Below are 57,671 nucleotides of genomic sequence, written 5' to 3'. Positions count from 1 at the left end.
TCATGAGGTGCATTTTTTTCATACTTTGAGTTTCCATTTTCAAGGAGAATTAATAGAAAGCGCATCCAATATGTTATGCTAATAAAATATCTTCAAAATGAAGCATCACACGAGAGAAAATGAGGCATATGCATAATAAAAGCCCCTTGCCATGGCAGCAAAGAGCTTTTATGTATGAAAAACGGGGGATGATAAGATTGTCTCCTGAATCGACTCCTTTTATACTATAAAGAAACAACATTTTTGGAGGACGCTCATGACATCATTTCAATTCACGAAAATGCACGGACTAGGAAATAATTATATTTACATCAATCAGATGAAGGAACAGCTTCCAGAAGAGCAGCTATCAGAGATAGCAATCCGCGTGTCTTCTGTTTATACAGGAATCGGTTCAGATGGTATGATCCTCATTTGTCCATCAGATATTGCACCTGTGAAAATGCGCATTTTCAATAATGATGGATCAGAGGGTAAAAACTGCGGCAACGGTCTGCGCTGCGTCGCAAAATATGTGTATGAGCATCAAATCGTAACAGACACAACGTTTCAGATTGAAACATTGTCAGGACTCGTTGAAGCGACCGTTCATGTGCAGGATGGTCACGTACATTTAGTGACAGTTGATATGGGGAAACCTCGTTTTGAAAAAGAAGCGATGCCGATGCTTGGTGAACCAGGAAGCACAACGATTAATGAACCGCTTGATTTTGGCACGACAACCTTAAATGGAACGGCTGTTTCAATGGGAAACCCGCACATCGTTTTTTATTTAGAGGACATTGAAAAGGCACCGCTTGATACAGTTGGACCAATCATCGAAAAACATGACATGTTCCCAGAAGGCGTCAATGTAGAATTTGTAGAAGTGGTCAGTGAAACAGAACTGCATTTTCGCGTGTGGGAAAGAGGGTCTGGCATTACTCAAGCCTGCGGAACGGGAGCTTGTGCGGCGGCCGTATCCACGATTGTGAATGGACAGGCGAAAAAAGAAACGGACATGACGGTTCACTTAGCAGGCGGAGATCTCATCATTCGCTGGAAAGACAATGAGCATGTGCTCATGACAGGGCCTGCTGAAACGATTTGTGACGGCACATTTTATTTGTAAACCATTTATTTGAGAAAAGGCACCATCACGTTTATAATTGAAAAGAAACATCCAGTCAAAAGGAGGGATGATCATGAGTACACCAGTAACCATTACAGAAGATGCTGCACTGCAGATTAAAGATATGATGAAAGAACATGAAGAAGAAAATGCGTTCCTACGAGTGGGCGTAAAAGGCGGCGGCTGCAGCGGTCTTTCATACGGCATGGGATTTGACCATGAAGTATCAGAGAAAGACACGCAGTTCGAACAGCAAGGCATTCAGGTTCTTGTCGACTCCGAAAGCCTTGATATCATGAACGGCACCATCATTGACTTCAAACAATCACTAATGGGCGGCGGTTTCACCATCGACAATCCGAACGCGATTGCTTCATGCGGATGCGGCTCTTCTTTTAGAACAGCGAAGAATACCGGTACGCCGGAAGAGTGTTAACAACTGATCATGGATTAAGATAAGCCTTCTTGTTCGTTTGTTTTTGTAAACAACACGATCGAGGAGGCTTTTTTATTGAGGAAAATCAACCATAAAAAAAGACACTCAACCAGTGTCTCTTTCTCATATTGCTTCTTCTATTTTTAACAGTTCTTTATCCAAGACATCCACCAGCTCTTGGGTGCTAAACATATAGATCACCACTTCTTTATTGCCATCATCCACATGAACTTCAATCACAATTTTAATCTTTGCTTGTTTTTCATGGTACACCACTTCAAAAGTACCCACTTTTTTCGTTTCATTGTTTTTATTCATTTTTTGAACTTTAGAGAGTATCTGTTTTATTTCTTGATCACTCAAACCAGAATCTAAAATTGAAGTGGACACATGCTTTAAAAAAGGTTCTAGTTGATCAACATCCATATTCAATCCTGCTGCGAACTGAGCATAATGTTTATTGTAGTCTTTTGCAAACAGTTCAACTGAGCCACCAATCATCAGTAACAAGCTCAAACTAATCATTAAACGCTTAAACATCTTTCCACCTATCCTCCATTATATCTTCTTCATTTCCTATATCGGTTGATCAGATAAAACCTTCATTCTCACTTCAACAATTTATAAATCGCTCAATTTTGTTACAGCTTGCTCTCACAACTGGCTATTTCCACCCGAAAAGAGTATCATGAGAACCAAACATAAACTGTAGGTAGAAAAGAGGTTGCTGAGGTTTGAGTGAACAAATCAATTGCAGGAACTGTCATGAACTGATTCCGTATCGTTCTAAAACGTGTCCAGCTTGCGGGATTGAGAAGCCGCTTCCGAAAAAGGAACGTGTGAAGGATCGGGTGATTTTGGTTGTAGCAGGGATTGTTGTGGTGCTGCTTGCTGCAATGGTACTTGGAATGGCGAATGCCTATATTGGGATTTTTAAATAAACGAAAAAGGAGTTCCGCTAGTGGGAACTCCTTTTTTTGATTTCGCTTATTTGTTTTCAAATAAGCTTGTGGAATGAAGAGGCTGTACACGGGCTTTCGGGTCCATGTAGGCTTTCGCATTGTTGACAGCCGTTGGTGCTTCACCAAATCCGCTGGCAATCAATTTGACTTTTCCTTCATACGTACAAATGTCTCCTGCCGCATAGAAGCCTTCAATGTTTGTTTCCATTGTGGATTTCACGACGATCGAGTTCTTTTCGATTTCAAGACCCCATTGCTTAATTGGTCCAAGAGAGGAAACAAAACCGAAGTTGACGATCACGTCGTCCACATCAAGCACTTGTTTTTTGTCGCCTTTGACTTCTTCTAGCACAATCTGTTCAATGCGGTCTTCACCAATGAGCTCAGTTGGCACAAATGGTGTCACGACATTGACTTTCGAGTTGTGCAGGTTTTCTACACTGTGCTCATGTGCGCGGAATTTATCGCGGCGGTGAATAATGGAAACCTCTTTTGCGATAGGTTCAAGCATCAGTGCCCAGTCCACCGCAGAGTCTCCGCCGCCAAGAACAGCGACACGTCTGCCAGCAAATTGATTCAAATCATTAATGAAGTAATGCAGGTTGCTTCCTTCATATGATTCTGCTGCATCTAGTTCAAGCTTTCTCGGTTGGAATGCACCGTTACCAGCTGTGATGATGATCGTTTTAGAATAATGAATCTCTTGATTTGTCACAAGTTTAAAGATACCATCTGCCTGTTTTTCAACTGTTTCAACTGCTTGCTCTAAGCAAATGGTTTGATCAAATTTATCCATTTGTTCCTTTAAGTTATCAATTAATTCTTGTGCGCGGATTTTTGGAAAACCAGCCACATCATAAATGTATTTTTCAGGGTAAAGAGCGGATAATTGACCGCCGAGCTGAGGAAGGCTTTCAATGATTTTCACACTTGCCTGTCTCATGCCACCATAAAACGCAGTAAACAATCCTACTGGGCCGCCCCCGATAACGGTAATGTCATATACCTTAGAATCTTCTTGCATTCCTTTAATCCTCCCAAATGAAAATTGTTATCACTATATCATATCATACCACACATCGTCGTTTGACTTGTTTTGAAAAACTTGTCGTTTTTTGATGCCGAAGCTTTGAAAAAGAGGAAAAAGTGAGAAAGACCGTTTATCATAAGGATTTTCAGTTTAAAGCCTTGAAAATTGGATCAGAACTCGCTATTATTGTTAAGGGAACTAAATATTAATTTTTTATGAATTTTTGTCGGATACGGTCAAATGCTTTCGTTTTATGTAGGTGAAAGTTCAGATTTTCACATACTTATTTTTTTGTTTAAATTTCATAAAATGCCGGAAAGCGGTTGAGAATAACGATATGTAATTCTTTATCCGTTTTACAGCAAATTTAAAAAAGGTGGATGTGATTCCAGTGAATAAACCGAAAATCGTTGTATTAGGTGCAGGTTATGGCGGATTAATGACTGTAACAAGATTAACAAAACAGCTTGGCACAAATGATGCGGACATTACTCTTGTGAACAAGCATAATTATCATTACGAAACAACATGGTTACATGAAGCAAGCGCAGGCACACTTCATCATGACCGCTGTCGTTATCAAATCAAAGATGTGATTAACAGTTCCCGTGTCAACTTTGTACAAGCAACAGTTGAAAGCATTAATAAGGAAGAGAAGAAAGTTGTGACATCAGATGGCGAACTTTCTTACGACTACCTTGTTGTTGCGCTTGGTGCTGTTCCTGAAACATTTGGTATTGCAGGACTGAAAGAATATGCATTCTCAATCTCTAACATCAACTCTGCTCGTCAGCTTCGTGAGCACATTGAGCTTCAATTTGCGACGTATAATACGGAAGCTGAAAAACGTCCAGAGCGCTTGACAATCGTTGTCGGCGGTGCGGGCTTCACAGGTATTGAGTTCCTTGGTGAGCTTGGAAACCGCGTGCCTGAGCTTTGCAAAGAGTATGATATTGATCAAAAAGATGTGCGCATCATCTGTGTAGAAGCTGCACCAACAGCTCTTCCAGGATTCGATCCTGCATTGATCGACTATGCAATGAACTACCTTCAAGGTAAAGGCGTTGAGTTCAAAATTGGTACAGCGATCAAAGAATGTACACCTGAAGGCATCATTGTTGGAAAAGACGATGATACTGAGGAAATCAAAGCTGAAACTGTTGTTTGGGCTGCTGGTGTACGCGGTAACCCAATCGTTGAGGAAGCTGGATTTGAAAACATGCGCGGCCGCGTAAAAGTATCTCCAGATCTTCGTGTACCAGAAAATGATGATGTATTCATCATCGGTGACTGTTCATTGATCATCAATGAAGAAATCAACCGTCCATACCCACCAACTGCACAAATCGCGATGCAGCAAGGTGAAACAGTAGCGAAAAACCTTGCCGCACTAGTGAAAGGTGGTTCTCTTGAAAGCTTTAAGCCAGACATCAAAGGAACAGTTGCTTCTCTTGGTGAACACGACGCTGTAGGTGTTGCGTTTGGTAAAAAACTTCAAGGAACAAAAGCTTCAGCAATGAAGAAAATCATCGACAACCGTTCTTTATTCATGGTTGGCGGACCAGGACTTGTTCTGAAAAAAGGAAAATTCAAGTTCTTCTAAATCGATATAGACAAAAACGTGTATCCTTGTGATACACGTTTTTTTTGACATATTTTCTTACTTGGTTATCGGCAGTAAAGTATGGTATGATAAATTATCAGAAAATTTAGATTAAGGGAGTGAGCAATATGAATGCACATACAAAAGAAAAGAAGTCCACCTGTCAATATTGTTCGGGGAAAGGATATTTTCAGCTATTGCTCGGCGGATCTGAAACATGTGAGGAATGTAAAGGGACAGGAAAGAAGCTTTAATCCATCTGCTTTTTCCATTGATTGACTTCATCTCTATTTCCAAGTTAAACTAATGATGGGATATTTGGGGGTGGAGATGAAGTGATCAGTTTACCAGTCGTTATCATTTCAGTTATTTTATTTTTCGTGTTATTCTTTGGCATTGGTTTTTTGCTCAATATGCTGCTGAGAATGTCATGGATCATGGCTATTTTATATCCAATTGTATGCCTTTTCATTATCAATAATCAAAAGATGATCGCTTATGTCAGAGAACCGGGCACCGCTTTTTCAGGAATAGGAGACCGCATTGTCTCTCTCGCTGCGGCCGATATCATGATCTTGTTAAGTGGTCTGATTGGTGCAATTGCATCAGGTTTTGTCATCAATGCACTTCGAAAAAGAGGATATCAAATGTTTTAACTCACTTGTGGACATGCAAGTGGGTTTTTTTGTTTCTCCTTTGCATAGTTTCCATTTTGTTTGGAAACAAATAGATGGGTAGAGGAGTGACAAATAAAGATGAAAACATGGATGAAACGATTGTTCATGACAGCCCTTTTTATGCTTGCTCTTTTGACAAGCTTTACGGGCATATCTGGAGTTGAACCAAGTGATGTAGCTGCCTGGGTGAAAGAGACTGATCCTGGCAAGCAAGTATCTTCTTTTTTCCAACAGCAAAAAAGAGAAACGATGGCACTCAAAAGTGATGACTTGCGGGCTATTTCTCTCGAAGAAGCGTTTAATTGGAACGATTACCCGAAGCAAAAGGTTGTCGCCACAGGCTATACAGCAGGTGTGGAATCAACAGGTAAAACGAAGGAACACCATGCATATGGCATTACATATTCAGGCGTCAAAGTGAAACGTGATTTATATTCAACCGTGGCAGCAGACCCATCAGTCTTTCCGATTGGAACTGTTCTCTTTATCCCAAACTATGGCTACGGAGTGGTCGCAGATACGGGAAAAGCCATTAAAGGTCATAAGCTTGATTTATACTATGAAACCGTAGATGATGTGTATAGAGAATGGGGTAAAAAAGTGCTCGATGTGTATATCATCAAAAAGGGCGAAGGAACGTTAACGGAAAAAGACTTAAACCAGCTTAATGAAGCAAAATCAATGCAAGTATTCCGTCAGCAGTTTCAAGCCAATAAAGAATAAAAAAGCTTTGGACAAGTTTTAGGTCCAAAGCTTTTTCGCTTCTACATGAAGTAATAATCTAAGATGAGTGTCAGTAAGACCCCTGTTAAGCCGCCAAAGAAGACTTCAATCGGCTTATGACCAAGAAGCTCTTTCAATTTCTTTTGCTTTTCTTTTTCTTCCGCACTCGGGAAATTCTTTGCTTCAGAAACAAATCGGTTAAAATCTGTTACCAGCTTGTTCAGTACAGTCGCCTGTTCTCCTGCCTGTCTGCGTACACCTGTTGCATCGAACATGGTAATAATCGCAAAGATGGCTGAAATCGCAAAGATCGATGTATTTAGCCCGTGCTCTAAAGCCACTGCTGTTGAGAGTGCTGTTACGGCTGCGGAGTGTGAACTTGGCATTCCGCCTGTGCTTGTAATGAGCGACCAATCTAGTCGTCTAGAAATGATAAATTGAATCGGTACTTTTACAAATTGAGCAAAAAAGATGGCTGCAAGGCTGGCAAGCAGCGGAAAATTCGTCAGTACGCTCATGAACAAGAAACATCCTCTCTGTAAGAAAAAATATCGTGCAAAATGATGGACTGTGTACCCTAGTATGATGAAAAAATGATAGCAGATTCAAATGCTGCCAAGTCCATGTTCAATTATAACATTAAAGAAAGTAGATGTGGAACGGGGAGACGCGGACGGGCTGTACAAGTTTTCATCGCTTTTTCATGATGCCCTTCCGCGTGTGAAAATATAAATGTTCATCAAGTAAAGACAGACTGGCAATGATCGTATAGACCCGCAAATTTTGATATAATAGAAGTTCCAATGTGAAAAATGGAGTTCATTGAAGGAGCGTGTGATAAATATGTTTTTCTCGACAAATGAATGGCAACATAAAGATACACTGGCGATCGGACTTTTTCAAAAGAGCCAATTATCAGGAAAAGCAAAAGAAATGGATGAATTACTTGAAGGACGAATCACTGAATTATTAAAAGAAGGCGATATTTCATCTAAACGAAATCAGCTTTCGAAGTTTTTCCCATCCCCTGAAACAGGCATCAAACGCATTTATTTTGTCGGGCTTGGGAAGGAATCAGATTACACGTTTGAAGAGGCAAAAGAAGGATTTGCCCATCTATTTAAAAAGCTTCATCAAGATAAAAAGCAAGCGGTTTCTGTCTTACTGGATACGTTTATTGGAAAGGATCTGCCTGCCCAAGATGCAGCCCATGCCCTTTCTGAAAGCTGCCTTTTAGCTACATATGAATTACAAGATTTTAAACATAAAACAAATGAACCAGATCGCTTTATCGAGTTTGTTTATGCAACGACGGATCATGATACAGCAGAAATTCAGGCAAGTCTGAAAGTGGGCGAGGTCTACGGGCAGTCCGTCAATTCGGCTCGTACCCTTGTGAATATGCCGCCGAACATGCTCACATCCTCTGATCTGGCTTCGTACGCGGCAGAGCTTGCGTATAAATACGAATTTGAGATTGAAATTTTAGATAAAGAACAAATGGAAGAGCTCGGGATGGGCGGGATTCTAGCTGTCAATAGAGGCTCAACAGAACCACCAAAGCTCATCGTTCTGAAATATCAAGGCAAGGAAGAATGGACGGACGTGATTGGGCTTGTCGGTAAAGGCATCACATATGATACTGGTGGCTATTCGTTAAAGCCAAGGGCCAGTATGGTTGGGATGAAAACTGATATGGGCGGCTCAGCCTCTGTTTTAGGTGCTATGGAAATCATCGGTGAACTGCGCCCAGAGCAAAATGTCATTGCTGTCATTGCCTCAACCGATAATATGATCTCGGCTGACGCCATGAAGCCAGATGACGTCATTGTGTCGCTTAGCGGTAAAACAATCGAAGTACTGAATACGGATGCAGAGGGTCGTCTTGTTTTAGCAGATGGGGTGACATATGCGAAGCAGCATGGTGCCTCTGTCCTTGTAGACGTGGCGACATTAACAGGCGGAGTCATTGTGGCACTTGGAAATGAGGCAACAGGCGTCATGACGAATAACGATGAACTGTATGCCCAGTTTAAAGAGGCATCAGAAGAATGCGGTGAAATGATTTGGCAGCTGCCAATCACTGAAAAAGATAAAAAGCGCGTACGAAACAGCAAAATGGCGGATCTCAATAACTCACCAGGCCGTGATGGACATGCGATCATGGCAGGAGCATTCATTGGTGAGTTCGCTGAGGATACGCCTTGGGTTCACTTGGATATTGCAGGAACAGCAACAACAGAAAAGCCTTCATGCTTTGGGCCAACAGGGGCGACAGGTGTGATGGTAAGATCACTCGCAACGTTTGTGGAACGATTTGAAGGAAAGAAATAAAGGATGAGGCTCTGCCAAATGGCGGGGCCTTTTTTATGTAGGACAAACGCCATTTGACGTAGTATTTTTTCTATGGTAACATACGTTGGTACTTTAATTATCTACTACATTAGTAAACTAAAGGATTTCGGGGGTTTCACCATGAATGCAGTTGTTTTAGCGGTTGTTTTAATGTTGATATTAAGCTTGCTGCGGGTCAATGTCGTGATTGCGCTGGCACTTGGTGCTTTAGCTGGCGGACTTGCGGGTGGATTAGGCCTGGGAGGAACAGTGGAAGCCTTTACTGACGGGCTCGGAGGAAATGCGACAGTGGCGATTAGTTATGCGCTTTTAGGGGCATTTGCTGCGGCGCTGACAAAAACGGGTCTTCCAGATGCCATGGTTGAAGGAGCAGTGAAGCTTTTAGGAAAAGAAGGCGACTCAAGAAGAAAAACATTATCAAAAGTACTGATCATTCTTGTGATTTTGATCGTATCTTGTTTTTCACAAAACGTCGTTCCTGTTCATATTGCCTTTATTCCAGTCTTAATTCCGCCATTATTAAAAGTGTTTAACGAGCTTCAAATTGACCGTAGACTGCTAGCGTGTGTCATGACCTTCGGACTCACTGCACCATATATTTTACTTCCAGTCGGTTTTGGACAGATTTTCCACGGAATGCTCCGTGACAATATGAAGGATGCAGGTCTAGCTGTGAATTTAGCAGATATTCCATATGCCATGCTGATCCCTGTTGGGGGGATGGTGCTAGGATTGATCGTCTCCCTTTTCATGTATCGTAAGCCAAAAGTATATGAGAATCGCGATATTACAGATGTAGAGAAATCAGCTTATACGACAAAAAGTCTATTCTTTGCCGGTCTTGCCATTCTCGTGTCCTTGATTGTCCAGCTTTATCTGTCTCAAAGCCTTGGCGTGGAAGGGATGATCTTCGGTGCACTTGCAGGACTGCTTGTCTTGTTTGTGACCGGAATGATGAAACGCGATGAAGCAGATCAACTGATTACATCTGGAATGAACATGATGGCATTTATCGGTTTTGTCATGCTTGTTGCGGCTGGATTTGCCAACGTTTTAACCAAAACAGGAGACATTGAAACGCTTGTTAAAGCATCTTCACAATTTATCGGCAACAGCCAAAGTCTCGCGGCCATTTTAATGCTGCTTGTGGGTCTGCTTGTGACAATGGGGATCGGATCATCATTTGCCACGATTCCGATTATTACGACCATCTTTGTTCCACTTTGTTTACACCTTGGATTTAGTCCAATGGCGACCATTGCTATTATTGGTTCAGCTGCGGCTGTTGGGGATGCAGGTTCACCTGCAAGTGACAGTACGCTTGGACCGACATCTGGATTGAACATGGATGGACAGCATCACCACATTTGGGGTACATGTGTCCCGACTTTTATCTATTATAATATTCCGCTTGTTCTATTCGGCTGGCTTGCGGCAATTATCCTGTAAGATGAAAAGCTTGTAGAGAAAACGATGATGTTTTTTCTATAAGCTTTTTTGTTGTTCACAAACGAAAAAATAATTAGGACTAAAGTATGTATTAAATGAATCTTTCTTCCTCTATTTTACGTATATATGCTGATAAAAATGAAAAGGGGAAGATGGGACATGTCATTTTTTAAAAAGCTAGCGGCAAGTGCAGGGATTGGTGCGGCAAAGGTAGATACCATTTTGGAGAAAAACGCTTATTATCCTGGACAAGAGGTAAGGGGAACTGTCCATGCAAAGGGCGGGAAAATCTCTCAGGACATCCGCTATATCAATGTCAAGATTCAAACACAGTATGTGATTGTGAAAGATGATGAAGAGCGTAGAAAATATGTGAATATCTTTACTTTACGGGTGACGGATTCTTTTACCATCCAGCCTGGCGAAAAACACGAATTTCCGTTTTCATTTATTCTTCCTATCGATACCCCGATGACGATCGGAAAAGTAGAAATTGCAGTAATGACAGACCTTGATATCCAAGGAGGAATCGATAAATCTGACTATGACCGCATTTTCGTTGAAGCACATCCTTGGGTGAAAAATGTGCTAGAAGCCACTAGAAATCTTGGCTTCCACCTGAACGAAGCAGACTGTGAACATGCGCCTTACTTCCAGCGTCGTCTGCCATTCGTTCAAGAATTTGAGTTTATTCCGACATCAGACTACTATCGTTATATGCTTGATGAGCTAGAGCTGATTTTTCTGATAGATGAAGGCGGCTTAGACATTGTGTTTGAAGTCGACCGCAGAGCAAGAGGACTCAGAGGGTGGCTTGAGGAGATGTATCATGATGGAGAACAGCTTGTGCGCTACCGCTTCAGTCCATCAGATCTTGAAAATGTAGAAGTGCTTGTAGGGATGCTAGAAGGAATCATCGATCAATACGCTGAGTAATGATGAAAAAAGAGCCTAAATGAAGAGAGGCTCTTTTCTCTATGTTCAACTTGTAGATGATGTCTGCCCTTATGATGCGGCTTGTTGTTTTCGAAAGGACGTGGCTTTTGAAACAGAGCGATAAATTTTAGGTGCTAGCATCGCAAGCAATATCGTCAATGCGTAGTCTTTCACCATAAACCAGATCATAAAGAACCACGTGGTTTGATAGGAAATGGGTGCATTCAGCCACACATTTAATGCGAGATACGTATAAGTCGTTCCAATCACATACATGACGGTCGTACCTGCAATAGCTGCAAGCAAAAAGCGGCCAAAGCCAGGATTTTTTCTTTTTTCTAAAATGAATCCAGCTAACCAAGCAGCAGGAATATACGATAAGACAAAACCACCGCTTTTACCTAAAATCACCCCAAAGCCTGCTGAGAACTGTGCGAATACAGGTGCGCCAGTAATTCCGACCAAGGCATATACAATCATAGCTAATGCACCAAGCCGTCTGCCGAGCAAAAGACCAGCAAGTACACAAAAAAACGGCTGCATCGTAAGTGGAATTCCGCCGACTTGCAAAAACGGCACAATGGATGTGATATTTGCTCCAATCGCCATGAGTGCAGCAAACATTCCGACTAACACAAAATCAGCGGTTCTTGTTTTCTGTTGCATGATGTTTCCCCCTGTCTTATCTGTACAAATAGATTAAGGGGATGAGGACTATTTGTCAACCTATTTTTATCATTGGTTAACAATAAAACCCGCCCATTAAAAGGGCGGGTGTGTATTAAGCTTCTGTCATAGAAGACGCATCGATCGCTTGATGAACAGGTACATAATCATAGCCGAGATCACGAGCGACGGCTTCATATGTGATATGTCCGTTCATGACATTGACACCTTCTGCAATGGCTTTGTTTTCTTGAATGGCTTTTGCAGCGCCTTTATGAGCAATTTGCATCGCATATGGAACGGTGACATTCGTTAAAGCAACAGTCGATGTCCGTGGAACTGCTCCAGGCATATTGGCGACAGCATAATGTAAAATACCGTGTTTTTCATAAGTAGGTTGATCATGTGTTGTGATATGATCTATGGTTTCGACAATGCCGCCTTGGTCAATGGCTACGTCTACGATGACGGAACCGGGCTTCATTTGCTTCACCATTTCTTCCGTCACAAGCGTTGGTGCTTTGGCACCTGGGATCAGTACCGCACAAATGAGAAGGTCTGCCTCACTGACTGAATCGGCGATGTTAACAGGGTTAGACATTAACGTTTTCATTTGATGACCAAATTGATCGTCCAGTTGACGTAAGCGTTCTGCGTTTACGTCAATAAGAGTGACATCTGCGCCAAGTCCAATCGCCATTTTCGCTGCGTTTGTTCCAACAACACCGCCGCCTATAATCGTGACCTTCCCTCTTGATACCCCTGGTACGCCTGCGAGCAAGATGCCTTTACCGCCTTTTGGCTTTTCTAAAAATTGTGCACCGATTTGGGCGGCCATTCTGCCTGCCACTTCAGACATAGGTGTTAAGAGAGGGAGTGATTTTCCGTCCGTTACTGTTTCATAAGCAATAGCTGTGACGCTTTTTTGTTTTAAAGCTTCAGCCAAGGAGGGCTCTGCAGCAAGATGCAGGTACGTAAATAAGATGAGTCCTTCTCTGAAAAATGAATATTCCTCAGGTAATGGTTCTTTTACCTTCATGATCATATCAGAAGATGCCCACACATCTTTCGCTTGATCAAGAATTTCTGCACCAACAGATACATAATCGTCATCAGTGAATCCGCTTCCAAAACCAGCGTTTGTTTCAATCAAAATCTGATGTCCAGCTGAAAGTAATTGAGAAGCTGCTCCTGGTGTTAATGCCACTCGGTTTTCATTGTTCTTAATCTCTTTCGGAATGCCGATGATCATGTTTATTCCTCCCATGCTTATCTATTCATATTGTATGTCTAGTGTATCCTGAATGTTTAAAAAATGCTTCGGTTGAAATAAAAAATAAAAAAACGCCTCTTTGTGAAATTTCACAAATGGACGTTTTTTAGCTTCATATCAAGGTATATGGTCATTTTCTCATTCATGTTTTTTAAATCGATTTCTGCAATGTCTGTAATGCGTTTTAATCTGTAATTCAATGTATTGATGTGGATGTTTAATTGCTTTGCCGCAATATTGGCATTGCTGTCACAGTCAATAAATCGTTCAAGGGTTTCGACTAGGTTGGAATGGTGCCTCAGGTCGTAATCTTCCAGCTTTGATAATGAGTAACTGGAGTAAGATGAGCCCCTTCGTTTTTCAGCGAGGACATCTAAATATTGATAAATACCAAGTTCAGAAAAACTGTGTAAACGTTCGGTTTCAACAGGGAAGCGCTCTTTTGTTTTTAATACAGCGAGTGCTTCTTTATAGGATGGCTGAATATGAGAGATGTTATCGTAAATTCCACCAATCGCTGCTTGAACGTGATGGATATGATAACGGTCAGACAGCTGCTGCAGCATGCCGCTTGTGAATTGTTTAATATCCTGCAGCGGGTGCTCTGTTTTTGGTGAGACAAGAATAATGAATTCGTGAAAATCAACAGTCGTTAACAGCACTTGGACTTGCTGCGTTGTTTCAAGCAGATAAGATAGCTTTTTTTCTGTGTCCTCTGTGAGTTCGTCACGAAGGCGGAAGATGATGATGGCATACGTGTCTGGACATCTGATGCCGAGTCTTAAAAATAGGTCGAGCATCTCATCCTTTTCATGAATATGACCTGTGAGCATCTTCCAAAAAAGCTCCTGATTGCGTACTTCTGTTTTCGTTTTGCGAATTTGTAAGTTAAGTAATTTGTTTTTAACAGCATGTGCTGCCATCTTCAGAAGGTCCATGTCTTCTTCTGAAAAAGGCTGCGTGGACTCAATCGCCCAGATAAATCCGAGTACTTCTTTGTCCTTCCAGATTGAAATGGCAACCCTGCTAGATAAACCCACCTCTGCAATTTGAGGGACACGAAGCGGTTCGTCTGTTTTAAGGAGTGTAGGAATGATGCCGTCCTTCCAAAGCCGATTAATGACCTTTTCCGGTACGCGGCGGGAGATAATGGTTGAAGTTCTGGCGGGATCAGTAAAATCATTATGTGTGCTATAAGCGAGCAATCGATGATGCGTATCTTCTATAGTAATAGGGCAATTGAGCACATCACTAATTTGGTCTGCCACATCCTCTAAACGATCAAGACTATACTTAAATGGATCCGTCTTTTTTGTCATAAAAACCCCTGCTTTTTTGAATATTTCACGTACTTACATTATGAAGAGAAAGAGGTACGTAAATCAATAACAAAATGCCATAAATTTAAAAAAGAGATCGCTATGAGAAGAGATCGCATCGATGCTGAAAGAAGGCGAAAAAGAAATAGTACAATAATAACGTAGTAATAAATCAATAGGCGGAAAGATTCAGTGGAGTGTGTCTACACTTATTAAGAATATATGACCAAAAAAATGTTAAATACTAGATAAAAAGCGAAAATAAAGTAATTCTATAGACTCATTTTGTAAAATAAAAACAGATTTGTTTGACTGTGTATCATTTCTGTTTTTATAATAATAACGTCAAAAAATAAGTGGATTAGCCCATTATATGGCGGCTATGCACGGGAGGTAATGAGGAATATGTCAGGAATTATTCGTGTAACCCCAGAAGAACTAAGAGCGACCGCTAAGCAATATGGTGTTGAAAGTCAAGAAGTGTTAAACCAAGTTGATCGTCTAAATAGAATGATCTCAGATTTAAAAGGAATGTGGGAAGGTGCTTCTAGTGAAGCATTTGCTGATCAATACGAGCAGTTAAAGCCTTCATTCATCAAAATGTCTGATCTATTAACAGATGTCAGCAATCAGCTTGATCAAACGGCAAATACACTTGAAAGCACTGACCAAGACATCGCCAGCCAAATCCGCGGCTAATCAAAGGGATTTCCTTTCTAAGTGTGAAAAGCAGAAAAAGCGCCGAGTCTGTCAATGGATGCCGGCGCTCTTTCTATTTTGTGAGGTGGAAATTTGTGTATATCGATATTACCATCGACTTAAAAAATTATGATGGCAGTGTGTTTGATTTGAGACTATCAAATTATTTACATATTAAACAAGTCATCCATATCGCCTGGCAGGCAAAACAAATCTCACTTCCTAAGCGAGAAGGCGGCTGGGTGCGAGTAGTCAATAAGAAAGCTGTGTTTTCAGGCGAATATAAGCTGTCAGACTGTGGAATCACCACAGGAGACAGGCTGGAAATACTATGAAAGGACTTTTGTAAATGGCAGATAAAAAGAGTTCCTATTTAGAAGAACAATTAGAAGCAGTGATGAAAAAAGAGGGCGGCACCTACAGCTTCATTTTTCAAAGAGAGACCATTAAACTCTTAGACGGTTTAGAAGCGGCACCGATCAAAGACATCAATCCTTCATTCAAAAAAGAGATTCAATTAACTGAAGATGAGGTCATTATTTCTATTCAACCGCCTCCTGCCTATCAGGAATTTCGTTTCATCCATGCGAAGGATGAAAAAAGCAAATGGATTTTTTCATACCAGCTTGTCGATGCAGTGTGCAAACACGACGTGAAGCGGCTGCATCCTATTGTTTCTCCTGAAAACATTGTTTTTCATCAAGGCTTAGCTCCTGCACTTTTGCATTACGGCGTCAAAGAAAGCATCCCGCCATATGAAACGGATGAGCATCGTCTGTTAAAAGAGGTCAAAGCCGTCATTCTTCGAGTGGTGGACCATGAATATCAGTTTCAAGAATATGTGGCTTACAGCGAGACGCTGAAATTATCTGAACTGGCAAAAGAGATCAACGAAACGCAGTCTCTGGAAGAATTGTCTGCCCTGATTCAGCAAAAGATCGAAGCGATTGAAACGAAAGAGAAAACGCTATTGACCATTCCGAAAAAGAAATGGAAGGTCGAACGATATGTCGGACTAGGTTTGCTTGTCCTATTAATCCCTGCATTGGTGTACACCATTTACACCTTCTTTTTTGCAATGCCGAAACAAGAAGCGTATGTCGAGGCAAACAAATATTATCTCAACAAACAGTACAGCCAAGTGGTGGATACGTTAGAAAAATATTCAGCCAATCAAATGCCGGTCTCTCTTCAATATGAACTGGCCATTTCGTATGTACAAACAAATCAAGGCAATCTGTTACTCGATCAGCATAAAAAAGAAATCACAGATACATACACATTACAGACTGATCCGCAATATTTCCTTTTCTGGATTCATATCGGACAAGGCAATAGCAAGGAAGCACTTGATATTGCACGGGTACTTGGAGACGACCGGTACATATTTACGGCACTCGTCGCCTACCGCAATGACATTCAAAACGATGACAGTCTTTCTGCAGAAGAAAAACAAAAACAGCTAGATCCAATTATTAAGGAAATGGCGAAATATGAAGAAAAAGAAACAACGGAGACAAGCACCAATGACTCCTCGGGCGCAAGCCAAACAGATGAAACAGCTGAACAAAAAGAGCAGTCAAAAGCCGATCAAGAGAAAAAAGAGAAAGAATCTGAAGCGAAAAAGAAAACCTCTCAGACGAAAAAAGATGAGAAAAAATAATTCTTTCGATACAACTGACAGTTGGTGCTGTCCCATGAGGAGGTGGAGCGTTTGAGTCTTCTTTGGGTTTTTTATGAGGAGGATTATCAAACCGTCCGTTTAGACGAGCAGTTCAATCGAGAAGCTGTGATTGGACCTGAAATAGAGCATACGGTGACAATCCCTTCACTTTCGTTTGATGAAGGGTTCATCCGTTTAACTCCCGATGAACCGAATGATGGCTTTTCCATTTATCAGGGTGAAGAGAAGAAAGGCACATTGCTTCCACATGAACCATATAAGCTTAATACACTGACACTTATTTTAATGGAAGCACATCATGATCAACACATTTATTACCTAGGAAATAGAGTCGAGCTGTCTTTTTCACGTGAGAACAAAGATGAGATCGATGTGTGGAAAGAACAAGCGCATTCTATGTTTCAAGATGCGAGACAGTTTACTTTGGAGAAAATCGAAGGAACTTGGTATGTCATGCCTCAGGACGAAACGATTTATGTGAACGGGAAAAAAATTCACGGTCCAGAGACAATTGATGCTGGAGATGAGCTGTTCTGGAACTTTCTAACGGTGACATTGAAAGATGATGATTTATTGCAGGTGACTGCATATGAACCATTTCAAACACGTTTGGAAAAAACAAGAGCACCAAGCACAGAAACAAAACAAAAATATCCTTTATATAGACGAACACCACGTTTAATTTATGATCTGCCAGATGACCGGGTTTCCTTTAGCTTTCCTTCGCAGGAGAGCGAAAATAACAGCAGAGGGCTCTGGCTTGTTGTTCTCCCGCCGCTTGTGATGCTTCTTGTGATGGGAATTGTCGCTCTTGTCCAGCCGCGCGGAATCTTTATTGTCGTGTCGATGGCGATGTTTATCATGACGTTAATCACATCGTCTGTTCAATACTTTAAAGAGAAATCACAACGTAAAAGACGGGAAGAGAAACGGCAGCGAGTCTATTCTCTTTACTTAGAAAATAAACGAAAAGAGCTGCAAGAGCTTTACGACCGCCAGCAATATATTTTGACGTATCATTATCCGTCATTTGAAGAAATGAAGTATTTAACGTCAGAAATTAGCGGCCGAATTTGGGAAAAAACACTTGTGAGTGATGATTTCTTGCAGCTGCGTCTTGGGACGGGCGCAGTCCCGTCAAGCTATGAACTATCGATGAGCGGCGGTGATATGGCCAATCGTGATATCGATGACTTAATGGAACAAACGCAGCACATGCAACAGGTCTATCGTGAAGTGAAGGATGTACCTATCACATTCGGTCTTGCCGATGGCCCAACTGGATTGATTGGAAAGCCAGCCATTGTAAAAAAGGAGCTTCATCAGCTTGTCGGACAGCTTGCTTTCTCGCATAGCTATCATGATTTAAGATTTGTGTTTATTTTTCATGAGCAGGAGTATGAGAATTGGGAATGGATGAAATGGCTTCCGCATTTCCAGCTGCCTCATACATACGGCAAAGGGTTCATTTACAACGAACAAACACGCGATCAGCTGTTGTCCTCCATTTATGAAATTTTACGTGAGCGTGATCTAGAAGAAGAAAAAGAGAAGAAGATCTTTACGCCTCACTTTGTGTTTATCGTGACAAATCATGAGCTCATTGCGGAACATGTGATTTTAGAATATTTAGAAGGCAGCCGAACTGACCTTGGCATCTCCATTATTTTTGCTGCTGAAACAAAGGAAAGCTTAGCTGAAAATATCTCGACGCTTGTCCGTTATATTAACGAGGAAGAAGGAGATATTCTCATTCAGCACAAGAAAGCCGTCCGAATTCCATTTCAGCTTGATACACATGAGCGCAGGGACAATGAGCTATTTGCCAGAACGCTGAGAACATTAGATCATCAAGTTGGTATGACCAATTCGATTCCTGAAACGGTCTCCTTCCTTGATCTTTTTCATGCCAAACAGGTAGACGAGATTGGCATTCGTGAAAAGTGGCTCACATCAGAAACGGCTAAATCACTCTCTGTGCCAATCGGTTATAAAGGAAAAAATGACATTGTGGATCTGAACCTGCACGAAAAAGCACACGGCCCGCACGGCCTGTTGGCGGGAACAACAGGATCAGGGAAAAGTGAATTTTTACAGACGTACATTTTATCGCTCGCTGTACACTTTCACCCGCATGAAGTCGCTTTCCTATTGATTGACTATAAAGGAGGCGGAATGGCGCAACCGTTCCGTAATATTCCTCATTTACTTGGCACCATCACCAATATTGAAGGCAGTAAGAACTTTAGTGAAAGGGCGCTTGCCTCAATTAAAAGTGAATTGAAAAAAAGACAACGCTTGTTTGATCAATATCATGTGAATCACATCAATGATTATACGAAGCTCTATAAGGAGAAAAAGGCTGAACAGGCAATGCCTCATTTATTCTTAATCTCTGATGAGTTCGCTGAATTAAAAAGTGAAGAGCCGGACTTTATTAGAGAGCTTGTCAGTGCGGCACGTATCGGCCGAAGCCTCGGGGTTCATCTCATTTTGGCTACCCAAAAGCCAGGCGGGGTCATTGATGATCAGATTTGGAGTAACTCCCGCTTTAAGGTTGCACTAAAAGTACAAGATGCGTCAGACAGTAAGGAAATATTGAAAAATAGTGATGCGGCGTCTATTACCGTTACAGGCCGCGGTTACTTACAAGTGGGGAACAATGAAATCTATGAATTGTTCCAATCAGCTTGGAGCGGTGCGCCTTATATGGAAGATGGCTACGGATCAGAAGATGATATTGCCATTGTGACAGATACGGGACTTATTCCGTTATCTGGGGTAAGCACAGAGCCGGCTGTGAAAAAGGAGACAGTGTCGGAGATTTCTGCTGTTGTGGATGAAATTGAACGTATGCAACAGGAGCTTGGGATTGAGAAGCTCCCAAGTCCTTGGCTTCCACCGCTCGAAGAACGGATTCCAAAATCACGTTATGCGTCAAGTGAAGAGCATGTCTTCCATTTTGCGCTTGTCGATGAGCCAGATCAGCAAAGCCAGCATCCACTTTCTTATCACATGATGGAGGATGGAAACATTGGCATCTTTGGTTCCTCCGGCTACGGAAAATCACTTGCTGCCACAACACTGCTCATGAGCTTTGCGGAGAGATATTCACCGGAAGAATGGCATGCGTACATTTATGACTTCGGAAACGGAACATTGCTTCCATTAGCCAAACTGCCGCACACGGCGGATTATTTCTTAATGGATCAAATGAGAAAGATTCAAAAGTCGATGACGCGTCTGCGGGAAGAGGTTGAATACCGCAAGCGGTTATTCAGGCAGCAAGAAATGAGTCATATCAAAATGTACAACGCCTTAAATGAGAAAAAGCTTCCATTCATTTTCATCGTGATCGACAACTTTGACATTGTCAAAGACGAAATGCATGAACTTGAATCTGAATTTATCCAGCTGAGCCGTGATGGTCAATCATTAGGAATTTACTTCTTGATTACAGCGACTCGGGTAAATGCAGTCCGCCAATCTCTTATGAACAACTTGAAAACAAAGGTCGTCCATTACTTAATGGATCAAGGAGAGGCGTACTCGATTATTGGCAGACCGAAATTTAGCTTAGAGCCGATTCCGGGGCGAGTCATTATCAACAAAGAAGAGCTTTACTTTGCACAAATGTTCCTACCAGTTGAAGGAGAGAACGATCTCGAGCTGTTTGAGCATTTGAAACAAGAGATTCAGCTTCTTCATGATCGCTTTGAATCAGCTGAAAAACCAAAACCTGTACCAATGCTTCCTGATAAACTAACCATTTGGGAGCTAGAGAATCGCTTAGAAGAACAAAAACAGCCTTATGACATTCCAGTCGGACTAGATGAGGAATCTGTTGCACCTGTTTACTTTGACTTGAAGAAGAATAAACACTGCCTCATCATCGGTCAAACGCAGCGAGGGAAAACAAATGTGACAAAACTGATGCTTGATCAGCTTTTAGCAGCAAAACCTGAGAAGCTGGCCGTCTTTGATTCGATTGATCGGGGTCTCTCTCATTATGCAAAAGAAGAGAACATTGATTACCTTGAAACAAAAGATGATATCACCGAATGGGCAGAGGAAATAGACCGTTTATTCAAGGTGCGGGAAGAGATGTACGTCGAAGCTGTGCGCCGGGGAGAGACTGATCAGTTGTCGTTCCCTCAAATTGTGCTTGTGGTTGATGGGATCACGCGTTTTCAGCAGACAATCGACCCGCGTCTTCAAGATCAATTGGCTGATTTCATGAAATCATATGCGCACCTAGGCTTTAGCCTGATCGCATCAGGAAATCATACCGAATTCAGTAAAGGCTATGATGCACTCACAAACGAAATCAAACAAGTTCGTCATGCCATGTTACTCATGAAAAAATCAGAGCAAAACATCATACCGCTTCCTTATGCAAGACAAGAACCAGATATTCAGCCAGGCTTCGGGTATTTGGTTGAGAACGGGAAAGAGAAGAAAATTCAGGTTCCTTTATGTGCGGTAGAAAGGAAGAGTGTTCAATGACAGAGCAGCAAAAAAGCTCCATCAAAATCGTATCGACGATGATATTGATTCTTGTTCTGCCGGTTTTATTTTTCCACCTCATTGGAGATGACCCGGCAAAACAGAAAAAGAATGCCACACGTAATATTGCTGTGGTCAATGAGGATATGGGAGCGAGCGAAAGTGAAAACACCGCTCGTTTCGGACAAGATGTCGTCGCCGCATTATCAGAGCGTCCAGATTATACATGGACCGTAGTGAACCGCAGTGCGGCGGAAAATGGACTGAAAAGCAGAAAGTATGACGCTGTCCTCTATATCCCGTCTGATTTCTCTAAAAATGTGCTGAGCTATGATAAAGACCATCCTGAAAAGGCATCCATTCAATTTTCCATTCAAGATCAGCTCAATTCAGTCAATAAAGAGAAAGTGCAAAGAGAGCTGGAAAATGCGCAAAAGAAAATGAATGAACAGATGTCGACGTTATACTGGAGTTTTGTATCACAGGAAATCGGCAATGTCAGAGAAGAGTTTGAGCATATTGTCGGCAAAGAAGTCGAATTCCAAAACACGATGTATAACTTCTATAAGCCAAACTCAAACAAACTATCAGACGCGGTTCAGCAGCAGAAGAAACAAATAGAAGAATTAAAAAATGCGATGACCGACTCGCAGAAACAGTATAAAGACGGTCTGACTACAACAGAAGAAGCAAAGAACCAGTTAAAGGACTTTGTGAAAGTAGTCGATCAGTACCAGCAGTATCAAGACAAACAAAAGGACCTCTTGATCAAAGCGCAATCGACAAACCAAAAACAAATCCAGCAGGGGCTCAAACAGCTCGCTGATATCCAAAACCAAAATGCCCGCAGCTTTAGTGATCAAATGGGCGGACTCAAAACAGACATCAACGGGGTACAAAGTCAGCTGAACACAACGGACAGCGCCATCCAATCTGTTCAAAAGTCAAGAGAAGAAGCCATTCCTAAGCAATCAACGGGATTAACTAAGCTTGTTCAGGAGTCTCAGGAAGAACTGATTAAAAAGTATGAAAGGCAATATCTTTCATATATTGGGGATGAAATTTCTCGGATGCAAGAGCAATTGAAAACTTCAAGAAGATCATTGCTTGAAGCAGAGAAACAGTCAGAAGAGCCAAATGAAAATTCTAAAAAACCAGGAGAAGATCCACAAGACTCAAATAAAGATGAATTGAAGATCAATCTTGAAGAAGAGACGAAGAAATTAACTGAGATTTCAACGGAAATCAATCAAGTTGCAGACGAGTTAACAGAAAGTGAAGATACCCCGACATCAGGTCAAGAGAAAGATGAAGGAAATTCTGCTCAACCTGAAGAGACAAATTCAATGTCATCTCGATCAAAAGAGCAGTTAAAAGCCCTCTCTTTAAAATTAGAAGAAGTAAAAAAGAATATTGAAAATAAAACAACAGCTCATAATGATCAATTACAAGGAAAAATCGATCATTTGAGTGAAGAATTAATTACTTTAACGGATAAGATAGAAAAACTAGAAGAAAAATTACAAAAAATTGAAAATAACAATAATCAAAACATACGTGATATAAAGAAAACCATTATCAAACAAGAATTAGCTATTACAAGAAAATTAGAGCGAATAAAAACAAGTCAATCTCCATTACTTCTTTACACAGCGAAAATGGATAGACTAGAGGATTTTAATACAGAATCAGAAAAAGCATCTGACTTGTTAAAGTATTCAAATGAATTAGCACAGTATGAAGCGTTACTTAACAGTTTCTATACAAATTCTTCCTCCTTACTAGACATTAAGAAAGAGGAAATAGAGTCCATCCTCTCCATCAAAAAAGAGGAAACAGACAACTGGGATACGCTCAAAAAACAAATGCTGACGTCAAACGATGATGTGTCTACTTTTATTGATGAGATGCAGAAGTTTTCAGATGGCTATGCAGAATACATTTCGACTCAGCAGGCAAGCATGGAACAGGAATTAAACACAATTTCTGAAAGTGCGGACAATGTTGCGGAGCAAATGGCTGATCAAGGAGATGCAGTGTATACGGCAGACCTTGCAGGCAGTTCTATTGTTGTCAGTGCACAGGATTCAATTGGTCAGGAAGTGCTTCGACTTTCTGAAAATATGAGTTCGTTAACCGACCGCCAAAAAGGGGTGGCGGATTATACGAATAACATTGAAGAGAGTGTCACAACGGTCCAAGAAAAAGCGGATACGCTGAATGAAAACTGGAGCAAGAATGTTCATTCCACGAAGCTTGTTCAGCAAGATTTGAAAGGTATTTTAGGAAACACATTAAGCGATCAAGGCAACAGCAACTATGTGTATAATCACTTAGCCAATCCGCTGAAAATTAGCGGTGATGTACCAGAAGAAAAAACGCAGACTGTACCGCCAGTGGTCATTTTGGTCATTGTCATGATCAGTAGTTTGTTAATTGGCTTTTTCAGCTCGTATTATGCGGCAGCTCCGATCCTGGTTAAAGGTGCACTGTTTGGCATCTTAAATCTATTAGTCGGACTCATGATCAGCTTGTTCGGACTGAACATTTACAAGCTTGCAGATGATCAAGCGATTCAATGGTCCATTTTCACGATTTTACTATTGGTGGCTTGCTCCGCCTTTATTCGCACGGCGTTCCATTTCGGCTCTATTGCCGGATGGATGGCAGCAACGGCGCTTATTTTCTTCTTTGTCGCACCATTAATTGATTTGGTGATGCCGAATTTCCATTTCACAAATCCAGTATCAGACGTGTACCTGTCCATCCAATATGGAAATGGAGATCACTTTGGAATGGGAGTTATAGGATTAGTGATTTTAACGGTCCTCTTCATGACCATCCCGCTTGTGACAAAGCTATGGAAAGATAAAACGGAGGAACGTGATGTGACTCATGAGGCTTAATCTGTTCGTGAAAGGGATGGCACTTGGTGTCATGTCCCTTTTTCTCCTCATTCCTGCTGCTTTCGCTGCTGGTGAAGATACGGATACAAACGTCAAGCCGAATGAATATCAGGAAAAAGAACTTAATATTAACTCAAGTATATTGAGGGATCAAACGAAATACGAACAAAGCAAAAAGACATCAACAGTTAAAACAGACATTCATTTTGCTGAACCGCCTAAAACTCCGGGAGGGTCTCTTTCTCCGCAGCTTTTCAGTGATCTAAAAGAGAACCCGCCCAAAACATCAGCACACATGATGGAAGAGATGAATATCTCTTTTCGTGATGCCGCTGTATCGGCACCTTCTGGAGATGATTATGAGAAGCAGTCATCCGCACTGCTTCCGATCATCTTTGGTTTCTTAATCGTCTTTGGCATCGTTGTGATGGTCATTCTAATTCCAAAGGTGAATGTGAAGGCTGAAAAGAAATAGCCTGTCTCTTTAAAAAGAGGCAGGTTTTTCTTTATGCAGATTGCTTGAAGTCGTACCGTTTCACTACGTAAAATAGAGTTATCGAGGGAGGAGATTGTCATTCGAATTTCAATCGTTACAGGCGGATCAAAAGGATTTGGCCTAGCACTTGTGAACCGGCTGCTCTCACGCGGAGATCATGTGTACACGGTAGCAAGAAGTGCATCACCAATTTCTCATCCGAAGCTTACACATACACAGGTCGACCTGACAGATGAGCAAGCAGCAGCCAAATGGCTTCGAGATTGTCTCACGCCGCAAACACTGACAGAAGCTGATGACATCTTATTCGTCAATAATGCAGGCATGGTGACACCTATCAAGCGTGTGGGGCAAGGCGGACAGGATACGCTTCATCAACATTATACGCTGAATCTTGTGATTCCTGTTTTGCTGAGCCATGTGTTTGTTAAGCATACTCAATCATTTAATGGAAAGAAAACGATTGTTCACCTTTCTTCTGGAGCGGCGAAAAATCCTTATAAAGGCTGGAGTGCGTATTGCAGCTCAAAGGCAGGACTTGATATGTTTATGAGGACTTTGCATGAAGAACAGCAGGACGAGGCGTATCCAATCAACACGTTTTCATTTTCTCCGGGCACAATTGATACAGATATGCAGGGAGAGATTCGGAAATCATCAAAACAGGACTTCGAACAAATTGATCGTTTTCAGCAATTATATGAAACAGGTACTTTGAAGAGTCCAGATGAAGTCGCAAGTATTTTGCTCGATCTATTAGCGGATGATCCAGCTGGCGGCTGCGTATACGATGCACGTGACTATGGAAAAAAGCAGTCATAACGACTGCTTTTTTCCGTCTTGTACAAGCAAAACCGGCTAATTTGACATAAGCTAATCTTGAGACTCATAGAAAATATAACAGAACATTTGAGTTTCTTTTCAGAATATGTTAGGATGCTAAAAATATAGATAAGGAGGGGTTTCCATGAGAAAGGTTACATTAATGGATGTTTACACCCATCCAGTTGCTCAAAAGTATTTAAATCGTTCAGGAAAAGCCCATGCGATTGCTTGTGCTTATCACGCATTCAAGCTGGCGATGAAGGCTGGGATTAACCCAGATCTGGCTGTGAAAGCAGCGCTCTTACATGACATTGGCCATTATGAATGGTATACAGCCGGCGGAGAGTGGGATTACGAGACATATAGACGAAATGATATTCATGCCATTAAAGGTGCAGAGCGGGCACATAAACTGCTCATACGGCTCGGGGAGGAACCAAAAGCAGCCAAAGATATTGCACTTGCGATTCTGCTTCATACAGATTCCTATTTGCCAGAGGGCGACCTTCATAAGGACACACTCCAACAAATTGTGAAGAAAGCAGATGAAATGGATGAAGAGCCTGGCGGACACCACCATTACAGACAAATAGACGAATCACTCGCAATGAAAAAAATTGCCGATTTGGATCAGAAAGTGCAGCAGGCACTTCAGCCCATGAAACGCTCTGTTTAATATGGAATGTCTCCATGAATCGTTCCGTGCTGATCGACATACAATGTTCGAATAACGGTACGGTTAAACGCAGATGTCCCTGACGTAGTGAGTCCAGTGTATTGCACCGTGACGGAATAAGCACCTTCTTTTTTCAATTGAATAGCTGATGAGCTACTTGTTTTCAGTGGATGATCCTTTTGTGCGTCTTTAAAGTAATTGGTTTCCACAGATTTGCTTAACCGTTTAATTAGACCGCTTGAATGGGTCGATGCACCTCCTGACTTCGAAGCAGCTTCTTTAATTTCTTCATTTAATGGTGAATCAAAAGATACAAGCAGCAGATAAGGAGCTCTTTGTCCTGAATTCGATTGAATCGTCCATTTTCCAGGAACGGGTTTATTGATTTTTACATGGTGTGAATATGCGCCTTCATATGGGAAAGATGCTTCCGATGTCTTAAGGTTTGTTAAGACGTCTCCATTTGGGGCAATGATTTCGGGCTGCGTCTCCTGCCTTTCATTTAACCACTGGATCGATAAGCCATTCGTTCCTTCCTCTACATAGAACGCTTCTGTTTTATCCTTTTCACTTTCTCCACCTTTCGCATAAACATCTGTATTGAGCTCAGCAGAAACGGGCTCTTGTTCCTCTTTATGTTTATTTTCAGCGCTCGCGGCATTTGCCAGCAGCTGATGCTGGAACACAGGAAACATACTTGTGCCGTTTTTGATTGAATAGTGATCCCATTTTCCTGTTAAAATATTGTTTGCATACGATAGTTTTGTGCTGTTTACCGTGACAGCGCCATCATTTACACCAAAGCTCTTTAAATACATGCCGCCTAAATATAGCACACCGCCAAATGTTCCCCATTCCGAGCCAGAGTAGGTGACATATTTATTGGGAAACGCCTCAAGCTGGTCGGTTTCACTACGAAAAGCCGCCATCAGACCGGTTTGCAAAGAATAAAGCGCGTCGCTTTTTTGTCCAAGAATTTCCGCAAGCCAGCTTCCGCCCTTGCTATACGCTAGATCCGCAAGTGGTGTCCCGTTATGAGGAGAGCCGAGAGTAATGACTTTTTCCACATAGGGATGGGCTTTGAAATACACCAGGGCGGACTGTGTATCGACCCCTCCTTTACTATGACCAATCACAATGAGTTTTCTACCAAACGCATCATAGATTTCTTTGAGCTTTTCCGCTAATAGTTTGCCGTTCTTTTTCATGTCCTGATCTGGGTGCAAATCTATGAATGCGCTTTCGTATCCGTTCAGAACAGCCTGCTTTGCCATATCGTTTCGATCGGACCAAGTGGAGGAGGAGCTGTTAATGCCATGAACAAAAACAAGTGGTGGTTTTGATCCGTCTTTTTGAACGGGCTCTTCTCCTTTAAACCACTTCCCTGGCGTCCCAGGTGGATCTCCAATTGTCCCTGCATACGCATAACTTGCAGAGGATAGAAAGAGCATGACAGCAACAATACAAATGAGTTTTTTCAAGACAATTCACCTCTTCAAATGATTTAAATTGTTGGCAGCACCAATCTATTATACTTCTAAAAAATGTAAAAACGTATCAATTGTTAAAATATGGTATTAATGTTGTGGGGTTGCCATGAGTGACATTCACATGGGTTCATGCATACGCTGTGGGTAAATACACAAGTAAAGGGGCGGGTAGTATGGCACAACAAGGAAGTCCGCAGCTTGTTTCATTAGTTGATCCATATGTTTATCAAACATTGCAGAAAGTGGTCGGTATGAGATTAATTGTGCAAACAGTGAAAGATACGGTCCGTGGGAAATTGAAGGAAGTCATGCCGGATCATATTGTGATAGAAGCGGGGGCCAAATCAGTTTTTTATGTGCGGATCCAGCAAATCGTGTCGGTGATGCCTGATCACAGTGAAAGAGTGTAACAAGCAGACGCATAGGTGTCTGCTTTTTTTCATGCTTATAGAATGTATATCTAGAAAAAGTGCATGATATACCAATTGTTCTTTTTTTTTCAAAAAATGAGGTTCTAAAAACAAGAAGCAGTTGACAGAAGGTGGGTTGAATAGTAGTTTTTTAATAAGATCAATATGTAACAGGAGGAGCATCTTTGTTAAAATCTAAAGTTCATTTTTGGACATTCCAAATATTACTTGTTTTACTCATTGTGTATGTATCAACAAAGGTTTCGTTTTTATTTCAGCCGATTATTTTATTTGCGTCAACACTGTTTGTCCCTATCTTGCTGGCAGGTATTCTCTTTTTCATTTTTAATCCAATTGTGCGATTCTTGTCCAAGAAGATTCCTAGGTCACTCGCCATCCTGATTATTTATCTCCTGTTCATCGGACTCATCACATTCATCGTCAATGCTGCCGGACCTGTCATTGTCACGCAGTTAGGCGGACTTGTCAAAAGCTTCCCTGGATATGTGACGGACATGCAGAAATTTATCAATGACTTTTCGCATTCTAAAACATTTACTTGGATGATGAGCCAAGATTATGTGTCTGTCTCAAAGTTTGAACAGACGGTCGTTTCGACATTAAAGGCATTACCGGAAAACATTGCTTCAAGCATGTCTGCGGTGTTTGGCGTGATTGCGAATATTGCCTTAGCCGTCATCACAGTTCCATTTATTTTATTTTATATGCTGAAAGACGGGCATAAGTTTCCGGACAAGCTCGTTCAGTTCTTACCAATGCCTTACCGCAAGGAAGGGCTCAAGATCTTCAAAGAATTAAACGACACGCTCGCAGCCTACATACAGGGGCAGATTATTGTCTGTTTGTTTGTCGGAGTCGCTTGTTTTATTGGATACTTATTAATTGGTGTGAAATATGCGCTTATTCTCGGTATTATCATTGCGGTCACAAATGTGATTCCATACCTTGGACCATATCTTGGAGCGGCACCAGCTGTGCTGATTGCCTTTCTTGATTCGCCTGGAAAAGCAGTGGTGACAGTGATTGTGATTCTTGTCGTGCAGCAAATTGACGGAAATGTCATTTCTCCATTGATCATTGGGAAACGCCTGAACACACATCCTTTGACCATTATCCTATTATTAATTGGGGCAGGAAGCTTTGGTGGCATCCTTGGCATGATCTTTGCGGTTCCTGTCTATGCACTGCTCAAAGCCATCACCCTGAATATTGTCAGATTGGTTCAGCTGCGTCAGCGGTCTCGTAAAGAACAGCATTTAAACGTCTAAGGCAGGGCAAATGCACAACTTTTCCCTTTCTGCATAAGATGATTGACATAAGCAGATAGGGGGAGATTCTGATGCCTGCCATCGTTGGACCTATTCATATCGAGTCATTAGGAGGAAACGGTGCAGCTACTTTCGGTGATGTACTGGCCATTGCCCCTTTAGCTGTAGACCACTCGACTGGCGGGGCGGGAGCCTTTAATGCCGGTGATTATATGTCTCTTACAAGTGATCCAAATGCGACGATGCTTTGGGACTTCACATTGTTTGGCCAGCCTCAATCATTTAATGCATAGAAAGACAGCTGGTGATCAAATATCAGCTGTCTTTTTTTATTTGTGATACACGTATTGTTGAGCTGGGCATATGATGTGGATAGAAAAGGTGGTGGAGCAATGCCAGCGATTGTTGGACCTATTCATATAGATCGTGTGTACGGAAATGGGGCGGCACATTTCGGTGATGTTTTTGCTATTTCACCAAAAAGTGTTGATCACTCCGCCGGTGGTTCAGGTACCTATAATGCAGGGGACCTCGTCCAATTTTTTAACAGTCCAAACGTCACATTTGTTTGGGATTCTAATCTTATTAGTCAGCAAAAAAGCTTCAATGCGTAGCCAGCTTTGAAAGGGAACTCCTTTTCAGAAGCTGTCTTTTTTTATGGTACAATGGATATGGATGTAAGAAGAAAAAAGAGGTGTGAACAGAGTCAAATGAAAATTAGAAAAGCACACATCACAAGCCGGCAACCAAAGACCTACAATGTATATTTACATGAAAATAAAAAAGAATATAAAACACTTGTTGCCGTACCTGATATTGAATGGAGTATCTCCATTGCGTACGAGGACGAAAAAGAGCAGCTGATCCATACGCTCGAGCAATCCTTAATGGAAAGAGCAGAAATAGACGAAGCCCGTGAACTTGCACTAAAGATTGTGCACTGGGTCACAGAAATGTAAATTTTAAAACCAGGAGTGAAAACAGCGATGAAAGAAGAATCCGTAGACTTTTATTTGCAGCAAGGGATATTTGGACATGCTGAAACAAAACCCGATGAACGAAGAATGTTTCTCGGTTCATTAAGAGAACGAGCGCTTCTTGCCCTGACAAAGGGACAGGTATCACGAAATAAACCGTATCAAGAGATCGAACAAATATTAAAGGTCAACCGTCAGGCCACTGTTCTTTTAAATGGTGAGTTGTCCTATGCTTCTTATTCTCAATATGTGAAAATGGCTAATGCCGCTGGATGTTCCTTTAAAGTGGTGAATCATCATGAGGCACATTCACCTTTTGGTCTTGTGATAGAGCTGCCGAATGCGGTCAATCAAGAGCACATCTATATAGAAGATGAGCTGTTTCAAAAGGCTTTTGCTCACGAATCTGTTGAATAGGTTTCCCTAGTGAAATGAATAAGCTATAATGAGTCAAAAGAGCATATGGGAGAGATGCGGATGGGCAAAGCATTGATTTGTATTGATTATACCGTTGATTTTGTTGCAGACGATGGAAAATTGACATGCGGAAAGCCTGGACAGGCGATTGAGCCTAAGATCACAGAGATCACTTCTTCTTTTATTGATGAAGGGCACTTTGTCGTCTTTGCAGTCGATCATCATGAGGAGCAAGACCCTTATCATCCAGAGACAAAGTTATTTCCGCCCCATAATATTCGCGGGACAAAGGGAATTGAACTTTATGGCAAACTAAGTTCACTATTTCACACGTCAAAGCATTTAAAACATGTCTACTATATGGAAAAAACAAGATACTCTGCTTTTGCAGGCACTCAATTAGAAATGAAACTGCGCGAGCGTGGCATCACTGAACTTCATTTAGCCGGCGTATGTACCGATATTTGTGTACTTCATACAGCTGTTGATGCGTACAATAAAGGCTTTGAACTTGTGATTCACGAGAATGCTGTAGCGAGTTTTAATGAAGCGGGGCACGAGTGGGCACTTTCTCACTTTGAGCAGTCGCTTGGTGCGAAAGTGGTTAAGTAAGGGAAGGAGAATGGAAGTTGGAGCATCGGTTTATTGACGACAGTTTATCACTACATACAGACCTTTATCAAATTAACATGGCAGAAACGTATTGGAGAGACGGCATTCATGAGAAGAAGGCAGTGTTTGAACTCTTCTTCAGAAAGCTTCCATTTGACAATGGCTTCGCTGTATTTGCTGGTTTAGAGAAAGCGATTGAATATTTATCGGACTTCTCCTTCACCGAAAGTGATCTAGCGTATTTAAAAGACGAACTCGGTTATAAAAGCGATTTCATTGATTATTTAAGCGGGTTGTCCTTTACAGGCTCCCTTCATTCAATGCGGGAAGGCGAAATTGTCTTTGCAAATGAACCGATTATGCGCATCGAGGCAACGCTAGTAGAAGCGCAGCTAATCGAAACCGCCTTGCTGAATATTGTGAACTTCCAGACGCTGATTGCAACAAAGGCAGCTCGGATTAAAGGAATCATTGAAGACGAGACAGCACTAGAATTTGGAACAAGACGTGCACATGAAATGGATGCAGCAATGTGGGGAGCAAGAGCGGCACTCATCGGCGGCTTTCAGGCGACAAGTAATGTTCGTGCTGGGAAACGCTTCAACATCCCAGTGTCAGGAACACATGCTCACGCACTTGTACAAGCATACCGTGATGAATATACGGCATTTAAAAAATACGCTGAAACCCATACAGACTGTGTCTTTTTAGTCGATACGTATGATACCGTGAGATCAGGTATTCCGAATGCCATTAAGGTAGCGAAAGAATTCGGAGACAAGATCAACTTTATTGGTGTCAGACTTGATAGTGGTGACCTTGCCTACTTGTCTAAAAAAGCTAGAACGATGCTGGATGAAGCTGGATTCCATGACGCAAAAATCATTGCATCAAGTGATCTCGATGAACATACCATCATGAATTTAAAAGCACAGGGTGCCAAAATTGATGTGTGGGGTGTTGGAACAAAACTGATCACAGCATTTGATCAGCCAGCTCTCGGTGCAGTGTATAAGCTTGTGTCCATTGAAGAGAATGGTAAGATGAATGACACCATCAAAATTTCATCCAACCCAGAGAAAGTGACAACACCAGGACGTAAACGTGTGTACCGCATTATCAACCAATTGAATCATCACTCAGAGGGTGACTACATTGCGCTCGAAGAGGAAGATGTTCATAGTGAGGATAAGCTGAAAATGTTCCACCCTGTGCACACATTTATCAGCAAATTTGTCACAAACTTTGTGGCGAAGGATCTACATGTCCCGATTTTTGAACAAGGAAAACTTGTATATGACAATCCGGATATTCAAACGATTCAAGCCTATGTGCAGGAGAGCCTCGGACTTTTCTGGGAGGAATATAAACGAATCAGCAAACCAGAAGAATATCCAGTCGATTTGAGTCAAAAATGCTGGGATAACAAGATGCAGTTTATCCATGACGTGAAAAATAAAATTAAACTAGAGCTTTATGAAAGCTAATGTTGGAAGAAAAGGAGATCATCAAGCCGGGTGATCTCTTTTTTTTATTTTTTGACCGGTTCAAATTGAACCATAAGCGCAATCATTTGGTATACTGAAAGCACATCTTGTTTGTCATTGCATAAAGGAGGATTGGAGCAGTTGAGGGTGTTTGTTGCGAGACAGCCTATTTTTAACAGAAAAGAACAAGTCGTATCATATGAGCTACTTTATAGAGATAGTGAAACCAATACATATAGCGCTGAAGATGGTGACCAAGCGACAACGGACCTCATTATTAACAGTTTTTTAAATATCGGCATCGAAACATTGACAGAAGGCAAAAGATGCTACATTAATTTCACCGAAAGCTTACTTTCGTCTGATCTGCTCACCTATTTTGATCCGCATCAGCTTGTGATCGAGATATTAGAAAATGTCCCGATTACCCCAGCACTTATTATGAGATGTAAGGAATTAAAAAAATGGGGATATACGATTGCACTTGATGATTTTTTTCTAAGCGGATCACATTTCAGTGACAAGTTGCTTGACGAACTCCTCTATTGCATTGATATTTTAAAAATTGACTTTCTAAAGACCACATCGGAAGAACGTAGAAAAATTCTACATACCTATAAAAAATATCGACTTCGTTTCCTTGCAGAAAAGGTGGAAACGCGAAGAGAATATGAAGAAGCGCTAGAAGCCGGCTTCCATTTGTTTCAAGGGTATTTCTTTAGTGAGCCGCATGTTATATCAGGACGATCATTATCGACCAGCTTCCATGCGTACCACCAGCTATTAAATGAGCTGAGCAAGGAACAGCCGAATATCCAGGTCGTGACACATTTTATTGAAAGTGACCTTTCGCTATCATACCAATTATTAAAAATGCTCAATTCAGGCGGCATGAGACGTCTTTATCAAATCAAAAGTATCCGGCAGGCGATTATTCTGCTCGGGTTTAATGAAATTAGGCGCTGGATCTTTATTCTTTCATTTAAAGAATTGAATGTTCAAGCCAACTCAAGCCAAAAAGAAATTATTAAAATGTCCTTCATTCGGGCGAAAACGTGTGAACTGATTGCGAGTCGTACCGAACGAGAGCACCCTGCCTCTTATATGCTGACAGGCATGTTTTCTCTCATTGATACACTTGTCAGGGCGGATATCACAGAACTTGTGAAAGAGCTACCGCTTTCTGATGAAGTGGGCGAGGCACTGCTTGGCTATGAAAATGATTATTCATTTGTACTCGGTGTAGCCAAACGGATTGAACGAAATGAATGGGATGATGAGATGTTAGATGGGAATCTCCCGAAGCAAGAAGCCTACGGATGTTATATAGAAGCCATTGAATGGTGTCATAAAATGTTTGAATCTTAAAAGCCGCCCACGTCAGAGCGGCTTTTTTTGTTATGCCCACTGCAAAAGAAGAAACAGTCTGCTAGAGGCGAGAGACAAGTAGATACGAATGCCTTCTGGACTAAAGCGGATGTCAATACCACTTTTCACACCGATTTGTTTCAGCATTCTGATGACACTTGTCGAATCAGAGCGCTCAGCAGCCTCCATGATCCGCTGTGCAAACGAAAGCGAGCTGGAAATTTGCTGTGTAATAAGTGAAGCATCAGCAACAAGTCGGGCTGATTCCTTTGCGGCTCGTTGAAACGAGTGGGCATCTACTGGAGGAAAAGTCATAGGCGTGCGCGGATATACACGGCTCATTGCGGGACCCTGCAAAGCAGGATAAGGAACATAGTAAAACACATCGTCACCTCTTCTCTCATTGACGTGAAATTGGACGGATATCTGTTCTAAATGTATGTAGAAAATCAGAATAAAGAATCAAAATGATCTTTCTATCTTTATAAATCCAACATAAAAATAGGTACTTTTGCGGTCAATTTCGGTGAATGTCGCCAAAAAATTGCGGTGTCCACAATGGGGTCTGTCGTCTGACCTATAACACGCAAAACCGAGGTTACAGAAGGGATCGTATGTTCTATTGTGAGAGAAGTGTGACGAATGATGCTTATTCTTGTCGCAAAAATGACGCAGTTCCTTTGAAATTAAGATAAAAGTATGATTTGAAAAGTCAGAAAATGATGAAAAAAGACCTATTGAATTTTGCGGTATCACGCACACATTTTGTGCATACTTTTCGGTGAAAAAATACTCAATTACATTTACACTGTTAGTAACAGATCAAATACTTATGACCCAATCACCATACACAAATACATTGATCTTCCAAAAAAGGAGAGTGGAATCGATGGAAAAGTATGAAATCGAAGAACTTAAACAACTATTATGGAAACTTGAAAACGAAATTAGAGAAACAACTGCTTCTCTTCATAACATTAACAAAAGCATTGATCAATACGACAAATATGAATATGTGAAAATTTCTTAAAGACTTGATAATCATCAAGTCTTTTTTTTATCCAAATACATACAAAAAAAGGATATATTATTATATAATTGTTAAATAGTGATGTCAGTGGACATTTGCTCATGTCTTTTTAGTAAAATAAAAGGCGGAAGGGTGAGGGACAAGACCGAGTATGCTAAACTATCTAGAGAATACAAAAATCAAGCAGAATATGTCTGATTTTATTCAACATGCAGTCAGGCAGAAAGATTTACAACAACTGCTTCTAGAATTTACAGATATAAAGAATGAATTTCCCTTTGGGCAATTGGCTTACAAGCATTATGAGGCATTTGGCGGACAAGACAAGCAAGCGATTACACAATTGGCAGCAGGGATTGAACTTCTCATCTTATCAGCCGATATATTAGATGATATCGAAGATCAGGATAAAGATTCGTATCCTTGGATGAACGTCGACCAAGGAGTGGCCATTAATGCTTCTACGTATTTGTATACGCTGAGTACCCAATTCATCATATCTATAGGTGAAAATAATTCTCAACTAATTGAGAAACTGTTCCAACTCATCAAATGGTCAATGGAAGGACAGCATGAGGATTTGCGTCATATGCATGGAACAGAAGAAGAGTGTGTAAAGGTTTTAAGGAAAAAATCAGGATCATTAACAGCTCTTGCTAGTGTACTGGGTGTTTATTTAGCGACAGGAAAAATCAACTCAACTGTGGAATCATATTCCATATGTTATGGTGTTGCTGAACAGATCAGTAACGATTTTTTTGCGTTATTTTCAAAAACAAACGGAGACTTTCTTAAAAAACAAACACTGGCATTTAGCTATTTACAAAGAGGCTTTAACGATGCTAGTCAAGAGCTTCTTACGTTCTTTTCTAGCTGTCTAGATGAGTCAGAACAAAAGTCATTTCAACTGAAGCAGAAATTACTTGAAGCAGGTTTGACTCAGTACATGGTATCAATGAGAGAGATTATGCTGTTAAAAATGAGGCAAGGGATTGACCAACTTGACTTACCTAAAACAAAGAGGGAACAATTGTATGCATTTATGACAAAGGAGGGCAATGATTGAACATTCAAAATATCATTGCATATCTAATAAAAAATCCTAGTGTTGTGAATGAGTTGCACTTAGGTAATGCAAATTTAATTCATACAGATGAGAAAACAGCCAAAGCAATTATTCAGGGAATAAACAAAGGACAAATGTCTAAAGAATACAAGTGGTATTATTAAGTCGAATATTAAAAATAGCGTTTAATGCTCTTCAATTAAGGATGTTTTGCACATGAAGTTTACTTACACAAAACTATCTGCTTTCCTTGTATTCCTCTCTTTTTTATTTGTGATTTATATTTCATATATTTACGTGTTTGATATTTTTAATGGAGCACGGGTGGCTAAGAACAATGAGGGACAAGTAGAAGTTGTTAATGTTGAATACCTATCTTTAGCATATTCATCAGGTTTAAAAGAAGGAGATATTATCCTTAAAATAAATAGTGAATCTGTTTCTAACACAGATCATATGATCAACGGTAAGCTAAGAAACGTGCAGAGAATTGATATTCAAAGAGACAACCAAATCATAACACTAAAAAATAAGACTTTAATAGGTCAAGAAAGTTTATTTGTTTATTTAATCCCTCTTGTTCTGTATACAATTTGTTTATTTTGTATCTTCTTTATCATTAGAATTAACAGAAAACCGCAAAGGAAATCAGCATTTCTTTTAGTTTTATTCTTATTATCTATTTGTATCGGGTATCTTAGTGCAGGTACTTCAGGAATTGGTGATAGATTTAGTCATTATGTTGTCGTATTTTGTTTATCAGGTGTATTCATCTTTTATATTCACTTTATTTATCAATATTTCAAAGAATTTGATGTGTTATTAACGACTGAAAAAGTGATACGTTTTGTGTATCTTCTTCCAATAATTAATTTGGTAATTGATGCTTCTGTTCCATTTGAATCTGCATTGAAAAAATACACATCAAGTCTAAATCTTATATTCTTTTTTGTTTCGATATTTATAGCATTTTATCTAATAATAAAAGGAATGAGAAATTATAAAGGTACAGAACACGGGTCTGTTTTAAAGTTTTTTGTTATTATCAATCTTTTATCATTCTGTCCATTTATTTTCTTATTTGCAGTACCATATATTTTATTTGATATTTATGTAGTTGACCCATTTTTCCTGACATCTTTTGTGTTACTTATACCTTTTTCACTAGTGTATCAATTTATGACAAATAAACTTTATAATATGGACTTTTTAATTAGTAGACTTCGATATTATGGATTTTTAGCAATTACACCTACTATTTTTGTAGTGGTTACATTTTACATCCTACAAAAACCAGAAAACTTGAATTACACACTCAAACAAGCATTAATCACTTATGCGCTCATGCTTGCTGTCTTTTATTTTAAAGAAATTCTAGATTTCCGCTTCCGGCTGAAACGTTTTTCAGAGAAGCATAATTATCAGGACAGTGTGTTTAAATTTACTCAGCTCATTCGTGAGGCGTCATCACTTCACCAAGTGTTATATCACTTGAAATACACCATTTTAGAAGTGCTGGTTGTTAATAAAGCCTTTGTGCTTGAAGTGAAGCCAGATGGGCAGATTGAAGAGATTGATGAATCTTCAGGTGATAGCAATCTATGGAAAGAGTATGTGGATCAATTTCAAGATATTTTAGGGGAAGTCGGGAAAATCATTGAGCTTGATAAAGGGTTCATGATGAAAATTGGCGAGCGGGGCGGTCACTCCTTTGTGATTTGCTGTTTATCCAATTTACAGACACCAAAATTGACACGTGATGAGATTTCTTGGTTGAAAACATTGGCGTTTTACACAAGTGTCAGTTTAGAAAATGTCGTCAAGATCGAAGAATTGATGGAGCATCTTGAAGATTTGAAGCAGCGTGAAGCGAACCCTGCCTGGCTGAAAAAAGTCATGTTTGCAATGGAAGAAAAACAGCGCTCCGATTTAGCGAGGGATCTCCATGATTCCGTGCTACAGGATTTGATATCGCTGAAAAGACAGTCAGAGATGTTTTTAACGAATTTCCAAAACGATCAATGTCCAACCTCAATTGAACAATCACTTATCTCTTGGAATGAGCAAATGTCTAAGGTGATTCAAACGACGAGAGAAACATGTCATGAACTTCGGCCGCAGCTACTGTATGATTTAGGTCTAGTGAAGGCGATATCGAAGCTGACTTCTCAAATTCAGGAGGAAGCACCGTTTCATATTCGGCTGAATACGACACGCTTTGATAAGGAGATGGACATTGATTCCCAGCTGAATATTTACCGGATTGTTCAAGAACTGTTATCCAATGCATTGAAACACTCTCAAGCGACCCAAGTGCTGGTGATGCTGATTTGTATTAAAGATCAGGTTGTTCTTCACTACGAGGATGATGGAGTAGGCTTTGACGCAAGCCATCTTGATCAGCACACCATGAGCATGGGCCTCTCTGGGATCAGAGAACGAGTCAAGGCGTTAAATGGGAAGCTTCATATTCATACAGCACCTGAAAAAGGGCTCAAGGTGAAAATTGAAATGGAATTGTAACGATTTATTAAGGAATAAGACTTGGCATCTGCCAAGTCTTTTATATAAAATGGAAGTGAGTGATTTAAAGGGAGGAAGACATGAAGAAGATATTGGTCATTGATGATCATCCGGCTGTCATGGAAGGGACAAAAAGCATATTAGAATCAGATCAGCAGCTATCAGTCGATTGTTTAAGTCCTGATGCAGAAGCCGCCTTTTTAAAGACGCATGACTTTTCCATCTATGATGTGATTTTGATGGATTTAAATCTCGGGGATATCAATGGAATGGACATTGCGAAACAAATTCTAGAAACCAACCAACAAGTGAAAATCATCATTTATACAGGATATGAAGTAGATGATTATTTTGAAGAGGCCATTCGGGCTGGATTGCACGGTGCAATTAGTAAAACAGAGACAAAAGACAAAATTATTGAATACATACACCGCACATTGCAAGGAGAAGTTGTCATTCAGCTATCCTATTTAAAGAAATTAATTTCACAGCAGCAAGAAAAGCCAGAACAGGCGCAGCAGACCGATCACGAGCTGTTAACAGAGCGAGAGTGTTTGATCCTCAGAGAAGTGGAAAAAGGATACACGAACCAAGAGATTGCCGATGTGCTGCATTTGAGCAAACGCTCGATTGAATACAGCTTGACGTCCATCTTTAATAAGCTGAATGTTGGCTCTCGAACCGAAGCGGTGTTAATTGCAAAATCTGAAAGTGTGCTGTAAACGTGTGAAGGGAGAGAACCCTAATGGAAGTGAATGGATCAAATACACTACTTGAGGCACTGGGGATTGAGATTGTAGAGTGTAATGAGTCTCGATGCGTAGCAACAATGCCAGTCGATCACAGAACAAAACAGCCATTTGGACTGCTGCACGGAGGAGCTTCTGCTGCTCTAGCAGAAACAGTGGCAAGCATGGGAGCTGCGGCTCATTTAGACTTAACTCAGCAAGTTTGCTCAGGGATTGAAATCAATGCCAATCACTTAAAATCTGTACGTGATGGAGTAGTGACAGCGACGGCTGTTCCTGTACATGTTGGGCGCCGTACAATGGTATTTCAAATTGATATTAAAGATGATCGAGACCGGCACATCTGTACGTCAAGATGCACACTTGCTGTCATTGATCGCATATAAAAAAGCTCCCGGTGCAGCGGAAGCTTTTTTAGGTTGGATTGATTCATAAAAAGAAGATCCTCGCATGTGAGGATCTTCTTTCGGTTTATAAGTACGAGTCTTCTTTGCGTTTAATCACGAAGTTACGAAAACCGCCATAATCATCCTGTACACTTCGTTTGTCCATCTTGACCCCAGTATTGTAGGCGGCTCTTCCGATCAAGTGTGCGCCGACTGGAGCTGTTAAAAAGATAAAGACAATCCCAAGTAGGATCTTCGCAGAAATAATGCCTGCAAGAAACCATTCGTGAAAGAACACCCCAACTAATATGAGGACAACACCAAGTGTCGATGCTTTTGATGCAGCATGCATACGTGTATAAACATCCGGCAGGCGAAGAACGCCAATGGCTGAAATGAGACAAAGGATGGCGCCAAGCAGGATAAAGAAAATGACAATAGCTTTAGCGATGACGATCATTTTCAATCACTTCCCCTTTCTCAAGGAATTTGGAAAAAGCGACAGTGCCGATAAAGGCAAGGATACCGAGCAGTAAAATAATTTCAAAGAACGTTGTCGTTTTCAGCAAAATTGAAACGATAGCTGTCATCCCAATTAAATTGATTCCTATCGCATCAAGCGCACTTACACGATCAGGAATAGAGGGACCTTTGATAACCCGTATCACAAAAAGTAAGGTGGACAGTGCAAGAATGCCAAGTGAAATTTGTAATATGAGCTCCATTACTTACCGCTCACCTCCTGAATCGCTTTTTCAAATGAAACCCGGATATCGTGAATGGCTTTTTCTGCATCTTCAATATCCATCGCATGAATGTATAAAATGGAACGATCATCAGAAATATCAATGACGAGTGTACCTGGTGTTAATGTAATCATATTAGCCAGTATGGTGATTTCCCAATCCGTTTTCAAGTCTGTACGAAAGGCGAAAATACCGGGCTTAATGGTGAGCTTTGGAGATAATACGGTCTTTAATACACTTAAATTGGCAAGAAGCAGCTCTCGAATAAATATCATGACGAGCTTAAAAATCGCAAACAGGGCATAGCCGTAAAAACGTTGCGGGAAAAACCGCCGAAACATAAAAATGGCGACCATCCCTAGTACAAAGCCTGATACAAAGTCTGCGGCTCTGTATGTATCATTCATAAACATCCATGTAAAGGCGAGGAGAGCGTTTAATAATATTTGAAAGGCCATGTTCATCTACTCCTTCAGCACAGCTTGAATATATTTTTCTGGTGTTGAGAGCATTTCCGCTGCTTGATTGATATATGGGGCAATGAACTCTGTCCCTAACCCAATGGCAAGCGACAAGATCACAAGCAGTACGCCAGGGTACACCATTCCTTTAATCGACGGTTTCCTTCTTCGCATATCTTGTTCCTCGCCCCAAAATGCGAGCATGAAGATCCTCATAATCGAATACAGGACAAGCAGGCTGGACAGTAAGACAAGGATAGAAAAGGTCATGTGTCCAGCAGAAAAGCCGCCTTCTACAATCTTTAGCTTTCCAACAAACCCACTCAGAGGCGGGATTCCTGCTAGGGATAAAGCCGATATGAAAAACATCCACCCTAGTAAAGGCTGAGATTGAATCAGTCCACCCATCTTTTTCAAGTGATTGGTGCCAGCATACACAAAGAGTGCACCTGCCAGCATAAATAAAGCGCCTTTAATCACCATGTCATGAATGAGATAATAAATGGCCCCTTGGAGTGAGGCAGGTGTATTGGCTGCAATCCCAAACAAAATGACCCCAACGGCTGTGACAATGTTATAGATGACGATCTTTTGCACATCAGAATAGGCAATAGAGCCAATCACACCGAATATCACCGTAAGTGCGGCAAACCAAGCCATGAGTGTATGTGTAAACCCTGTATCATGTATAAAAATTAACGTAAAAACTCTGGCAATCGCATATAAGCCAACCTTTGTCAGTAGTGCACCAAATAGAGCAGAAATCGCCGCTGGCGGTGCATGATATGATCCTGGCAGCCAGAAATAAAGCGGGAAGATCCCAGCTTTTAAGCCAAATACAATGAGGAACAGAATAGAAATGACAGTGATTAATCCTGTTTGCCCTGATTCAGCTATTTTCACGCTTAAATCAGCCATATTCAAAGTGCCCGTGACTGCATATAAACAAGCGACACCGACGATAAATAAAGCCGATGAGATGATATTAAACACAATGTATTTGAGTGATTCTCGAAGCTGCGGTTTTGATCCGCCCAGTACAATGAGCATGTATGATGCCATCAGCAGCAGTTCAAAGAATACAAACAGGTTGAAAATATCGCCTGTTAAAAAGGCCCCACTTACGCCAGCTAACAAAAATTGCACGCCAGAGTAATAGAACAGCCGCTCCTTTTCCTTCCCAATCGTTTGAAAGGAGAAAAGAACTGTCACTAGCCCAACGACGGAAGCGGTGAGCACAAGGAGCGCAGCAAACTGATCGGCCACAAGGGCAATCCCAAATGGTGCTTCCCAGCCTCCTAAATAGAGGGTTTGAATGCCATTAGTAAAGATGGTTTGGACTAAATACACATTACAGACAATGGCTAAGAGTGAAGCAAACACACTAAAGCCTCTCGACAGCATGATGTTCTTATTCATAAAGATCAATAGTGTAGCAGCTAATAATGGAATTAAAATTGGCAGGATCACGAGATTATTCATGCTGATCATTTCCTCTCATTTGATCCATGTCATCTGTTCGCAGCTCTTGGAAGGCACGGAAGGCCATGACAAGTAAAAAGGATGTCACACCAAAAGCAATGACAATGGCTGTTAAAATTAATGCTTGTGGTAATGGATCTACATAGGATGTGAGCCCCTCTTTTAAAATAGGTGGAGCTCCTTTTTTTAAGCCGCCCATTGTTAAAAGAAGCAAATGGACGCCGTGACTTAAAACAGCAGTACCGACGATGACCCGTAGAAGGCTTTTTGAAAGCATTAAATAGGTCGCCGCCATAAAAATAATACCGACGATAATAGACATTAGAAATTCCATTATTCCTTCTCTCCAATCGTTTGAATAATGGTCATGGTGACACCGACAACAACTAAATATACACCGATATCAAACAGTACGGCTGTCGCCAGTTCTGTTTTCCCTAAAAACGGCAGTTGAAAATAATCAAATGCATGGGATAGAAAAGGTGCACCGAATAGAAATGATCCCATCCCCGTCAGGATCGCGACGAGCAGCCCGGTCGCTGCAACATAGATAAAGTTGAACGGCAGAATGCGTCTAACTGTCTTCAGATCGTAGGCTAAGAGCAGAAGGACGACAGCACTGGCACTCATTAATCCGCCAATAAATCCTCCGCCTGGATTATTATGTCCCGCAAGAAACAGGTGAAGGGAGAAGAGCAGGATGATGAATGCAGTGATTTTGGTTGTGACTTGTAAAAGCATATCATTCGTATCAATTTTCCTCATCGCCGCACACCTCTCTTCCGTTTTCCTTGTGCCTGTGCCTTTAATAATCCATAAATACCAAGTGCCGCAATCGCCAGCACGGTAATTTCAAACAGTGTATCAAAGCCCCTGAAATCTACAAGAATGACATTGACAATGTTGTCGCCGCCAGCAAGTTTATAGCTGTTTTCAATAAAGTAAGTTGAAATGGACTCAAGTGACTGCTGACTTGTGGAAGCAAAAGCAAGACAAGTGACAGTGAGACCAACACCTATTGAAATGATCAAATTGGTTAATTTGAATTTTCTCGTTTTTTGCTTCAAGCTCAGCTTCGGCAAATGATAGAAGCAAAGCAAAAACAGTGCGACAGAAATCGTTTCAATAATCAGTTGTGTCAGGGCAAGGTCAGGTGCTCTGAAAATCACGAAGAATAATGACAGCGTGTATCCCATGACACCTAGAGCAATAATGGCAGTTAAGCGTGAGCGGGCGAATACAGTCGTGACCGTCGCCGCCACCATCACAAGTGAAAGAATGGCTTCATACGTGCCAATTGGCGCAGCTTTTTCTGTTTCAAATGAGAAAGCTTGCTGATAGAACATCACGCTGCCAAGTACGATAATCATGAACCCAAACACATAGACAAGGTAATCACGAAGGAAACCGGTCATATAGCTGTTTGTTAGGCGATAGGAGCCTTTTTCTAAGCCTATCAGTGAACGGTCATATAAGGAGTTAAATGACCATTTCTTCTTGAAAATATGATATATCGGACGCCATTTTGACAACGTCAAATATCCGATAATTCCTAAAGCTACAACACCCATTGTCATATAGAGCTCTGGCTTAAAGCCGTGCCATGCTTCAATTTTGACAACAAAGCGTTTTCCTGGATCAATCGCATCAGGAATAATGGCTGCAATTGCAGGTTCAATGACAGAATAAGCTAGAATATTTGGGAAGAAGAAAAAGGTGACCACAAGTGCAGCAAGGATAATTGGCGGGATGAGCATACCAATTGGTGCTTCATGCGGCTTTTTCTCTAATTGATCTAACTGAAGATTGCCTCTAAATGTTTTAAAGAGAAGCATCATACTGTAAATGAACGTAAAGACACTAGCGAGCCAAGCAATTGCTGGGAAAATAGCGCCCCATGTTGAAATATCTGTAAAGCTGATTTTAGAAATGCGCAGCATACTTGTGAAAAACAGCTCTTTACTTAAGAAACCGTTAAATGGCGGTAGTCCAGCCATTGAAAATGTACCGATTAACGTAATCGTAAAGGTAATCGGCATGATGGTCATTAAACCACCTAATTTCCGAATGTCACGAGTACCTGTTTCGTGATCGATAATACCTGCTGCCATAAAGAGACTGCCTTTAAACGTAGCATGGTTAATAAGGTGAAAAATAGCAGCAAGAACGGCTGCACCAAAAAAGGCAGGATTGTTTTCATGAATCGCAGCTGCACCGACGCCAAGCATAAGCATAATCATCCCGAGCTGACTAACTGTCGAGTAGGCCAGAATGGCTTTCAAATCATTTTGCCGGACGGCGTGGAATGATCCCCAAAATAATGTGATAAGTCCGACAATGGAAATGGTCCAGAACCATACCTCTGATATAGCAAAGATTGGACTGAAGCGGGCTACAAGGTAGATACCGGCTTTTACCATTGTGGCAGAATGCAGATAACTGCTCACAGGGGTAGGTGCTTCCATTGCATCAGGCAGCCAGATATAGAATGGGAACTGCGCTGATTTTGTAAAGGCACCTAGTAAGATCAGGATCATGGCAGGGATAAAGTAAGGTGATGCCATAATGAGCTGAAGCTGATTGACTGCTTCACGAATACTGAATGAATCAGTGATCAGGTAGATGAGGATGAAGCCACCAAGCATAGCTAATCCGCCAAAAACAGTAATAAGCAGTGATTTGGTTGCACCATATCTAGAGCGCTCCCGCTTATACCAATACCCAATTAAGAGGAAGGAAGAAATACTCGTTAGCTCCCAAAACAAGTACAGAACCACCATATTGTCAGAGAGAACCACACCAAGCATAGCGGTCATAAACATTAACAAATACGTATAGAAAGAGCCAAGCTGTTCTTTTTCTTTTGATAAGTAGAAAATACTGTACAAGACCACAAGTGCGCCAATACCTGTAATTAATAATGCAAATAACAGGCTAAGGCCATCGACATATACAGTAAAATTCATCCCTAAAGATGGAATCCATTCAGCTTGTGAGAAAAGCGTTCGTCCATTCGAGGTAATGTGTAACATTTGGACAAAATAGCTAAATAATAGAATAGGCAAGATAAGAACAAACCACCCTGTATGTATACGCTTTACGTATTTAAAAAGAAAAGGCACAACAAACGCAAGCAAAAAAGGTGATAGGATGGCGAAGTGAATAAGCTGCAAGAATATAAACCTCCTTCAATCAATATAAATTCACGTTCTAAAGAACTGGTAAATAAAATTATAGCGTAAATACAGACATAGTGCATTGGTTTGAACTGAATTACGGCAAATTGTATTTGTTTTGAGTTCTTTTGACCACAAAAAATATTTTATCAAAAATAAAACTCGTTGTATATTGTTTTGTATTTCGTACATGCTTTTCTTAAAGGAGCTGATTACATGAAACTAAAAGCGGGCATCAGCTTAAGCATATTCTGCACGATTTTAGGAGGAGCATTCTTCATAGAACGAAATGATCAAAAAAGGTGGCAGGCGGAAAGTGAATGGCCGTTGTTTTCAGAACATCTTCTCTATATGACCTATCAAGAAGCAAGACAATATCCATTCCAGCCAAGAGAATATATACGAGTAGTTTCTGCTGAAGAATAAACCTTTATAGGAGAAAAGAAATATAAAAAAGCATGTGCCCGTGATAGAGCCCATGCTTTTTATTGTTTGATTAAGTAAACATTCTAAGTAAGATTGTTGCGCAGATCACAGTTGCTGCTCCGCCAAGACGTGTAGATACTTGTGCGAAAGGCATGAGACCCATTCTTCCAGAAGCTGAAAGGATCGCAACGTCACCAGTACCGCCAAGTCCGCTGTGACAGCCTGTCACAATCGCAGATTCTACTGGGTACATGTTCATCAATTTCCCAACGAAGTAACCAGAACCCACCATTCCAAGAACGACAGCGATACATACACAAACGAATGGAATAGAAATCACTGTTGCTACATCATCAAGTGGAATGTATAGAATCCCTAGACCGACCATAAGTGGCCATGTAAAGCTTCTTGATACAAACTTGTAGAACTGCTGTGAGCCATCTTGCAGATGCTGAGGCATCACGTTTAAGTATTTGATTAAAGCGGCAAGGACAATCATTAAGATTGGACCAGGAATATGAACAAAGCTTTCTAACAAACCACCAAAAATGAATGTTGTACAAGCAACGAGTACACCAGCACCCATTAACCCAAAATCAACTTTTGGATCCATATCAGGCTGTTCAAAAATTTCATTTGCCTCTTTAGACTTTACAAGACGACCATTCCCGTTTAGTTCAGGACGTTTTTCACCAAGCTTCTTCATTGCGCCAGCACAGATAATGGCAATGACGTTCCCAATGACGGCAGCAGGAATTAATTGAGAGATTAATGACTCTGCTGATACACCAAGAATTTGTGAATAAGCAATAGATAATGGCAAAATCCCTTCTCCAACACCACCGGCAATAATCGGAACAATAATAAAGAAGAACGAATGATGCGGTGTGTAACCAACTAAAAGACCAACAAGAATTCCGGCAGTCACAGCTGCAATTGTACCTGCAACAAGAGGAACAAACATACGAATAAGGCCTTGTACTAAAACAGTTCGCTGCATCCCAAGAATACTACCTACTACAAGAGCAGAAATATAGAAGTAAAGGAAGTTCGACGTCTTCATAAGAGACGTAACCGCTTCCAACGAGTTCGGATTCAGAACATGAAAAAAGACCAGGAACGATGGTACGAATAGAGAAAGAATCGCCGGTCCACCAATATCTTTTAATATCGGAATACGTTGTCCTATATCTCCAAGGAAAATCCCCAAAATCATAATAACAGCGAAACCACCAAGCATATTTGCTGGAATTTTATTAAAATAAGCGGCAGTTAAAATAATCGCTGCAAGTACTAAATACACAGGTAAGTCAATAACACCAATTTTCCAAGACATGATCTTACGGAAAACGCTTTTATTATTGTCAGAATCGTCTGTAATCGATTTCAATTGTTGTGTATTAGCCACATAAACACCCCCAAATGCTATTTGTCTCAATTGTAGAAGATTCTGTGACACTCATCTATTTATTAAACTAAATTAAGTGTAATAAAAGTAAAATAAACAGGAGTTTTTATGTTTTTATCATACAAAAATCCCCTGAAGGTAGTTTATCCTTCAGGGGATTGATCATACATCGTTATTATCGTTTTCCTTTTAAATAAGGTGTTCCAAGTGCTTTCGGTGCATCTGCTCGCCCGATGAAGCCAGTGAGTGCTAGGATGGTCAGCACATATGGTGCAATGAGCATATACACGTTCGGTATATCTTGGAATAGCGGCAGGAGAGAGCCAATAATGCTTAAACTTTGAGCAAATCCAAAGAATAAAGCAGCGCCCATTGCGCCGAATGGGTGCCATTTACCGAAGACAAGTGCAGCTAGTGCGATGAAGCCTTGTCCAGTAATGGTCGCATGTGAGAAATCAAGAGCGATGGTTGACGCATAAACAGCTCCGCCAAGACCACCAAACAGTCCACTAATAAAGACACCAATATAGCGCATCCGGTACACTTTGATTCCCATTGTATCAGCAGCCATTGGATGTTCTCCGACTGCACGAAGACGAAGACCAAACGGCATTTTAAATAAAACAAACCAAGCTACAACCGCAAGCGCTAATGCGAGTATGGACGTATAATAAACATCTTTAAAGAAGATATCGCCAATTATCGGAATGTCACTTAAAAGGGGAATATCCCCTTTATAGAAAGGCTCTGTAATTTTATCTGTTTGAGCTTTCCCGTAAATGAGTTTCACGACAAACAGCGTAGCGCCAAGTGCCAGCATGTTAATGGCAACACCACTGACCGTTTGATCTGCACGGAATGTAATGGTCGCAACTGCATGAATCAGAGAGAACAATCCGCCAATCGCCATTCCGACGAGGAGCCCAAGCCACGGGGTCAAGGCGCCAAATGTATCAGCAAAAAACAAGTTAAAGATAATACTGGAAAATGCTCCGACGACCATCAAACCTTCAAGACCGATATTCACAACACCTGATCTTTCTGAAAAGACGCCTCCAAGAGCGGTTAAAATAAGTGGTGCAGCATAGACAAGTGTTGCTGGGACGATGATTTCAAGAATTTGCAGAAATCCCACTTATTTTCCCCCCTTTTTCTTCATTTGGTTCATCACAAGACGGATAATATAGCTTGAGGCAACGAACAGAATAATGATCGCAATGACAATATCAACGACCTCAGTCGGTACGCCAGATTCAAGTGGCATATTTAAAGCGCCGACCTTCAATCCACCAAGCAGCAATGCAGCAAGAACAACACCAACAGCAGTATTTCCACCTAATAAAGCGACGGCGATTCCGTCAAAACCTACACCGGTAAACGAGCCTTTAATTGAAGCATATTCAAATGTACCAAGACCTTCCATTGCGCCTGCAAGACCTGCAAAAGCACCTGAAATGAGCATCGCATAAATGATATTGCGGCGAACGTTCATACCGGCATAATGGGATGCCTGCTGGTTCATTCCAACAGCCCGCAATTCAAAGCCTTTAGAGGTTTTTTGAATAATGACCCACATCACGACCGCAGCTATAATGGCAACAAAAATACCATTATGCATCCGGGAGAAATCGGTGATTTGTTCAAAGAAACCAGAGCGAAGCGAGGCAGTGGCATCGATTTTTTCTGTTTTATCTTTATTATTTGTTAAGACATTTGAAATCAAATAGTTCGTCACATGAAGGGCAATGTAGTTCATCATGATCGTGACAATCACTTCATGAACATAAAAACGAGCCTTTAAAAACCCAGGAATAAAGCCCCATAATGCACCAGCAGCTGCTGCGGTGATGAGTGCAAGTGGCAGATGGATGTACATAGGTGCATGGACAGTTGTACCGATCCATACAGCAGCTACCCAGCCAATCAGCATTTGACCTTCTACACCGATATTAAAGAGACCTGTCCGAAATGCAAAAGCAACAGCAAGCCCTGATAAAATGTAAGGTGTCACTTGTCTGATGGTTTCTCCCATATAATAGGTTTCACCGAAGACGCCATTCCAAAGGGCGCCATAGCCTTCGATGACACTATAACCGCTTGCCAGCATAATAATGGCCCCAACAAAAAGACCAAGTACAATGGCTATAAGCGGAATCAGCAGATTTGTTAAGCGATTAGACATTTGCTTCTTTCCCCACTTCCTGTTGCGTACTTCCAGCCATTAATAGACCAAGCTCTTGCTCTGTTGTTTCTTTTGGATCAACGATGGCAATAATGCTGCCTTCGAATATAACAGCAATCTTATCACTGACATTCATAATTTCATCAAGCTCAAATGAGATGAGGAGGACGGCTTTGCCTGTGTCCCTTTGCTCAATGAGGCGCTTATGAACAAATTCAATCGCACCAACATCAAGTCCACGTGTCGGCTGAGCGGCAATTAATAAATCGGGATTGCGGTCAACTTCACGGCCAATAATGGCTTTTTGCTGATTCCCGCCTGACAGGGCGCGTGCCTCTGTATATTCACTCGGTGTTCTTACGTCATACTCGGCAATGATTTGCTTTGCCTTTTGGTATATATTTTTCATATTCATCAAGCCGAATTTTGAGTATGGACGCTGGTAATACGTTTGTAACGAAATATTTTCTCCTATTGTAAAATCAAGCACTAGTCCGTGTTTATGACGGTCTTGAGGAATGTGTCCAATTCCAGATTCGGTCACCTTACGAGGCGGAAGATTTTGAATGGCTTTCCCGTTTAGCATGATCGTGCCAGCCTCTGATTTTTTTAGACCGGTAATGGCTTCAATTAATTCAGATTGACCATTGCCATCGACTCCAGCAATACCGACAATTTCTCCAGCCTTTACTGAGAGGTTGAGATGTTTGACCGCTTCAATTCCTCGTGCGTCCTTTACCGTAAGATCCTGAATTTGAAGTACTTCCTCAGCAGGAGAGGCGTCTTTTTTGTCTGTCTTAAATGAAACTTCACGACCGACCATCAGGCTTGCAAGCTCATCTTTGTTTGTGCTTTCCACATCAAGTGTACGAATGCCTTGGCCTTTTCGGATAATGGTGACGCGGTGACATGCATCCATAATTTCTTTCAGTTTATGGGTAATTAAAATAATGGATTTGCCTTCATTGATTAAGTTTTTCATAATTTGTATGAGTTCTTTAATTTCTTGAGGTGTTAATACGGCTGTTGGTTCGTCGAAGATCAAAATATCAGCGCCGCGGTAAAGAGTTTTTAAAATTTCTGCACGCTGCTGCATGCCGACAGAGATGTCAGATACTTTTGCGGCAGGGTCTATTTTTAAACCATAGCGGTCAGAAAGCTCTTGTACTTGCTGTATGGCTTGTTCTTTGTCGATCTTTCCAAATTTCTTGGGCTCTTTTCCTAAAATGATGTTTTCAGCGACGGTGAAGGTATCGACAAGCATAAAGTGCTGATGCACCATACCGATGCCTAAAGCACTTGCATCATTCGGGCTAGAGATGGTCACAGGTTTTCCGTGAACCTTGATTTCACCTTTTTCAGGCTGGTACAGTCCGAAAAGCACGTTCATGAGCGTTGATTTTCCAGCGCCGTTTTCACCAAGCAGCGCATGAATTTCGCCCTTTTTTAGCTGCAGCGTAATGTTATCGTTTGCTACAATGCCAGGGAATTCTTTGCGTATATTCAACATTTCAATGACATAATCCACAGGTTTAACCGCTCCTTTTTTAGGGTGCTGATGAAGATAAAAACTAGCAAAAGAAAAGCTGCAAAACGAGGCTGTAGCTTTTCTTTTACCACCTTTTACGAATAAAGAGGAGGTAAAGGAGGAACAAGGGGATAAGACGCGCTTATCCCGATGCTCAAATTAAGCTTTAAAATCTTTTAGTTCATCACGTGTTGCAGGGATTTTAATTTCGCCCTTGATGATTTTTTGTTTCCATTCTTCTACTTTCTTCAATACATCTTTATTAAGATTGTCCTGAGATGGAGAAATGTCTAGAGCGCCTTCTTTCAGACCATATGTGATCACTTCGCCGCCAGGGAACTTACCTTCTTTAGCTTTCGTTGTTAAGTCTTGTACCGCTTTGTCTACTTTCTTAACCATAGAAGTAAGGGTGACACTTTGTTTTGTTCCAGGTACTTTTCCTTCGTCATACTGGTCTTTATCTACACCGATAACCCAAACTTTACGGTTAGGATCCGCTTTTTTCAGGTTTTTCGCTTCTGTGAAGACACCAGTTCCAGTGCCGCCAGCAGCATGATAAATGATGTCGACGCCGGATTTGTACATGCTTTCAGCTGTTGCTTTCCCGATGTCTGCCTTATCGAATGCACCAGCATATTTCACTTCAACTTTCGCTTTCGGGTTAGCTGCTTCAACGCCTGCACGGAAACCAACTTCGAATTTTCTGACTAATTCAGAATCAACGCCGCCGACAAAACCAATTTTGTTTGATTTTGTAGAAAGAGCAGCCGCAACACCCACAAGGAATGATCCTTCATTTTCGTTGAACACAATGCTGGCTACGTTGTCTTTTTTCACGACAGCATCAACGATGGCAAAGTGGTTTTTCTTACGCTGATCTGCAATTTCACTAATAGAATCTTGCATTAAGAAACCAATTCCGTAAATCAGGTCGAATTTCTCACGAGCAAGTGTGTTTAAGTTTGTTGTATAGTCAGCGTCTGATTTAGATTGTAAGTAATCAAAGCCGTTTTTACCTTTTTTTAGATTGTTGTCTTTTCCAAATGCTTGTAAACCTTCCCAAGCTGATTGGTTAAACGATTTGTCATCGACACCACCGACATCAGTTACCATGGCAACAGTGAATTGATCTTTATCTTTTTTGCTTTCACCGCTGTTTGAGCCAGAGTTGCCGCATGCTCCAAGGATGGTTCCTGCTGCTACGACTAAGGACAATGCTAGTCCAATTTTGCGCTTCTTCAAAACATAACCCCCTATAAAATTTAAAAGTTTCAGAAAAGTCTCGCGAAAAAAGACCGACCTACCTCTTCTCACCCTTCTGAATAGGGTATTTTATCCTGCTTTCTTCTGAAACTTATGGAGGGCAGGAGAGAAGATGTAAGACATCAGACTTATATCTCGTTGAACTAATCAATCATAATTTATCATTTCCAATCGAATAAATAAATAGAAATTTGTTTTATTTTTAAAAAAATGTTAAAAGGCTAAATTCGATGTCTTTTTACGTGCTGAAATATGATATAATGCCGCTTTTGTGATGTGATCTACTACAGTGGAACCGCTGATATCAAGGGGTTTGTCACATCGTGTTCCATAAAAAAACATCTGGCCTCTGTTTAAGGTCAGATGTGTCAAATTATAGATATTGCTGAATTAAATTCATATTTGTTGTACTGAGTTTATATTGGAAAACAGGGCGTCCAATTGTCCCGTATGCCATTTCGACATCAACTACTTCGATGTCCTCAAGGAATTTCAAGTATTTTCTAATAGAGACTTGAGAGATTTCTGTATGATTCGCTAGGTCTTCGGTCGTGAAAGCCTGATGACCGAATGATTGAATACTTGTCCAGATGAGTTTGAGTGTGCTTTTGGTCAGGCCTTTTGGCAGAAGGACTTTTTCCGTCTCTGCTTTTTTATGAAAGAGTTTCGCATCTAAATCATTTTGCGAGATGCTGTTCATCGTTTGGTACAAGGCGTGTTTTCGTTTATATTCTGAGAGCGCTGATTGGAAACGTTCAAATTCAAACGGCTTGATCAAATAATCAACAGCCCCGTTTCGCATCGTTTGCTGGACCACGTCGACTTCATTGGCAGCTGAAATGACAATGACATCAACCGAATGATTTTGTTTGCGAATTTCTGATAATAATGCCAGGCCATTTTGTCCAGGCATATAAATATCGAGCAGTACAAGGTGAATGGCTCCTGTTTTTAAGATGTCCAGTGCCTGCTGAAAAGAGGTGGCAATCCCTTTTAATTCAAAGCCTTCGATTTGGGTTAGGTAGCGTTTGTTCAGCTCCCCAACCATTGGATCGTCTTCTACTATTAACACATTAATCATGTGAATCCTCCTTTTGTTTATACGGAATGCGGAGACTAAAGGTCGTTCCTTCTCCTTTTTCACTCGTGACAATCAGATGACCGTTCAATTTTTTGATGCTTTGATCAACGAAGTAGAGGCCGAATCCTCTGTCTTCTCCTTTAGTTGAAAAGCCTTGATCAAACATGATGTCTTGTTCTTCTTTTGTGAGACCAACACCCGTGTCTGTAATTTCAATATGAAGCTGCTCCTGAACGTATCGGAATGAGATCGAGATGTTTTTCGTCTCAGTATGAGAAACAGCATCGAGTGCGTTATTTAACAGGTTGCCAATGACGGTTATGAGATCATGGGTCACTGCCGGGTCCTCTGAATTTGGGACTTGTGTGTTGCATATGACTTCTAAGGTCGCGCCTTGTTCCCTGATATAGCTTTGTTTTCCTAGTAAAAATCCTGCTAAAACAGAGTTTTTCACATGGTTGATGATTTCATTTGTTTCCGTTTGCTGATAGATTGCAATATCTTTGATATAAGTGCCAAGGTCATCGTAGTTTTTGAGCTGAACCAATCCTAAAATGACATGAAGCTTGTTCATAAATTCATGCGACTGGGCACGGAGGGCATTTGCATACATTTTGACTCCACTCAGCTGTTCAGCCAAGTGTTTGACTTCTGTTTTGTCACGGAAGGTGGCGATTGCCCCAACAATCTCGCCCTTTACCGTAATCGGGACTTCGTTAAAGACGAGCTCCAGTCCGTTCATTCTCACGTCGCGGTCAAGCAGCGGCTTGCGTGTTTCAATGACTTGCTTTAGGCCGCTTGAAGGGAGGAGCACCTGAACATCTTGTTCTCTAGGATCAACCATAATGCCCATATTATGAAAGAGCCGTTTCGCTTCAGCATTGGCGAGCTTGATTTTACCGTGCTGATCGACGGCAAGAATCCCTTCTTTTGTTGATTCTAGCATGGCGCTTCGTTCTTTTAATAATGTAGCAATCTCATCTGGCTCTAGTCCAAACATAATTTTCTTCACTTTTCGTGCCACAATGAGTGCTCCGATGATACCAGAAAGAAGACTGAGCGATATGACGAAGTAGAGTGGAAGTAAGCTTTGGTGAATAATCAAGTCAATTTCCTTTAACGTAATCCCTACTGCCACAGCCCCGAGCTGCTTCCCATTTTGATCATAAACCGGAACAAACGCACGCATGGATCTGCCAAGTGTTCCAGAAGCCGTACTAATATGCTCTTTACCCTGTAATGCTAGTTTTTCATCACCGCCAGCAAACCGCTTCCCGATCTTCTGCGGATTTGGATGAGTTTTGCGAATGCCGTTCATATCCATCACGACAACGAATTCAGTTTTGGTGATTCGCTGAACACTTGTTGTATATTGACGCAGTGCAGAGTATGAATGCTTTTCTAATGATTTCGCCGTGATCGGTGCCTCTGCGACCATTTTGGCAGTGGAGAGGGCGATATCACGTTCCTGCTGATGAATGTTCTTAGCTGTTTCTGACCAGATCGTAAAGAAAGTGATACAAAGGGAGATCAGGACAACGATACAAACAAAAATCGTCAGTCGTGTTTGCAATCTTAATGTTTTTTTCACGAGTATACCCCTAACGCACGATTTTTTCGTAATAGTAATACTTTAACGGGAAAATGTAAGTTTGTGAAGGAATGTACGTGCAAAATCACAAATTTGATTTTGCTGCCAGTTTACTTTGAAAGCATCTTGTCAATCCGTTTTAAGTGAGCCATAATAAATGTGAGCTTATGAGAAAGGATCTATTTATGAAAAATACATATTTGACTGGATATTTTCCGCTGATTTCGATTTTACTATTCAGCTCTGCTTTTTCGATTTTCACGGTAGGGATTACGACTGATTTCTTGACTCAAGCAGGTATTTTAAAAGGAATGCTGGAATTCTTCTCGGAACAGGGCATCCGGCTTGCTCTTTTTGCTGCTTTTGCACTTGTTTATTTCATGATTTTATCTGCCTTGAAACTGATTGCAGATACGGTGTTAGAGTTGGCGCTACTCTTTTTCGCGAAAGATCCTGAAGGAGAGAACTTAAAGAAAATTCGGATTGCATCCGTTGTTTATTTATTTGCCAGCTTGCTTGCATTTCTGCTGACGCAGCAGCTGATTCTGCTTGTCGGACTATTTGTTTTAGCAGGTCTTGTCTATTTTATCTGGGTTGTGGTCCGCATTTATCAATCGCTTTCCATGCTGAATTTAATTGGATTTATGATGTTTATTTTGCTGTTTTGGGCCACGTTTTTAATCGGCATTTTGTACTTATTTATTAAGCTTTATAATAGTGTTATGGCTAGTCTGCCTTCATAAACAGACAAAGAAAGCATCCTCCACTATCGGAGGATGCTTTTTTTATGATAGAAACCGTTTTTGAATATCCGGTGTAGGTATCATACAAGATGTTTTTTGACCGAACCATTTGTAGCGATTTTTCGCTATCCGCTCATAAAACCAATCACGGATAGGGCGCGGAATGGCAAGGAATAAATAACTCCATCTGTAGATCCCTTTTAAATGCCGCGTGGCTTTTAAGATGCCTGTCGACTTCGTATAAAGGGTGCCTTTTTCAATATAAATGAATGAATTAAACTCATCTAAAGGCAAACCGTTTTCTTTTAAAATGCGCTGCCCTGTCTCTGATTGTAATGAAGCAAACATCATTCGCTCATTTGGATCACGCTTAATCACAAACTGAACAGCGCCGCTGCACACGTTGCAGACACCATCAAATAAAATCAAATGGGGTGGATGTGTTGAATGCATTGCAATCAAACCTCCTGTTTATCTGGCGTATTGCATCGTATTCTTCCAAATACGTAAGTGCGGACTTGAGCTGTAAATAGATTCAACCGTTCCTCTATCTCTTCCAACCCATACACCCATTGTATATTGATCTGTCAGTCCAACAAACCAAATGTCTTTGTAGTCATTGGATGTCCCTGTTTTACCACCAATGTAAGGGGAACTGAAATTCGCTTTTTTCCCTGTTCCGCTTTTTACAACGGAGGCGAGCAGTTTACGCATGGTGTCATTTGTCCGCTGAGAATACACTTGCTTCGGTGACTCTTTCCACTTGTAAAGGGTTTTACCGTTTAAGTCTGTCACCTTTGTGATCGAATGATTTTGCGTGTAAGCACCTTGGTTGCCAAAGACGGTATACGCATCTGTTATTTCTAGCGGCGAGAAGCCCTTCGTAAATCCGCCAAGTGCAGAAGGCAGGCGATAATCATCCGCTACGATATGTTCGAATGAGAATTTCTCTAAGTAGCTAAAGCCCTTTTTGACACCAACTGTATCCAGCATTCGGATCGCAGGTGTATTGTAAGAGTTCTTAAAGGCTGTTTCAAGTGTGACGGTTCCATACGTTTTATGATTATAGTTCTGCGGACAGTATCCGCTGCTACAAAACTTGCCGGCACTAATTTTGCTTGAAGCTGTTGCACCGGTTTGGTCGATGTAAGGACCATAGTCTAAAAGCGGCTTAATCGCAGAACCAGGCTGTCTTTGCGCTTGATAGGCGTAGTTGAAATCAAACTTTTTATAGTTCTTCCCGCCAGCAAGTGCAACAATTTGATGTGTTTCATGATGAATGACCGCTGATCCGCCTTCTACACCTTGGTAAGGTAGTTGCGCATTGAGCTGATAGACGGCTCGCTGCTGTAAGGAAGGATCAAGTGCCGTATAAATTTTGACACCATCCTGAAGCAGAGCACTAACCTTTTCAGATAATTCTTTTTGAATGGCTTTTTTTGCTCCAT

59 protein-coding genes (1 of these 59 only partly in view) are annotated in these 57,671 nt (G+C 41.1%); 35 read left to right on the top strand and 24 right to left on the bottom strand.

The window, feature by feature from the left end; translation table 11 throughout:
• Nucleotides 1–256 precede the first annotated feature (256 nt).
• Entirely contained in the window at nucleotides 257–1,111 is an 855-nt protein-coding gene (gene dapF, locus NST39_RS15500) for a diaminopimelate epimerase (protein ID WP_341029122.1), read from the top strand.
• Nucleotides 1,112–1,184: 73 nt separating this feature from the next.
• A complete protein-coding gene (gene erpA, locus NST39_RS15495) occupies nucleotides 1,185–1,547 on the top strand; it encodes an iron-sulfur cluster insertion protein ErpA (RefSeq protein WP_340912823.1) in 363 nt (120 codons plus the stop codon).
• Nucleotides 1,548–1,670: 123 nt separating this feature from the next.
• Here the strand turns inward: erpA and NST39_RS15490 are convergent, their stop codons facing one another.
• Entirely contained in the window at nucleotides 1,671–2,087 is a 417-nt protein-coding gene (locus NST39_RS15490; RefSeq protein ID WP_341029121.1) for a hypothetical protein, read from the bottom strand.
• Nucleotides 2,088–2,281: 194 nt separating this feature from the next.
• On the opposite strand from NST39_RS15490, the gene NST39_RS15485 reads away from it, so the two are divergent.
• Nucleotides 2,282–2,488, top strand: coding sequence for a hypothetical protein (locus NST39_RS15485; protein ID WP_044140840.1), 207 nt, complete (start codon nucleotides 2,282–2,284; stop codon nucleotides 2,486–2,488).
• Between the two features lie 46 nt (nucleotides 2,489–2,534).
• Here the strand turns inward: NST39_RS15485 and yumC are convergent, their stop codons facing one another.
• Nucleotides 2,535–3,533 (bottom strand): ferredoxin--NADP reductase 2, encoded by a 999-nt coding sequence (gene yumC, locus NST39_RS15480; RefSeq protein WP_044140839.1) that lies wholly within the window; start codon nucleotides 3,531–3,533, stop codon nucleotides 2,535–2,537.
• Nucleotides 3,534–3,924: 391 nt separating this feature from the next.
• Here yumC and NST39_RS15475 point away from each other — a divergent pair, with 391 nt between their 5' ends.
• From NST39_RS15475 to NST39_RS15460, 4 genes are all read left to right on the top strand, one after another.
• Complete coding sequence (locus NST39_RS15475) at nucleotides 3,925–5,142, top strand: NAD(P)/FAD-dependent oxidoreductase (protein ID WP_161792789.1); 1,218 nt, start codon at nucleotides 3,925–3,927, stop codon at nucleotides 5,140–5,142.
• Nucleotides 5,143–5,270: 128 nt separating this feature from the next.
• Entirely contained in the window at nucleotides 5,271–5,396 is a 126-nt protein-coding gene (locus NST39_RS15470) for a YuiA family protein (protein ID WP_157957789.1), read from the top strand.
• Between the two features lie 81 nt (nucleotides 5,397–5,477).
• Nucleotides 5,478–5,798: a YuiB family protein gene (locus tag NST39_RS15465; RefSeq protein WP_044140838.1), complete on the top strand. Its 321-nt coding sequence runs from the start codon at nucleotides 5,478–5,480 to the stop codon at nucleotides 5,796–5,798.
• Between the two features lie 99 nt (nucleotides 5,799–5,897).
• Entirely contained in the window at nucleotides 5,898–6,542 is a 645-nt protein-coding gene (locus NST39_RS15460; protein ID WP_003212854.1) for a 3D domain-containing protein, read from the top strand.
• A 41-nt stretch (nucleotides 6,543–6,583) separates the two neighbouring features.
• On the opposite strand, the gene NST39_RS15455 is transcribed toward NST39_RS15460, so the two are convergent.
• Nucleotides 6,584–7,060 (bottom strand): divergent PAP2 family protein, encoded by a 477-nt coding sequence (locus tag NST39_RS15455; RefSeq protein ID WP_044140837.1) that lies wholly within the window; start codon nucleotides 7,058–7,060, stop codon nucleotides 6,584–6,586.
• Between the two features lie 325 nt (nucleotides 7,061–7,385).
• Here NST39_RS15455 and NST39_RS15450 point away from each other — a divergent pair, with 325 nt between their 5' ends.
• The 3 genes from NST39_RS15450 to NST39_RS15440 all read left to right on the top strand — a co-directional run bounded on the left by NST39_RS15450 (nucleotide 7,386) and on the right by NST39_RS15440 (nucleotide 11,282).
• Nucleotides 7,386–8,876 carry a leucyl aminopeptidase gene (locus NST39_RS15450; protein WP_341029119.1) on the top strand — a complete coding sequence of 497 codons (1,491 nt, stop codon included), beginning with the start codon at nucleotides 7,386–7,388 and terminating at the stop codon, nucleotides 8,874–8,876.
• Between the two features lie 141 nt (nucleotides 8,877–9,017).
• Nucleotides 9,018–10,346: a Na+/H+ antiporter family protein gene (locus tag NST39_RS15445; protein ID WP_044140834.1), complete on the top strand. Its 1,329-nt coding sequence runs from the start codon at nucleotides 9,018–9,020 to the stop codon at nucleotides 10,344–10,346.
• A 159-nt stretch (nucleotides 10,347–10,505) separates the two neighbouring features.
• Nucleotides 10,506–11,282, top strand: a complete 777-nt coding sequence (locus NST39_RS15440; RefSeq protein ID WP_341029117.1) for a sporulation protein — start codon at nucleotides 10,506–10,508, stop codon at nucleotides 11,280–11,282.
• Nucleotides 11,283–11,351: 69 nt separating this feature from the next.
• Here NST39_RS15440 and NST39_RS15435 read toward each other — a convergent pair whose 3' ends face one another.
• From NST39_RS15435 to NST39_RS15425, 3 genes are all read right to left on the bottom strand, one after another.
• Nucleotides 11,352–11,948 carry a biotin transporter BioY gene (locus NST39_RS15435; protein WP_341029115.1) on the bottom strand — a complete coding sequence of 199 codons (597 nt, stop codon included), beginning with the start codon at nucleotides 11,946–11,948 and terminating at the stop codon, nucleotides 11,352–11,354.
• Between the two features lie 115 nt (nucleotides 11,949–12,063).
• On the bottom strand, nucleotides 12,064–13,200 hold the full coding sequence (gene ald, locus NST39_RS15430; RefSeq protein WP_341029114.1) for an alanine dehydrogenase: 1,137 nt from the start codon (nucleotides 13,198–13,200) through the stop codon (nucleotides 12,064–12,066).
• A 110-nt stretch (nucleotides 13,201–13,310) separates the two neighbouring features.
• On the bottom strand, nucleotides 13,311–14,540 hold the full coding sequence (locus tag NST39_RS15425) for a PucR family transcriptional regulator (RefSeq protein ID WP_044140830.1): 1,230 nt from the start codon (nucleotides 14,538–14,540) through the stop codon (nucleotides 13,311–13,313).
• A 405-nt stretch (nucleotides 14,541–14,945) separates the two neighbouring features.
• Here NST39_RS15425 and NST39_RS15420 point away from each other — a divergent pair, with 405 nt between their 5' ends.
• The 8 genes from NST39_RS15420 (at nucleotide 14,946) to NST39_RS15385 (ending at nucleotide 26,332) form a co-directional block, all read left to right on the top strand.
• Complete coding sequence (locus tag NST39_RS15420) at nucleotides 14,946–15,239, top strand: WXG100 family type VII secretion target (RefSeq protein ID WP_003213769.1); 294 nt, start codon at nucleotides 14,946–14,948, stop codon at nucleotides 15,237–15,239.
• A 95-nt stretch (nucleotides 15,240–15,334) separates the two neighbouring features.
• Nucleotides 15,335–15,574: an EsaB/YukD family protein gene (locus NST39_RS15415; RefSeq protein WP_003213579.1), complete on the top strand. Its 240-nt coding sequence runs from the start codon at nucleotides 15,335–15,337 to the stop codon at nucleotides 15,572–15,574.
• A 14-nt stretch (nucleotides 15,575–15,588) separates the two neighbouring features.
• A complete protein-coding gene (gene essB / locus NST39_RS15410) occupies nucleotides 15,589–16,902 on the top strand; it encodes a type VII secretion protein EssB (protein WP_341029112.1) in 1,314 nt (437 codons plus the stop codon).
• 51 nt (nucleotides 16,903–16,953) lie between these two features.
• Nucleotides 16,954–21,429 (top strand): type VII secretion protein EssC, encoded by a 4,476-nt coding sequence (gene essC / locus NST39_RS15405; RefSeq protein ID WP_341029111.1) that lies wholly within the window; start codon nucleotides 16,954–16,956, stop codon nucleotides 21,427–21,429.
• Nucleotides 21,426–24,335, top strand: a complete 2,910-nt coding sequence (gene esaA, locus NST39_RS15400; protein ID WP_341029110.1) for a type VII secretion protein EsaA — start codon at nucleotides 21,426–21,428, stop codon at nucleotides 24,333–24,335. Before essC ends, esaA begins: the two co-directional genes overlap by 4 nt.
• Nucleotides 24,325–24,810: a type VII secretion protein EssA gene (essA, locus tag NST39_RS15395; protein ID WP_050944050.1), complete on the top strand. Its 486-nt coding sequence runs from the start codon at nucleotides 24,325–24,327 to the stop codon at nucleotides 24,808–24,810. The genes esaA and essA overlap by 11 nt, the downstream gene beginning before the upstream one ends.
• 99 nt (nucleotides 24,811–24,909) lie before the next feature.
• Complete coding sequence (locus tag NST39_RS15390) at nucleotides 24,910–25,653, top strand: (S)-benzoin forming benzil reductase (protein WP_341029980.1); 744 nt, start codon at nucleotides 24,910–24,912, stop codon at nucleotides 25,651–25,653.
• Between the two features lie 145 nt (nucleotides 25,654–25,798).
• Nucleotides 25,799–26,332, top strand: coding sequence for an HD domain-containing protein (locus NST39_RS15385; RefSeq protein ID WP_003212819.1), 534 nt, complete (start codon nucleotides 25,799–25,801; stop codon nucleotides 26,330–26,332).
• Here the strand turns inward: NST39_RS15385 and NST39_RS15380 are convergent.
• The gene (locus NST39_RS15380; protein WP_341029109.1) at nucleotides 26,329–27,813 is read right to left on the bottom strand and encodes an esterase/lipase family protein; all 1,485 of its coding nucleotides are present in this window, start codon (nucleotides 27,811–27,813) and stop codon (nucleotides 26,329–26,331) included. The two genes, NST39_RS15385 and NST39_RS15380, sit on opposite strands and share 4 nt — an antisense overlap.
• A 182-nt stretch (nucleotides 27,814–27,995) precedes the next feature.
• Between NST39_RS15380 and NST39_RS15375 the strand changes: the two genes are divergently transcribed.
• From NST39_RS15375 to NST39_RS15335, 9 genes are all read left to right on the top strand, one after another.
• Nucleotides 27,996–28,232, top strand: coding sequence for a YuzF family protein (locus NST39_RS15375; RefSeq protein WP_003213721.1), 237 nt, complete (start codon nucleotides 27,996–27,998; stop codon nucleotides 28,230–28,232).
• Between the two features lie 185 nt (nucleotides 28,233–28,417).
• On the top strand, nucleotides 28,418–29,521 hold the full coding sequence (locus NST39_RS15370) for an AI-2E family transporter (RefSeq protein ID WP_003213254.1): 1,104 nt from the start codon (nucleotides 28,418–28,420) through the stop codon (nucleotides 29,519–29,521).
• 71 nt (nucleotides 29,522–29,592) lie between these two features.
• A complete protein-coding gene (locus NST39_RS15365) occupies nucleotides 29,593–29,814 on the top strand; it encodes a spore germination protein (protein WP_106029262.1) in 222 nt (73 codons plus the stop codon).
• A 99-nt stretch (nucleotides 29,815–29,913) separates the two neighbouring features.
• Nucleotides 29,914–30,135 (top strand): spore germination protein, encoded by a 222-nt coding sequence (locus tag NST39_RS15360; protein WP_050944046.1) that lies wholly within the window; start codon nucleotides 29,914–29,916, stop codon nucleotides 30,133–30,135.
• A 96-nt stretch (nucleotides 30,136–30,231) separates the two neighbouring features.
• On the top strand, nucleotides 30,232–30,480 hold the full coding sequence (locus NST39_RS15355) for a YueH family protein (RefSeq protein ID WP_341029108.1): 249 nt from the start codon (nucleotides 30,232–30,234) through the stop codon (nucleotides 30,478–30,480).
• 27 nt (nucleotides 30,481–30,507) lie between these two features.
• Entirely contained in the window at nucleotides 30,508–30,915 is a 408-nt protein-coding gene (locus tag NST39_RS15350) for a YueI family protein (RefSeq protein ID WP_341029107.1), read from the top strand.
• A 60-nt stretch (nucleotides 30,916–30,975) separates the two neighbouring features.
• On the top strand, nucleotides 30,976–31,527 hold the full coding sequence (locus NST39_RS15345) for a cysteine hydrolase family protein (protein ID WP_012011112.1): 552 nt from the start codon (nucleotides 30,976–30,978) through the stop codon (nucleotides 31,525–31,527).
• Nucleotides 31,528–31,544: 17 nt separating this feature from the next.
• A complete protein-coding gene (locus NST39_RS15340) occupies nucleotides 31,545–33,014 on the top strand; it encodes a nicotinate phosphoribosyltransferase (protein WP_058013789.1) in 1,470 nt (489 codons plus the stop codon).
• 141 nt (nucleotides 33,015–33,155) lie between these two features.
• Nucleotides 33,156–34,382 (top strand): EAL and HDOD domain-containing protein, encoded by a 1,227-nt coding sequence (locus tag NST39_RS15335; protein ID WP_341029105.1) that lies wholly within the window; start codon nucleotides 33,156–33,158, stop codon nucleotides 34,380–34,382.
• A 30-nt stretch (nucleotides 34,383–34,412) separates the two neighbouring features.
• Here NST39_RS15335 and NST39_RS15330 read toward each other — a convergent pair whose 3' ends face one another.
• A complete protein-coding gene (locus NST39_RS15330) occupies nucleotides 34,413–34,766 on the bottom strand; it encodes an inner spore coat protein (protein ID WP_341029104.1) in 354 nt (117 codons plus the stop codon).
• Nucleotides 34,767–35,271: 505 nt separating this feature from the next.
• On the opposite strand from NST39_RS15330, the gene degQ reads away from it, so the two are divergent.
• The 6 genes from degQ to NST39_RS15300 all read left to right on the top strand — a co-directional run bounded on the left by degQ (nucleotide 35,272) and on the right by NST39_RS15300 (nucleotide 40,136).
• A complete protein-coding gene (gene degQ / locus NST39_RS15325) occupies nucleotides 35,272–35,412 on the top strand; it encodes a degradation enzyme regulation protein DegQ (RefSeq protein WP_003213123.1) in 141 nt (46 codons plus the stop codon).
• A gap of 151 nt (nucleotides 35,413–35,563) precedes the next feature.
• Nucleotides 35,564–36,478: a polyprenyl synthetase family protein gene (locus NST39_RS15320; protein ID WP_341029103.1), complete on the top strand. Its 915-nt coding sequence runs from the start codon at nucleotides 35,564–35,566 to the stop codon at nucleotides 36,476–36,478.
• Nucleotides 36,475–36,642, top strand: a complete 168-nt coding sequence (gene comX, locus NST39_RS15315) for a competence pheromone ComX (protein WP_341029102.1) — start codon at nucleotides 36,475–36,477, stop codon at nucleotides 36,640–36,642. Before NST39_RS15320 ends, comX begins: the two co-directional genes overlap by 4 nt.
• A 52-nt stretch (nucleotides 36,643–36,694) precedes the next feature.
• Nucleotides 36,695–39,001: an ATP-binding protein gene (locus NST39_RS15310; RefSeq protein ID WP_341029101.1), complete on the top strand. Its 2,307-nt coding sequence runs from the start codon at nucleotides 36,695–36,697 to the stop codon at nucleotides 38,999–39,001.
• An 80-nt stretch (nucleotides 39,002–39,081) separates the two neighbouring features.
• Nucleotides 39,082–39,723 (top strand): response regulator transcription factor, encoded by a 642-nt coding sequence (locus tag NST39_RS15305; protein ID WP_058013793.1) that lies wholly within the window; start codon nucleotides 39,082–39,084, stop codon nucleotides 39,721–39,723.
• Nucleotides 39,724–39,746: 23 nt separating this feature from the next.
• On the top strand, nucleotides 39,747–40,136 hold the full coding sequence (locus NST39_RS15300; protein ID WP_106066313.1) for a hotdog fold thioesterase: 390 nt from the start codon (nucleotides 39,747–39,749) through the stop codon (nucleotides 40,134–40,136).
• A gap of 85 nt (nucleotides 40,137–40,221) precedes the next feature.
• Here NST39_RS15300 and mnhG read toward each other — a convergent pair whose 3' ends face one another.
• Genes mnhG through NST39_RS15265 form a run of 7 tightly spaced genes read right to left on the bottom strand, consistent with a single transcriptional unit; the run spans nucleotide 40,222 to nucleotide 45,998 of the window.
• Nucleotides 40,222–40,596: a monovalent cation/H(+) antiporter subunit G gene (mnhG, locus tag NST39_RS15295; protein ID WP_003213369.1), complete on the bottom strand. Its 375-nt coding sequence runs from the start codon at nucleotides 40,594–40,596 to the stop codon at nucleotides 40,222–40,224.
• Entirely contained in the window at nucleotides 40,580–40,861 is a 282-nt protein-coding gene (locus NST39_RS15290; protein ID WP_113768029.1) for a Na(+)/H(+) antiporter subunit F1, read from the bottom strand. The genes mnhG and NST39_RS15290 overlap by 17 nt, the downstream gene beginning before the upstream one ends.
• On the bottom strand, nucleotides 40,861–41,340 hold the full coding sequence (locus tag NST39_RS15285) for a Na+/H+ antiporter subunit E (RefSeq protein WP_341029098.1): 480 nt from the start codon (nucleotides 41,338–41,340) through the stop codon (nucleotides 40,861–40,863). Before NST39_RS15285 ends, NST39_RS15290 begins: the two co-directional genes overlap by 1 nt.
• A gap of 6 nt (nucleotides 41,341–41,346) precedes the next feature.
• Nucleotides 41,347–42,825 carry a Na+/H+ antiporter subunit D gene (locus NST39_RS15280; protein WP_113768028.1) on the bottom strand — a complete coding sequence of 493 codons (1,479 nt, stop codon included), beginning with the start codon at nucleotides 42,823–42,825 and terminating at the stop codon, nucleotides 41,347–41,349.
• Entirely contained in the window at nucleotides 42,818–43,159 is a 342-nt protein-coding gene (locus NST39_RS15275; protein ID WP_003213576.1) for a Na(+)/H(+) antiporter subunit C, read from the bottom strand. Before NST39_RS15275 ends, NST39_RS15280 begins: the two co-directional genes overlap by 8 nt.
• On the bottom strand, nucleotides 43,159–43,590 hold the full coding sequence (locus tag NST39_RS15270) for a Na(+)/H(+) antiporter subunit B (protein WP_034620105.1): 432 nt from the start codon (nucleotides 43,588–43,590) through the stop codon (nucleotides 43,159–43,161). The genes NST39_RS15275 and NST39_RS15270 overlap by 1 nt, the downstream gene beginning before the upstream one ends.
• Nucleotides 43,587–45,998, bottom strand: coding sequence for a Na+/H+ antiporter subunit A (locus NST39_RS15265; protein ID WP_341029096.1), 2,412 nt, complete (start codon nucleotides 45,996–45,998; stop codon nucleotides 43,587–43,589). Before NST39_RS15265 ends, NST39_RS15270 begins: the two co-directional genes overlap by 4 nt.
• 219 nt (nucleotides 45,999–46,217) lie before the next feature.
• Here NST39_RS15265 and NST39_RS15260 point away from each other — a divergent pair, with 219 nt between their 5' ends.
• Nucleotides 46,218–46,427 carry a hypothetical protein gene (locus NST39_RS15260; protein ID WP_012011099.1) on the top strand — a complete coding sequence of 70 codons (210 nt, stop codon included), beginning with the start codon at nucleotides 46,218–46,220 and terminating at the stop codon, nucleotides 46,425–46,427.
• Between the two features lie 70 nt (nucleotides 46,428–46,497).
• Here the strand turns inward: NST39_RS15260 and NST39_RS15255 are convergent, their stop codons facing one another.
• The 7 genes from NST39_RS15255 to malK all read right to left on the bottom strand — a co-directional run bounded on the left by NST39_RS15255 (nucleotide 46,498) and on the right by malK (nucleotide 55,480).
• Nucleotides 46,498–47,835, bottom strand: a complete 1,338-nt coding sequence (locus tag NST39_RS15255; RefSeq protein WP_003213451.1) for a 2-hydroxycarboxylate transporter family protein — start codon at nucleotides 47,833–47,835, stop codon at nucleotides 46,498–46,500.
• A 175-nt stretch (nucleotides 47,836–48,010) separates the two neighbouring features.
• Nucleotides 48,011–48,970 carry an ABC transporter permease gene (locus tag NST39_RS15250; protein ID WP_003213713.1) on the bottom strand — a complete coding sequence of 320 codons (960 nt, stop codon included), beginning with the start codon at nucleotides 48,968–48,970 and terminating at the stop codon, nucleotides 48,011–48,013.
• Nucleotides 48,971–50,017 carry an ABC transporter permease gene (locus tag NST39_RS15245; protein ID WP_003212654.1) on the bottom strand — a complete coding sequence of 349 codons (1,047 nt, stop codon included), beginning with the start codon at nucleotides 50,015–50,017 and terminating at the stop codon, nucleotides 48,971–48,973.
• Nucleotides 50,010–51,545, bottom strand: coding sequence for an ABC transporter ATP-binding protein (locus NST39_RS15240; RefSeq protein ID WP_341029095.1), 1,536 nt, complete (start codon nucleotides 51,543–51,545; stop codon nucleotides 50,010–50,012). Before NST39_RS15240 ends, NST39_RS15245 begins: the two co-directional genes overlap by 8 nt.
• A gap of 159 nt (nucleotides 51,546–51,704) precedes the next feature.
• On the bottom strand, nucleotides 51,705–52,787 hold the full coding sequence (locus NST39_RS15235; RefSeq protein ID WP_044140813.1) for a BMP family lipoprotein: 1,083 nt from the start codon (nucleotides 52,785–52,787) through the stop codon (nucleotides 51,705–51,707).
• A 394-nt stretch (nucleotides 52,788–53,181) separates the two neighbouring features.
• Nucleotides 53,182–53,889, bottom strand: a complete 708-nt coding sequence (locus tag NST39_RS15230; protein ID WP_341029093.1) for a response regulator — start codon at nucleotides 53,887–53,889, stop codon at nucleotides 53,182–53,184.
• The gene (gene malK, locus NST39_RS15225; RefSeq protein ID WP_341029092.1) at nucleotides 53,882–55,480 is read right to left on the bottom strand and encodes a malate sensor histidine kinase MalK; all 1,599 of its coding nucleotides are present in this window, start codon (nucleotides 55,478–55,480) and stop codon (nucleotides 53,882–53,884) included. The genes NST39_RS15230 and malK overlap by 8 nt, the downstream gene beginning before the upstream one ends.
• A 185-nt stretch (nucleotides 55,481–55,665) precedes the next feature.
• Between malK and NST39_RS15220 the strand changes: the two genes are divergently transcribed.
• Complete coding sequence (locus tag NST39_RS15220; protein ID WP_044140810.1) at nucleotides 55,666–56,223, top strand: YufK family protein; 558 nt, start codon at nucleotides 55,666–55,668, stop codon at nucleotides 56,221–56,223.
• A 42-nt stretch (nucleotides 56,224–56,265) separates the two neighbouring features.
• On the opposite strand, the gene NST39_RS15215 is transcribed toward NST39_RS15220, so the two are convergent.
• Nucleotides 56,266–56,676 (bottom strand): thiol-disulfide oxidoreductase DCC family protein, encoded by a 411-nt coding sequence (locus NST39_RS15215; protein ID WP_106067615.1) that lies wholly within the window; start codon nucleotides 56,674–56,676, stop codon nucleotides 56,266–56,268.
• An 18-nt stretch (nucleotides 56,677–56,694) separates the two neighbouring features.
• On the bottom strand, nucleotides 56,695–57,671 hold the 3' portion of the coding sequence (locus NST39_RS15210; protein ID WP_044140808.1) for a transglycosylase domain-containing protein. The gene runs 925 nt beyond the window's last position; the window shows 977 of its 1,902 coding nt (coding positions 926–1,902); the start codon falls outside the window, past its right edge; it ends in the stop codon at nucleotides 56,695–56,697.

The organism is Bacillus sp. FSL W8-0645, assembly GCF_038007905.1.
GTDB classification, from domain to species: domain Bacteria; phylum Bacillota; class Bacilli; order Bacillales; family Bacillaceae; genus Bacillus; species Bacillus pumilus.
The sequence above is the reverse complement of the archived record's forward strand: the minus strand, read 5'-3'. Positions and strand labels throughout refer to the sequence as shown.

What these genes read in the sequence shown, in the direction of transcription:
- NST39_RS15460 (WP_003212854.1), top strand. Translation starts at nt 5,898, where the DNA reads ATGAAAACATGGATGAAACGATTGTTCATGACAGCCCTTTTTATGCTT.
- NST39_RS15275 (WP_003213576.1), bottom strand. Translation starts at nt 43,159, where the DNA reads ATGGAATTTCTAATGTCTATTATCGTCGGTATTATTTTTATGGCGGCG.
- NST39_RS15230 (WP_341029093.1), bottom strand. Translation starts at nt 53,889, where the DNA reads ATGATTAATGTGTTAATAGTAGAAGACGATCCAATGGTTGGGGAGCTG.
- NST39_RS15300 (WP_106066313.1), top strand. Translation starts at nt 39,747, where the DNA reads ATGGAAGTGAATGGATCAAATACACTACTTGAGGCACTGGGGATTGAG.
- NST39_RS15470 (WP_157957789.1), top strand. Translation starts at nt 5,271, where the DNA reads ATGAATGCACATACAAAAGAAAAGAAGTCCACCTGTCAATATTGTTCG.
- NST39_RS15420 (WP_003213769.1), top strand. Translation starts at nt 14,946, where the DNA reads ATGTCAGGAATTATTCGTGTAACCCCAGAAGAACTAAGAGCGACCGCT.
- mnhG (WP_003213369.1), bottom strand. Translation starts at nt 40,596, where the DNA reads ATGATCGTCATCGCTAAAGCTATTGTCATTTTCTTTATCCTGCTTGGC.
- NST39_RS15440 (WP_341029117.1), top strand. Translation starts at nt 10,506, where the DNA reads ATGTCATTTTTTAAAAAGCTAGCGGCAAGTGCAGGGATTGGTGCGGCA.
- NST39_RS15435 (WP_341029115.1), bottom strand. Translation starts at nt 11,948, where the DNA reads ATGCAACAGAAAACAAGAACCGCTGATTTTGTGTTAGTCGGAATGTTT.
- NST39_RS15215 (WP_106067615.1), bottom strand. Translation starts at nt 56,676, where the DNA reads ATGCATTCAACACATCCACCCCATTTGATTTTATTTGATGGTGTCTGC.
- dapF (WP_341029122.1), top strand. Translation starts at nt 257, where the DNA reads ATGACATCATTTCAATTCACGAAAATGCACGGACTAGGAAATAATTAT.
- NST39_RS15270 (WP_034620105.1), bottom strand. Translation starts at nt 43,590, where the DNA reads ATGAGGAAAATTGATACGAATGATATGCTTTTACAAGTCACAACCAAA.
- NST39_RS15245 (WP_003212654.1), bottom strand. Translation starts at nt 50,017, where the DNA reads ATGTCTAATCGCTTAACAAATCTGCTGATTCCGCTTATAGCCATTGTA.
- NST39_RS15320 (WP_341029103.1), top strand. Translation starts at nt 35,564, where the DNA reads ATGCTAAACTATCTAGAGAATACAAAAATCAAGCAGAATATGTCTGAT.
- NST39_RS15360 (WP_050944046.1), top strand. Translation starts at nt 29,914, where the DNA reads ATGCCAGCGATTGTTGGACCTATTCATATAGATCGTGTGTACGGAAAT.
- NST39_RS15310 (WP_341029101.1), top strand. Translation starts at nt 36,695, where the DNA reads ATGAAGTTTACTTACACAAAACTATCTGCTTTCCTTGTATTCCTCTCT.
- NST39_RS15455 (WP_044140837.1), bottom strand. Translation starts at nt 7,060, where the DNA reads ATGAGCGTACTGACGAATTTTCCGCTGCTTGCCAGCCTTGCAGCCATC.
- NST39_RS15375 (WP_003213721.1), top strand. Translation starts at nt 27,996, where the DNA reads ATGGCACAACAAGGAAGTCCGCAGCTTGTTTCATTAGTTGATCCATAT.
- esaA (WP_341029110.1), top strand. Translation starts at nt 21,426, where the DNA reads ATGACAGAGCAGCAAAAAAGCTCCATCAAAATCGTATCGACGATGATA.
- essB (WP_341029112.1), top strand. Translation starts at nt 15,589, where the DNA reads ATGGCAGATAAAAAGAGTTCCTATTTAGAAGAACAATTAGAAGCAGTG.
- essA (WP_050944050.1), top strand. Translation starts at nt 24,325, where the DNA reads ATGAGGCTTAATCTGTTCGTGAAAGGGATGGCACTTGGTGTCATGTCC.
- yumC (WP_044140839.1), bottom strand. Translation starts at nt 3,533, where the DNA reads ATGCAAGAAGATTCTAAGGTATATGACATTACCGTTATCGGGGGCGGC.
- degQ (WP_003213123.1), top strand. Translation starts at nt 35,272, where the DNA reads ATGGAAAAGTATGAAATCGAAGAACTTAAACAACTATTATGGAAACTT.
- NST39_RS15385 (WP_003212819.1), top strand. Translation starts at nt 25,799, where the DNA reads ATGAGAAAGGTTACATTAATGGATGTTTACACCCATCCAGTTGCTCAA.
- NST39_RS15305 (WP_058013793.1), top strand. Translation starts at nt 39,082, where the DNA reads ATGAAGAAGATATTGGTCATTGATGATCATCCGGCTGTCATGGAAGGG.
- NST39_RS15290 (WP_113768029.1), bottom strand. Translation starts at nt 40,861, where the DNA reads ATGGAGCTCATATTACAAATTTCACTTGGCATTCTTGCACTGTCCACC.
- NST39_RS15345 (WP_012011112.1), top strand. Translation starts at nt 30,976, where the DNA reads ATGGGCAAAGCATTGATTTGTATTGATTATACCGTTGATTTTGTTGCA.
- NST39_RS15445 (WP_044140834.1), top strand. Translation starts at nt 9,018, where the DNA reads ATGAATGCAGTTGTTTTAGCGGTTGTTTTAATGTTGATATTAAGCTTG.
- NST39_RS15220 (WP_044140810.1), top strand. Translation starts at nt 55,666, where the DNA reads ATGAAAAATACATATTTGACTGGATATTTTCCGCTGATTTCGATTTTA.
- NST39_RS15490 (WP_341029121.1), bottom strand. Translation starts at nt 2,087, where the DNA reads ATGTTTAAGCGTTTAATGATTAGTTTGAGCTTGTTACTGATGATTGGT.
- NST39_RS15350 (WP_341029107.1), top strand. Translation starts at nt 30,508, where the DNA reads ATGAAAGAAGAATCCGTAGACTTTTATTTGCAGCAAGGGATATTTGGA.
- ald (WP_341029114.1), bottom strand. Translation starts at nt 13,200, where the DNA reads ATGATCATCGGCATTCCGAAAGAGATTAAGAACAATGAAAACCGAGTG.
- NST39_RS15260 (WP_012011099.1), top strand. Translation starts at nt 46,218, where the DNA reads ATGAAACTAAAAGCGGGCATCAGCTTAAGCATATTCTGCACGATTTTA.
- NST39_RS15425 (WP_044140830.1), bottom strand. Translation starts at nt 14,540, where the DNA reads ATGACAAAAAAGACGGATCCATTTAAGTATAGTCTTGATCGTTTAGAG.
- NST39_RS15280 (WP_113768028.1), bottom strand. Translation starts at nt 42,825, where the DNA reads ATGAATAATCTCGTGATCCTGCCAATTTTAATTCCATTATTAGCTGCT.
- NST39_RS15365 (WP_106029262.1), top strand. Translation starts at nt 29,593, where the DNA reads ATGCCTGCCATCGTTGGACCTATTCATATCGAGTCATTAGGAGGAAAC.
- NST39_RS15285 (WP_341029098.1), bottom strand. Translation starts at nt 41,340, where the DNA reads ATGGCCTTTCAAATATTATTAAACGCTCTCCTCGCCTTTACATGGATG.
- NST39_RS15450 (WP_341029119.1), top strand. Translation starts at nt 7,386, where the DNA reads ATGTTTTTCTCGACAAATGAATGGCAACATAAAGATACACTGGCGATC.
- NST39_RS15355 (WP_341029108.1), top strand. Translation starts at nt 30,232, where the DNA reads ATGAAAATTAGAAAAGCACACATCACAAGCCGGCAACCAAAGACCTAC.
- erpA (WP_340912823.1), top strand. Translation starts at nt 1,185, where the DNA reads ATGAGTACACCAGTAACCATTACAGAAGATGCTGCACTGCAGATTAAA.